This window comes from Sinomonas sp. T428B (assembly GCF_056780155.1).
This window is the reverse complement of record NZ_JBRAZR010000001.1, coordinates 220,253-275,945: the sequence shown is the minus strand read 5'-3', so window position 1 is coordinate 275,945 and position 55,693 is coordinate 220,253. Positions and strand designations below refer to the sequence as shown.

Annotated in this window: 52 protein-coding genes (1 of these 52 only partly in view); 16 read left to right on the top strand and 36 right to left on the bottom strand. The window is 71.9% G+C overall.

The window, feature by feature from the left end:
- Window positions 1-175: the beginning of a LysR family transcriptional regulator substrate-binding protein gene (locus tag ACUYMY_RS01340; RefSeq protein ID WP_481701850.1), read on the bottom strand. It extends 575 nt beyond the left edge of the window; the window shows 175 of its 750 coding nt (coding positions 1-175); its start codon is at window positions 173-175; its stop codon lies beyond the left edge, outside the window.
- Between the two features lie 67 nt (window positions 176-242).
- Between ACUYMY_RS01340 and ACUYMY_RS01335 the strand changes: the two genes are divergently transcribed.
- On the top strand, window positions 243-662 hold the full coding sequence (locus ACUYMY_RS01335) for a DUF5997 family protein (protein ID WP_481704923.1): 420 nt from the start codon (window positions 243-245) through the stop codon (window positions 660-662).
- A gap of 106 nt (window positions 663-768) precedes the next feature.
- Window positions 769-1,671, top strand: coding sequence for a DMT family transporter (locus ACUYMY_RS01330; RefSeq protein WP_481701849.1), 903 nt, complete (start codon window positions 769-771; stop codon window positions 1,669-1,671).
- A 12-nt stretch (window positions 1,672-1,683) separates the two neighbouring features.
- Here the strand turns inward: ACUYMY_RS01330 and ACUYMY_RS01325 are convergent, their stop codons facing one another.
- On the bottom strand, window positions 1,684-2,064 hold the full coding sequence (locus tag ACUYMY_RS01325; RefSeq protein ID WP_481701848.1) for a MarR family winged helix-turn-helix transcriptional regulator: 381 nt from the start codon (window positions 2,062-2,064) through the stop codon (window positions 1,684-1,686).
- Between the two features lie 85 nt (window positions 2,065-2,149).
- Here ACUYMY_RS01325 and ACUYMY_RS01320 point away from each other — a divergent pair, with 85 nt between their 5' ends.
- The gene (locus ACUYMY_RS01320; protein WP_481701847.1) at window positions 2,150-3,646 is read left to right on the top strand and encodes an MFS transporter; all 1,497 of its coding nucleotides are present in this window, start codon (window positions 2,150-2,152) and stop codon (window positions 3,644-3,646) included.
- A gap of 141 nt (window positions 3,647-3,787) precedes the next feature.
- Here the strand turns inward: ACUYMY_RS01320 and ACUYMY_RS01315 are convergent, their stop codons facing one another.
- Both ACUYMY_RS01315 and ACUYMY_RS01310 read right to left on the bottom strand, forming a co-directional pair.
- Window positions 3,788-4,162 (bottom strand): VOC family protein, encoded by a 375-nt coding sequence (locus ACUYMY_RS01315; RefSeq protein WP_481701846.1) that lies wholly within the window; start codon window positions 4,160-4,162, stop codon window positions 3,788-3,790.
- Window positions 4,163-4,206: 44 nt separating this feature from the next.
- The gene (locus ACUYMY_RS01310) at window positions 4,207-4,923 is read right to left on the bottom strand and encodes a type 1 glutamine amidotransferase (protein WP_481701845.1); all 717 of its coding nucleotides are present in this window, start codon (window positions 4,921-4,923) and stop codon (window positions 4,207-4,209) included.
- Window positions 4,924-5,042: 119 nt separating this feature from the next.
- Between ACUYMY_RS01310 and ACUYMY_RS01305 the strand changes: the two genes are divergently transcribed.
- Window positions 5,043-6,386, top strand: a complete 1,344-nt coding sequence (locus ACUYMY_RS01305; protein WP_481701844.1) for an MFS transporter — start codon at window positions 5,043-5,045, stop codon at window positions 6,384-6,386.
- Between the two features lie 96 nt (window positions 6,387-6,482).
- Window positions 6,483-7,583, top strand: coding sequence for an alanine racemase (locus tag ACUYMY_RS01300; RefSeq protein WP_481701843.1), 1,101 nt, complete (start codon window positions 6,483-6,485; stop codon window positions 7,581-7,583).
- A gap of 327 nt (window positions 7,584-7,910) precedes the next feature.
- Here ACUYMY_RS01300 and ACUYMY_RS01295 read toward each other — a convergent pair whose 3' ends face one another.
- Window positions 7,911-8,666, bottom strand: a complete 756-nt coding sequence (locus tag ACUYMY_RS01295) for a MerR family transcriptional regulator (protein WP_481701842.1) — start codon at window positions 8,664-8,666, stop codon at window positions 7,911-7,913.
- A gap of 170 nt (window positions 8,667-8,836) precedes the next feature.
- On the opposite strand from ACUYMY_RS01295, the gene ACUYMY_RS01290 reads away from it, so the two are divergent.
- Complete coding sequence (locus ACUYMY_RS01290) at window positions 8,837-9,205, top strand: DUF1622 domain-containing protein (protein ID WP_481701841.1); 369 nt, start codon at window positions 8,837-8,839, stop codon at window positions 9,203-9,205.
- Window positions 9,206-9,305: 100 nt separating this feature from the next.
- Here ACUYMY_RS01290 and ACUYMY_RS01285 read toward each other — a convergent pair whose 3' ends face one another.
- From ACUYMY_RS01285 to ACUYMY_RS01235, 11 genes are all read right to left on the bottom strand, one after another.
- Window positions 9,306-10,634, bottom strand: coding sequence for an MFS transporter (locus tag ACUYMY_RS01285; protein WP_481701840.1), 1,329 nt, complete (start codon window positions 10,632-10,634; stop codon window positions 9,306-9,308).
- 102 nt (window positions 10,635-10,736) lie between these two features.
- Window positions 10,737-11,657 carry a LysR substrate-binding domain-containing protein gene (locus ACUYMY_RS01280; RefSeq protein WP_481701839.1) on the bottom strand — a complete coding sequence of 307 codons (921 nt, stop codon included), beginning with the start codon at window positions 11,655-11,657 and terminating at the stop codon, window positions 10,737-10,739.
- A 39-nt stretch (window positions 11,658-11,696) separates the two neighbouring features.
- On the bottom strand, window positions 11,697-13,283 hold the full coding sequence (locus ACUYMY_RS01275; protein WP_481701838.1) for an ATP-dependent acyl-CoA ligase: 1,587 nt from the start codon (window positions 13,281-13,283) through the stop codon (window positions 11,697-11,699).
- Window positions 13,280-13,612 (bottom strand): zinc ribbon domain-containing protein, encoded by a 333-nt coding sequence (locus ACUYMY_RS01270; RefSeq protein WP_481701837.1) that lies wholly within the window; start codon window positions 13,610-13,612, stop codon window positions 13,280-13,282. Before ACUYMY_RS01270 ends, ACUYMY_RS01275 begins: the two co-directional genes overlap by 4 nt.
- Window positions 13,609-14,739: a thiolase family protein gene (locus tag ACUYMY_RS01265; protein WP_481701836.1), complete on the bottom strand. Its 1,131-nt coding sequence runs from the start codon at window positions 14,737-14,739 to the stop codon at window positions 13,609-13,611. The genes ACUYMY_RS01270 and ACUYMY_RS01265 overlap by 4 nt, the downstream gene beginning before the upstream one ends.
- 8 nt (window positions 14,740-14,747) lie before the next feature.
- Complete coding sequence (locus tag ACUYMY_RS01260) at window positions 14,748-16,070, bottom strand: MFS transporter (RefSeq protein ID WP_481701835.1); 1,323 nt, start codon at window positions 16,068-16,070, stop codon at window positions 14,748-14,750.
- 102 nt (window positions 16,071-16,172) lie between these two features.
- Window positions 16,173-17,906, bottom strand: a complete 1,734-nt coding sequence (locus ACUYMY_RS01255; RefSeq protein ID WP_481701834.1) for a phytoene desaturase family protein — start codon at window positions 17,904-17,906, stop codon at window positions 16,173-16,175.
- Window positions 17,903-19,660, bottom strand: a complete 1,758-nt coding sequence (locus ACUYMY_RS01250) for a flavin reductase (RefSeq protein WP_481701833.1) — start codon at window positions 19,658-19,660, stop codon at window positions 17,903-17,905. The genes ACUYMY_RS01255 and ACUYMY_RS01250 overlap by 4 nt, the downstream gene beginning before the upstream one ends.
- Before the next feature lie 26 nt (window positions 19,661-19,686).
- The gene (locus ACUYMY_RS01245) at window positions 19,687-20,940 is read right to left on the bottom strand and encodes a styrene monooxygenase/indole monooxygenase family protein (RefSeq protein WP_481701832.1); all 1,254 of its coding nucleotides are present in this window, start codon (window positions 20,938-20,940) and stop codon (window positions 19,687-19,689) included.
- 41 nt (window positions 20,941-20,981) lie between these two features.
- Window positions 20,982-21,185, bottom strand: coding sequence for a hypothetical protein (locus ACUYMY_RS01240; RefSeq protein ID WP_481701831.1), 204 nt, complete (start codon window positions 21,183-21,185; stop codon window positions 20,982-20,984).
- Between the two features lie 5 nt (window positions 21,186-21,190).
- A complete protein-coding gene (locus ACUYMY_RS01235; RefSeq protein ID WP_481701830.1) occupies window positions 21,191-22,006 on the bottom strand; it encodes an SDR family oxidoreductase in 816 nt (271 codons plus the stop codon).
- Between the two features lie 152 nt (window positions 22,007-22,158).
- Between ACUYMY_RS01235 and ACUYMY_RS01230 the strand changes: the two genes are divergently transcribed.
- On the top strand, window positions 22,159-23,196 hold the full coding sequence (locus ACUYMY_RS01230) for an AraC family transcriptional regulator (protein WP_481701829.1): 1,038 nt from the start codon (window positions 22,159-22,161) through the stop codon (window positions 23,194-23,196).
- A 16-nt stretch (window positions 23,197-23,212) separates the two neighbouring features.
- Here ACUYMY_RS01230 and ACUYMY_RS01225 read toward each other — a convergent pair whose 3' ends face one another.
- The 4 genes from ACUYMY_RS01225 to ACUYMY_RS01210 all read right to left on the bottom strand — a co-directional run bounded on the left by ACUYMY_RS01225 (window position 23,213) and on the right by ACUYMY_RS01210 (window position 26,913).
- Window positions 23,213-24,070: an NAD-dependent epimerase/dehydratase family protein gene (locus tag ACUYMY_RS01225; RefSeq protein ID WP_481701828.1), complete on the bottom strand. Its 858-nt coding sequence runs from the start codon at window positions 24,068-24,070 to the stop codon at window positions 23,213-23,215.
- Between the two features lie 71 nt (window positions 24,071-24,141).
- Window positions 24,142-25,185, bottom strand: coding sequence for an AraC family transcriptional regulator (locus ACUYMY_RS01220; protein WP_481701827.1), 1,044 nt, complete (start codon window positions 25,183-25,185; stop codon window positions 24,142-24,144).
- A 52-nt stretch (window positions 25,186-25,237) separates the two neighbouring features.
- Complete coding sequence (locus ACUYMY_RS01215) at window positions 25,238-26,374, bottom strand: LLM class flavin-dependent oxidoreductase (RefSeq protein WP_481701826.1); 1,137 nt, start codon at window positions 26,372-26,374, stop codon at window positions 25,238-25,240.
- A gap of 53 nt (window positions 26,375-26,427) precedes the next feature.
- A complete protein-coding gene (locus ACUYMY_RS01210; RefSeq protein ID WP_481701825.1) occupies window positions 26,428-26,913 on the bottom strand; it encodes a flavin reductase family protein in 486 nt (161 codons plus the stop codon).
- A 272-nt stretch (window positions 26,914-27,185) separates the two neighbouring features.
- On the opposite strand from ACUYMY_RS01210, the gene ACUYMY_RS01205 reads away from it, so the two are divergent.
- The 3 genes from ACUYMY_RS01205 (at window position 27,186) to ACUYMY_RS01195 (ending at window position 30,427) form a co-directional block, all read left to right on the top strand.
- On the top strand, window positions 27,186-27,965 hold the full coding sequence (locus ACUYMY_RS01205; protein WP_481701824.1) for a cyclase family protein: 780 nt from the start codon (window positions 27,186-27,188) through the stop codon (window positions 27,963-27,965).
- Window positions 27,962-29,698 carry a thiamine pyrophosphate-binding protein gene (locus ACUYMY_RS01200; RefSeq protein WP_481701823.1) on the top strand — a complete coding sequence of 579 codons (1,737 nt, stop codon included), beginning with the start codon at window positions 27,962-27,964 and terminating at the stop codon, window positions 29,696-29,698. The genes ACUYMY_RS01205 and ACUYMY_RS01200 overlap by 4 nt, the downstream gene beginning before the upstream one ends.
- Window positions 29,699-29,824: 126 nt before the next feature.
- Window positions 29,825-30,427, top strand: coding sequence for a hypothetical protein (locus ACUYMY_RS01195; RefSeq protein WP_481701822.1), 603 nt, complete (start codon window positions 29,825-29,827; stop codon window positions 30,425-30,427).
- Between the two features lie 65 nt (window positions 30,428-30,492).
- On the opposite strand, the gene ACUYMY_RS01190 is transcribed toward ACUYMY_RS01195, so the two are convergent.
- From ACUYMY_RS01190 to ACUYMY_RS01160, 7 genes are all read right to left on the bottom strand, one after another.
- Window positions 30,493-31,677: an FAD-dependent monooxygenase gene (locus ACUYMY_RS01190; protein ID WP_481701821.1), complete on the bottom strand. Its 1,185-nt coding sequence runs from the start codon at window positions 31,675-31,677 to the stop codon at window positions 30,493-30,495.
- The gene (locus ACUYMY_RS01185) at window positions 31,674-33,098 is read right to left on the bottom strand and encodes an aminomethyl transferase family protein (RefSeq protein WP_481701820.1); all 1,425 of its coding nucleotides are present in this window, start codon (window positions 33,096-33,098) and stop codon (window positions 31,674-31,676) included. The genes ACUYMY_RS01190 and ACUYMY_RS01185 overlap by 4 nt, the downstream gene beginning before the upstream one ends.
- Window positions 33,095-33,892: an ABC transporter ATP-binding protein gene (locus ACUYMY_RS01180; RefSeq protein WP_481701819.1), complete on the bottom strand. Its 798-nt coding sequence runs from the start codon at window positions 33,890-33,892 to the stop codon at window positions 33,095-33,097. Before ACUYMY_RS01180 ends, ACUYMY_RS01185 begins: the two co-directional genes overlap by 4 nt.
- A gap of 1 nt (window position 33,893) precedes the next feature.
- Window positions 33,894-34,685, bottom strand: a complete 792-nt coding sequence (locus ACUYMY_RS01175; protein ID WP_481701818.1) for an ABC transporter permease — start codon at window positions 34,683-34,685, stop codon at window positions 33,894-33,896.
- Window positions 34,682-35,548 (bottom strand): ABC transporter permease, encoded by an 867-nt coding sequence (locus tag ACUYMY_RS01170; protein WP_481701817.1) that lies wholly within the window; start codon window positions 35,546-35,548, stop codon window positions 34,682-34,684. The genes ACUYMY_RS01175 and ACUYMY_RS01170 overlap by 4 nt, the downstream gene beginning before the upstream one ends.
- Window positions 35,548-36,492 (bottom strand): ABC transporter substrate-binding protein, encoded by a 945-nt coding sequence (locus ACUYMY_RS01165; protein WP_481701816.1) that lies wholly within the window; start codon window positions 36,490-36,492, stop codon window positions 35,548-35,550. Before ACUYMY_RS01165 ends, ACUYMY_RS01170 begins: the two co-directional genes overlap by 1 nt.
- A 220-nt stretch (window positions 36,493-36,712) precedes the next feature.
- Window positions 36,713-37,600 (bottom strand): MarR family winged helix-turn-helix transcriptional regulator, encoded by an 888-nt coding sequence (locus ACUYMY_RS01160; RefSeq protein ID WP_481701815.1) that lies wholly within the window; start codon window positions 37,598-37,600, stop codon window positions 36,713-36,715.
- Between the two features lie 235 nt (window positions 37,601-37,835).
- Between ACUYMY_RS01160 and ACUYMY_RS01155 the strand changes: the two genes are divergently transcribed.
- Both ACUYMY_RS01155 and ACUYMY_RS01150 read left to right on the top strand, forming a co-directional pair.
- On the top strand, window positions 37,836-39,842 hold the full coding sequence (locus ACUYMY_RS01155) for an FAD-binding monooxygenase (RefSeq protein ID WP_481701814.1): 2,007 nt from the start codon (window positions 37,836-37,838) through the stop codon (window positions 39,840-39,842).
- A 5-nt stretch (window positions 39,843-39,847) separates the two neighbouring features.
- Window positions 39,848-40,822: an amidohydrolase family protein gene (locus ACUYMY_RS01150; protein ID WP_481701813.1), complete on the top strand. Its 975-nt coding sequence runs from the start codon at window positions 39,848-39,850 to the stop codon at window positions 40,820-40,822.
- A gap of 20 nt (window positions 40,823-40,842) precedes the next feature.
- Here ACUYMY_RS01150 and ACUYMY_RS01145 read toward each other — a convergent pair whose 3' ends face one another.
- Window positions 40,843-42,162 carry an MFS transporter gene (locus ACUYMY_RS01145; protein WP_481704922.1) on the bottom strand — a complete coding sequence of 440 codons (1,320 nt, stop codon included), beginning with the start codon at window positions 42,160-42,162 and terminating at the stop codon, window positions 40,843-40,845.
- Between the two features lie 247 nt (window positions 42,163-42,409).
- On the opposite strand from ACUYMY_RS01145, the gene ACUYMY_RS01140 reads away from it, so the two are divergent.
- Window positions 42,410-43,945, top strand: a complete 1,536-nt coding sequence (locus ACUYMY_RS01140; RefSeq protein ID WP_481701812.1) for an HNH endonuclease signature motif containing protein — start codon at window positions 42,410-42,412, stop codon at window positions 43,943-43,945.
- A gap of 36 nt (window positions 43,946-43,981) precedes the next feature.
- Here the strand turns inward: ACUYMY_RS01140 and ACUYMY_RS01135 are convergent, their stop codons facing one another.
- From ACUYMY_RS01135 to ACUYMY_RS01110, 6 genes are all read right to left on the bottom strand, one after another.
- Complete coding sequence (locus ACUYMY_RS01135) at window positions 43,982-44,458, bottom strand: acyl-CoA thioesterase (protein WP_481701811.1); 477 nt, start codon at window positions 44,456-44,458, stop codon at window positions 43,982-43,984.
- 152 nt (window positions 44,459-44,610) lie between these two features.
- Window positions 44,611-47,025 (bottom strand): bifunctional salicylyl-CoA 5-hydroxylase/oxidoreductase, encoded by a 2,415-nt coding sequence (locus tag ACUYMY_RS01130; RefSeq protein ID WP_481701810.1) that lies wholly within the window; start codon window positions 47,023-47,025, stop codon window positions 44,611-44,613.
- 11 nt (window positions 47,026-47,036) lie between these two features.
- On the bottom strand, window positions 47,037-48,695 hold the full coding sequence (locus ACUYMY_RS01125) for an AMP-binding protein (protein WP_481701809.1): 1,659 nt from the start codon (window positions 48,693-48,695) through the stop codon (window positions 47,037-47,039).
- 60 nt (window positions 48,696-48,755) lie between these two features.
- Window positions 48,756-49,733, bottom strand: coding sequence for an acyl-CoA thioesterase (locus tag ACUYMY_RS01120; protein WP_481701808.1), 978 nt, complete (start codon window positions 49,731-49,733; stop codon window positions 48,756-48,758).
- Complete coding sequence (locus tag ACUYMY_RS01115; RefSeq protein WP_481701807.1) at window positions 49,730-50,218, bottom strand: cupin domain-containing protein; 489 nt, start codon at window positions 50,216-50,218, stop codon at window positions 49,730-49,732. The genes ACUYMY_RS01120 and ACUYMY_RS01115 overlap by 4 nt, the downstream gene beginning before the upstream one ends.
- Window positions 50,219-50,253: 35 nt before the next feature.
- A complete protein-coding gene (locus ACUYMY_RS01110; RefSeq protein WP_481701806.1) occupies window positions 50,254-51,111 on the bottom strand; it encodes a fumarylacetoacetate hydrolase family protein in 858 nt (285 codons plus the stop codon).
- Window positions 51,112-51,254: 143 nt separating this feature from the next.
- Between ACUYMY_RS01110 and ACUYMY_RS01105 the strand changes: the two genes are divergently transcribed.
- The 3 genes from ACUYMY_RS01105 to ACUYMY_RS01095 all read left to right on the top strand — a co-directional run bounded on the left by ACUYMY_RS01105 (window position 51,255) and on the right by ACUYMY_RS01095 (window position 52,993).
- Entirely contained in the window at window positions 51,255-51,677 is a 423-nt protein-coding gene (locus ACUYMY_RS01105) for a RidA family protein (RefSeq protein WP_481701805.1), read from the top strand.
- Window positions 51,678-51,895: 218 nt separating this feature from the next.
- Window positions 51,896-52,021 carry a hypothetical protein gene (locus ACUYMY_RS01100; RefSeq protein WP_481701804.1) on the top strand — a complete coding sequence of 42 codons (126 nt, stop codon included), beginning with the start codon at window positions 51,896-51,898 and terminating at the stop codon, window positions 52,019-52,021.
- A 357-nt stretch (window positions 52,022-52,378) separates the two neighbouring features.
- Complete coding sequence (locus ACUYMY_RS01095; RefSeq protein ID WP_481701803.1) at window positions 52,379-52,993, top strand: dihydrofolate reductase family protein; 615 nt, start codon at window positions 52,379-52,381, stop codon at window positions 52,991-52,993.
- A 9-nt stretch (window positions 52,994-53,002) separates the two neighbouring features.
- Here the strand turns inward: ACUYMY_RS01095 and ACUYMY_RS01090 are convergent, their stop codons facing one another.
- Both ACUYMY_RS01090 and ACUYMY_RS01085 read right to left on the bottom strand, forming a co-directional pair.
- Entirely contained in the window at window positions 53,003-53,836 is an 834-nt protein-coding gene (locus tag ACUYMY_RS01090; RefSeq protein WP_481701802.1) for an alpha/beta fold hydrolase, read from the bottom strand.
- A gap of 153 nt (window positions 53,837-53,989) precedes the next feature.
- Window positions 53,990-55,600 (bottom strand): LuxR C-terminal-related transcriptional regulator, encoded by a 1,611-nt coding sequence (locus tag ACUYMY_RS01085; RefSeq protein ID WP_481701801.1) that lies wholly within the window; start codon window positions 55,598-55,600, stop codon window positions 53,990-53,992.
- Window positions 55,601-55,693: the final 93 nt, after the last annotated feature.

Sequence of the window (55,693 nt, the reverse complement as noted above, 5' to 3'; positions counted from 1 at the left end):
GACGCACGAAGGCCACGTCGGCCCGGCCGTCGCGCAGGACGGCGAGCTGCTCGGCGTCGTCGACCATCGCCGAGGCGAGCGGCACCTCGGGGAAGCGGTCCTCCCAGCGGTGGAACCACTTGCCGGGGGCGACGCCCGCGACGAAGGCGACCTTGAGGGGCTGGGGGGACTCCATGGGTCAACGGTAGCCCGGCTAGGCTTGAGGCATGAGCTCGAACCCCAAGGCCAGCGCCTCCCAGTCCATGAAGCCGGCCACCGCCGCGAAGAAGCTCGGCATCTACCTCCCCGCCACGCCCGCGGAGTTCCAGGAGGGCGTCGTGACGCGCGAGGAGTTCGACGCCCTGCGCGAGAACCCGCCCGCGTGGCTCACCGAGCTCCTGGCCCAGGGGCCGCACCCGCGGCCCGTCGTGGCGCAGAAGCTCAACGTCTCGATCTCGGGCCTCACGCGCGGTGGCGTCACCGAGCCACTCACGACGGCGCAGATCGACGCGCTGCTGGCGGACCGCCCGCAGTGGCTCCAGGACGAGCGGGCGAATATGGCCGCCGTGCGCGAGGAGGCCCGGCGGGTCAAGGCCGCCGCCGAGGAGAAGGCCGCGCGCTCCGCCGGCGCACGGCACGGCGCGGCGGCCGAGCGGGCCAAGCGGGGCGGCTCGCACGGCTGACCCGGCCCTACGTTGCGGGGTCACCTCCCGCCGGCTATCTGAGAGAACCGCTGTCGCGACCCGCTGGCCCATGGCAGAGGACTAGCCGCGCCCCTACAATCCCTGCATGGCGGCCCCCCAGCGCCCTCGGCTGCTGACCCTGCTGGCGTTCGCCCTCGCCGTCGTCATCGCCGGCAGCAACGGCGTGGCCATCCGCTACAGCAACCGGGAACTGCCGCCGTTCTTCGGCGCGGGCCTGCGGTTCGGCCTGACGGCGCTCTTCTTCGCCGTCGTCGTGCTCGCCGCGCACAACCCCTGGCCGACAGGCCGCCGCCTGCTGGGCGCGGTCAGCTACGGCCTGCTGACCTTCGCCCTCGGCTTCGGCTTCATGTATCAGGGGCTGCGGGGCGTCCAGGCCGGCCTCGCCCAAGTGCTCCTCGCGACCGTCCCGCTGGCCGCCCTGCTGCTCGCGGCCGCCCATGGGCTCGAGGCCTTCCGCTGGCAGCGCCTCGCAGGAACACTTGTCGCCGTCGGCGGGGTGGCCGTCATCAGCACGGGTCACGCCACTCCGGCCGGCCCGGTCCCAGCCGCCGTGGCGGTGCTCCTCGTGCTGGGCGCCGCCGTGTGCGTCGCCGAGGGAACGGTGGTGGTCAAGCTCTTCCCGCCGATGCCCATCGCCACCATGAGCGCTGTGGGTATGGCGGCCGGCTCCGCGGTGCTGTTGGTGGTCTCGTGGGCGGCCGGAGAGCGCTGGGCCGTTCCCCAGGCGCCGTCGACCTGGGGAGCGCTGGCCTATCTGGTGCTGCTGGGCACGGCCGTGGTCTTCGGGCTGTTCCTCTATGTCCTTCAGGAGTGGTCTGCCACGGCCACGGCCGACTCGTTCCTCTTCGTGCCGATCCCGGCCGTCCTGACGTCGGCCTGGCTGGACGGTGAGCCGCTGACCCCGAGCCTCCTCCTCGGCGGCCTCGTGGTGGTGGGCGGCGTCTGGTGGGGTGCGAAGGCAAGCCTGTCCCGCAACGCTGGGAGGTGACCCCGCATCGGGTCAGGCGGGCAGGTTCGCCTCGAGGAGCTCGCGGTGCAGCGCGGCCGCCTTCTCGTGCAGGGCGTGGCCGGTCTCGGTGAGCCCCACGAAGAGCGAGCGCCGATCCTCGGCGCACGCCGCGCGCGTGACGTAGCCGGCCTTCTCGAGCCGGTCGACGATCTTGGACAGCGCGCTCTGCGTCATGGGCGAGACGGCGGTGAGGTCCTTCATCCGGCAGCCCTCGCCGGTGTGCTCGGAGAGCAGGTCGAGGGTCTCGAACTCGTTGAGGCCGATCCCGTGCTTGGCCGAGAGCTCGCGCTCGAGCGCGTTCGAGGTCTTGAGGTACGCGCACTGGAGGGCGCGCCACTGGTCGACGATCTCGGGTCTGGCCTCCGTGGACATGCGCCCATTCTAGTCGCTCGTGGAATATTTTTCCACGTCATTGTTTTCCTTGTCATTCAATGATGCGTCATGTAATGTCCTCGGCATGGCACAGGATCTCTCGTCCCTGACTGCACCACCGACCCCTCTCACCGCCGCGAGCGCAACCCAGCCCGGCGCCGTCGTGCGCTGGACCCGCTCCCAGTGGCTCCTCCTGACCACGCTCTGCGTGGTCCTCGCCCTCGACGGGCTCGACGTCTCGATGGTCGGCGTGGCCCTGCCCTCGATCGGCCACGAGCTCGGCCTCAGCACGGGCGCGCTGCAGTGGATCGTGTCCGGGTACGTGCTCGGCTACGGCTCGCTGCTCATGCTCGGCGGCCGGCTCGCGGACCTTCTCGGGCGCCGCCGGATCTTCCTCATCGCGCTTACCGTGTTCGCTGCGGCCTCCCTCCTCGGCGGGCTCGTGAGCGACCCGGCGCTGCTCATCGCGACGCGCTTCGTCAAGGGCCTCGCCGCCGCGTTCACCGCGCCGACCGGCTTCTCGATCATCACCACGACCTTCGCCGAGGGCCGCGAGCGCAACCGCGCCATCTCGATCTACACGACCTTCGGCGCCTCTGGCTTCTCGCTCGGCCTCGTCGTCGGCGGGCTCATGACGGCGCTCTCCTGGCGCTGGACGTTCCTCTTCTCCGTGCCGATCGCGGTCGCGGCGATCATCCTCGGCCTGCGCTACATCCCGCGGGACAAGCCCGCGGCCGACGGCGGGCACGACGTCTGGGGCGCCGTCACCCTCGCGCTCGGCATGCTCGGGCTCGTCTTCACGGTCGTCTCGGCGCCCGACGCCGGGTGGTCGTCCCCGCAGACGATCGGCGGCTTCGCGCTCTCCGCGGCCGTGCTCGCGGCGTTCGCAGTGATTGAATCGCGCGTGCGGCACCCGCTCATCCGGTTCGGGATCCTTCGCGAGGGCTGGGTCGCGCGTGCGAACATCGCCGCCGTCGCGCTCTTCGGCTCGTATCTCAGCTTCCAGTTCATCGTGACGCTGTACCTGCAGTCGGTCCTCGGCTGGGCGCCGCTCGCGATGGCCCTCGCGCTCCTGCCCGCCGGGCTCATGGTGGCCGGATCGGCTCCGTTCGCGGGCCGGCTCATCGACCGGTTCGGCGCGACGCGGCTCATCATCGCGGGCCTCGTGTCGCTGTCCGCCGGGTACCTGTGGTTCCTCCAGGTCGACACGTCGCCGAACTACGTCGTGGACATCCTGCCCTCGGTGCTGCTGCTCGGCGTCGGGTTCGCCCTCGGGTTCCCGTCGATCAACGTCCAGGCGACGGCTGGCATCCATGACTCGGAGCAGGGCCTCGCGGCCGGGCTCATCCAGACGAGCACTCAGGTCGGCGCGGCGCTCGTGCTCGCGGTGACGACGGCGATCGTCGCCGCGGGCGGGCACGGCGCGGAGGCTGGGGGCTCGGCGGGGGCCGTGGACGCGGCGGCGATGCTCGCCGTCTTCCGCCCGGGACTCGCGCTCAGCACGGCGGTCGCGATCGCGGGCCTGCTCGTCGCGGCGGCGCCGAGGGCCTGGAGGCTCAGGCTCGCGACGACGCGGCGGTAGGAACTGACCCAGCAACGCAGGGACGTGACCCAGCAACGCTGATAGGTGACCCCGCAACGGACGGGACATGACCCCTCAACCGGTAGGCTCGGTTGAGGGGTCATGTCCCCTGCCGTGAGGGGTCAGTCCTGATGAGTGCCCTCAGTCCTGGTGGATCTGGACCAGGTTGCCGTGGCCGTCGTCGAACACGGCCGAGAGCCCCGAAGGGTCCTCGGCGGGCTCCCCGCGGAAGGCGACCCCGGCGGCCGTGAGCCGCTCATAGTCCGCCCGCACGTCCGGCGAGCCGAGCACGATGGCCGGGAGGCCGGCGTCGTACACGCCCTTCCGGTAGGCCTCCCCGATCGGGTTGTCGCTCGGCTCGAGCAGCAGCCCGACGCCCCCGGAGTCCGGCGACGTCACGATGAAGAGACTGTGCTCAGGCATGGCCAGTAGCGTGTCGAAGCCGAGCGTGCCCGTGTAGAAGGCGTGCGCGGCGGCAGGGTCGGTCACGTGGAGGGAGCACATCTTGATCCGCATGGGCCCCAGCCTACGCACGGCGTCCGACACTCGTCAGGAACCGGTCAGTCCTCCTCGAGCCGCCGGGCGCGCTGGGCGGCGGCCGCGGCGAACCGCACGAACCCCGGCCCGGCGAACTCCTCGATCTCGGGCTCGGCCTCGCGGAACGCCTTGAGGATCCTCTCGGGGTCCTCACCGCGCAGGTCGGCGAGCATCTCCGGCTCGGCGAGCCAGTCCTCGAGGGCCGCCACGTGCAGCTCGAGGTGGAACTGGACGCCCACGGCGGAGCCGATGCGGAAGGCCTGGACGGGGCAGGCGTCGGTCGAGGCCAGGAGCGTCGCGCCCTCGGGCAGGTCGACGTTGTCCCCGTGCCAGTGCAGCACGTCCCGCTCGCCGACGACTCCGCCGAGCCACGGGTCCGGCTCGACGAAGTGCACGGGCGCGACGCCGACCTCCCGCGCCGCCCCCGGGTGCAGGGCCGCCCCGAGCGCGGTGGCGATGATCTGGTGGCCGAGGCAGACGCCGAGGACCGGCACGCCGGCGTCGACCGCGCCCCGCACGAGCTGCGCCTCCGCGGCGAGCCGCGGGTACTCGTCGTGGTCGAGGGCGCCCATCCCGCCGCCCATGAGGACGACGGCGGCGAGCTCCCGCGGGTCAGGCAGCGGTTCGGCCGAGCGCGGGTCGTCGCGGACCTCGCATTCGAGGCCCTCGGCGCGCAGCGCCCACTCGATCCGCTCCGGCCCCTCGAAGCCGTTGTGCTGAAGCACGAGCACGTGCGCCATGGGCCTCCCCTATCTCGGTGCTGACGACGACTCTAGCCGCTGGACGGCTGCGGACAGGGAGTGTCCGCTGCGTCCGCCAGCCCGGGCGGGTCGCACGACGCCGGTCCTAGACTTGACCGGTGGCCGCACCTCGCGCTCTCCGCCCCTTCACCCACCGGGAGTACCGCGTCCTCATCGCCGCCCTGGCCGTGAGCATCTTCGGCTCGGGCATGTGGGCCGTCGCGATGGTCTACCAGGTGCTCGCGCTCGGCGGCGGCCCGCTCGAGCTGTCCCTCGTCGCGGCCGCGATGAGCGCGGGGCTCACGGCGTTCGTGCTCGCGGGCGGGGTCGCGGCGGACAGGATCCCGCAGCGGCGGCTCATCATCGCCGTCGAGGCCGTGAACCTCGTGTCCGTCGGCACCGTCGCCGTCCTCGCCGCGCTCGGCTGGCTCGAGCTCTGGCACGTGGCCGTCGCGGCCTTCGCGCTCGGCGTCGGCGCGGCGTTCTTCTTCCCCGCCTACTCGGCGATCCTGCCGCGCATCCTCCCGCCCGAGGACCTCCTCGCCGCGAACGGCATGGAGGGCACGATGCGCCCGCTCCTGCAGCAGGCCGCGGGGCCGGCCGCGGCGGGGCTCATTGTCGCCGCGCTCTCGCCGCCCAACGCCGTCACCGGCGTCGCGGCGTGCCACGTCGTCGCGTTCGCTGCCCTCAACCTCCTGCGCCGCCAGCCCCAGGAGCCGGTGGATCCGGGCGCCGGGCCGCGCCCCTCCGTCCTGCATGAGCTGCGGGAGGGGGTCGCGTACACCGTCAAGACCCCGTGGCTCCTGTGGACGCTCCTGTGGGCGTGCATCTCGGTGCTGTTCATGATCGGCCCGATCGAGGTGCTCCTGCCCTTCGTCGTGCGCGACCAGCTGGGGGGCGACTCGGCGATGTTCGGCTTCGCGCTCGCGGTGATGGGCGTCTCCGGCGCGCTCACCTCGCTGGCCACCGCCTCGTTCCGGCTGCCCCGGCGCTACCTGACGATCATGGTCGCCGTGTGGGGGCTCGGGGCCATCCCGCTCGTGTTCGTGGGCGTCATGGACTCGTTCTGGCAGCTCGCGCTCGCGATGGTCGCCTTCGGCGCGACGGGCTCGTACGGCATGGTCATCTGGGGCACGCTCCTGCAGCGGCGCGTGCCGCCGCACCTGCTCGGGCGGGTCTCGAGCCTGGACTTCTTCGTCTCGCTCGCGCTCATGCCGGTCTCGATGGCCCTCGCCGGCCCGCTCGCGGAGGTCCTGCCGCTGTGGCTCATCTTCGTCGTGGCCGGCGGGGTCTGCCCGATCATGGCGCTCGTCGCGATCCTCGCCGCGCGCATGCCCTCGGACGAGCTCGCGCACCCGCTCGACACGGCCGCCACCGAAGGTGAGGACAGGGCAGCCGAGGACGCCGCGGGCGAGCGCGTCGAGGCCTCGATGGAGGACATCGCCGAGTCGCCAGAAAGGTGAGCCCACAGCGGTGAGCGCACGACGGCGGGCGCGCACCCGCCGTCGTGCGCTCCGCCTAGGCTGGAGGTTCTACCCGGACCTGACGAGGAGTGCCCTATGTACACCATCCCCGACGAGATCGACACGCCCGAGATCATGGTGGACAGGGACGTCCTGCAGCGGAACGTCGAGCGGATGGCCGAGGCCGTGCGGGCGAAGGGCCTCGCGCTGCGCCCGCACGCGAAGACCCACAAGATCCCCGAGATCGCGGCGCTGCAGCTCGGGACCGGGGCCGTGGGGCTCACGGTCGCGACGATCGGCGAGGGGGAGGTGTTCGCCGATCACGGGGTCACGGACCTGTTCATCGCGTATCCCCTGTGGGTCGGGCCGCGGCAGGCGGAGCGGCTGCGCGCGCTGAGCGAGCGGGCTCGGGTCGCAGTGGGTACCGACTCAGTCGAGGCCGCCGCGGCGATGGGCGCGGCACTCGGGGAGGCGGCGGGGCGGATCGAGGTGCTCGTCGAGGTCGACAGCGGCCATCACCGCAGCGGCGTCCTCCCTGTGCAGACGGTTGAGGTCGCGCGTGCGGCGGCCGGGGCGGGGCTCGGCGTGGCGGGGGTCTTCACATTCCCGGGGCACTCGTATGCGCCGGGGATGCCGGTCGAGGCCGCGGGCCAGGAACAGCGCGCCCTCGCCGAGGCCGCCGCGGCCCTCGCGGGCGCGGGCTTCGAGGTGACCCGCGTGAGCGGCGGGTCCACGCCGAGCGCGCTGCTGACCGAGGCCGGCGCGACGACCGAGGTGCGCCCGGGCGTCTACGTCTTCGGCGACGCGCAGCAGCTCGAGCTCGGCCGCTGCGAGCCCGAGGACATCGCGCTGACCATCGCCGCGACCGTGGTGAGCCGGCACGAGGGTGAGGGCGACATCCCCCGGCGCGTCGTCGTGGACGCGGGCAGCAAGGTGATCGGCGGCGACCGCCCGGCCTGGGCCACAGGATTCGGGCGCCTCGCGGACCACCCCGAGGCCCGAATCTCGGCCCTGTCCGAACACCACGCGACGATCGTCTTCCCCGACGGCGCCGACCTGCCCGCGCTCGGCGAGCGCGTCCGGGTCATCCCGAACCACGTGTGCGTGGCCGTCAACCTGGTCGACGAGGTCGCGGTCGTGAGCGACGGCGCCGTCGTGGACCGCTGGCGCGTGGCGGCGAGGGGCCGGAACAGGTAGCCCGCCGGCCCCCGTTGCGGGGTCACCTCCCTGCGATGCGGGGTCACCTCCCTGCGATGCGGGGTCACCTCCCTGCGATGCGAGGTCACCTCCCTGCGATGCGAGGTCACCTCCCTGCGATGCGGGGTCACCTCCCTGCGATGCGAGGTCATCGTCAGGACAATGGCTCCACAACGTTGAGACGTGACCCCGCAACGTTGAGAGGTGACCCCGCAACGTTGGGAGGTGACCCCGCATTGTGTGTGGGGGGTAACGGACGACGGCGGGTCGGGACCCGCCGTCGTGTGCACGCTTCTCAAGCATCTCCAGCGTAGACCCGCCGGGCGCTCAGAGCTCCCGCTCCGCGTAGATCCGCAGGGCATCCCTGACGAAGGCCGCGCCCGTCTCGCCGCCGTAGTTCCTGGCGAAGCGCGGGTCCGCGACGTATATCTCGGACAGGCCCAGGACGTACTCCTTCGAGGGGCCCTCGGGGTAGCCGGGCGTGCCCGGAATGCCGCCGAGCCAGCGCACGTGGCGGGCCGCGAGCGCCTGGGCGGCCTCGCCGTCGGGCGCCTCCCCCGCCCCCGCCGCGGCGATCCAGTCCTCGCCGAGCCGCTGCGAGAGAGCCTTCCAGTCGTGGCGCTCCTCGTCGCTGAGGCCGCGCCACCACGCGTCGGAGTCCGCGTAGGCCTGCCTGCCCCAGCGCTCCTCGACCTCGTCCTTGTACTGGGTGTGGTCGAATCCGTCGAACATGTCCTCGGCCATGAGTGGCCCTCCCGTCTCGAGTGCTGCGATGGTGCGCTCCACGGCCCGAGCCTGCCGCGCGAGCCGGTCCCGCTCGGCCCCCAGCCGCGCGAGGTGACGGCGCAGCGCGGCGGCGGGGTCGCCGTCGTCCGCGAGCGCCTTGGCAATCTCGTCAAGGCCCAGGCCCAGCTGGCGCAGCAGGAGGATGCGCTGGAGCCGCACGAGCGCGGCCCCGTCGTAGTAGCGGTATCCGTTGCTGCCGACCCGGCTCGGCTCGAGCAGCCCGATGCTGCCGTAGTGCCGCAGCGCGCGGCTCGTCGTGCCCGCCAGCCGGGCGACGTCCTGGATGCTCCAGTCCACCGCGTCCTCCTTGTCGTTCCGTGTGCTCTTCGAGCGTAGAAGTTGACGCAGCGTCAAGGTCAAGGGAAATGAGCGCATCATCCTGCCGCGCCCCATCCCGAACGTGAGGCAGCCGTGCTTGCCTTGGGGACAGCAGGCCGGCGAACGGCAGCAGGCGGAAGGCGGGACACGTGGAGTTCAAGCCCCTGATCGAGATCGCGGCCCAGTTCCTCGATGCGGCGGGGGTCGCCGTCATAGTCGTCGGGGCGGTGATCAGTGCCGCGGCGGCCGCGGTCCGGTACGTGCGCGACCGAGACCCGGAGACTTACCCGCAATTCAGGCGGCAGCTCGGCCGCTCGATCCTGCTGGGCCTCGAGCTGCTCGTCGGGGCCGACATCGTCCGCACCGTCGCGGTGGTCCCGTCCTTCGACTCGGTCATCGTGCTCGGCCTCATCGTGCTGATCCGGACCTTCCTCAGCTTCTCCCTCGAGCTCGAGATCACGGGGCGGTGGCCGTGGCAGAAGAGGTCCGAGGGCAGCCCCGCCGCTGCCGAGGCCTAACCGGGCACACACGAGCGCTGCCGGCCGTTGACACGGCCGGCAGCGCAAGGGGTGCGGCGCACGACGGCGGTGGGCCACCCGCCGTCGTGCGCCGCGCCGCTCAGGCCTTCTTCGGGATGAGCGACACCGCGGCAGCCGCGACGAGGCCGATGGCCGCGAAGATGATGAAGTTCCACTGGAACGGCAGCTGCGCGGCCGCGATGACGCCGCCGATCATCGGCCCGGCGATCGCGCCGATGCGGGCGAAGGAGAGCGCCCACCCGGTGGCCGTCCCGCGGCTGTGGGCGGGGTAGTAGTCCGCGACCCAGCCGGTCAGCACGAGGGAGGTCGAGATCGACCCGACACCCGCGACGGCGACGAAGAGGTAGTTCACGAACAGGCTGCCTGGGAACATGAGCAGCAGGATGCCCACCGCGCCGAGCGCGTAGAAGAGGACGAGCACGAGCTTCTTGCCGTAGCGGTCCGCGATCCGGCCGATCACGAGGCCGCCGATCGCCGAGGCGAGCGAGAAGACGAGCAGGAACGTCAGCGAGGAGCCGAGGTCGTAGCCGGCCTTCTTCATGATGGCCGGGAGCCACGTGTTGAGGCCGTACACGAGGAGCAGGCCGCAGAAGAGCGAGATCCAGAAGCACACGGTCGCGACGCCGTAGCGGCGCGAGAACATCGTGGTCAGCACGCTCTTCCAGGTCGCGCCGGCGGCCTTGCCCGCGTCCGGGGCCGGTGCCCAGTCCTCGGCCACGAACGGGGCGATCCCGAGCCTGCCGGCGAGCGCCTGCGCCTTCTCCTTGCGCCCCTTGGACACGAGGTACTCGAGCGACTCGGGCACGAGGGCCATGATGAGCGGCAGGATGACGATCGGCACGGCGCCGAAGCCGATCACCCAGCGCCACCCGAGGGTGGGCAGGAACGCAAGCGCGCACAGGGCCGAGACGACGATGCCCAGGGAGTACCCCGAGTACATGAGGCCGTAGTTGAAGGAGCGTTTCGCCGGGGCGGAGTACTCGATCGTGAGCGCGGCGGCGACGGGGATGATGCCGCCCATGCCGAGGCCGCCGAGGAGGCGGAACAGGCCGAATACCTCGGGCGTCGGCGCGAGCGCGGCGCCGAGCTGGGTGAGCGTGAAGATGATCATCGAGACGGCGAGCATGCGGCGGCGCCCAAAGAGGTCGGACAGCGTGCCAATGCACATGGCGCCGATGAGCATGCCGACGAGCGCGTAGGAACCGAGCCCGCCGAGCTGGAGCGGCGTGAGGCTCCAGTCGCCGTACTCGGCGAGGGAGGGCAGGACGGCCCCGAGCACGCCGACGTCGTAGCCCTCGGCGAGGATGGCGAGCCAGCAGCAGAACAGGACGCGGTTGGTGGTGGCCTTCGGGACGGGCCAGGCGGTTGCCCGGGTGCCGAGGGCGGCGGTTGACGGCGCAGCGGCCATAGGAGCCTCCTGATTCGAGCGCGTACTTGTGACTTCCGTCACCAACACACGATAGACGCTGCTGTGACGACCGTCAACGAATCAACAGATCGTGTTCGAATGCTACGAGGCCCCTCCGGTGATCAGGTCGGCCTCCACGCGGAGGCACTCGATCAGCAGGCGAGCGGTCGCGGTCAGGGGTCGGTCCGGGCTGACCATGAATCCCACGTTCTCCGACATCCCGCCCAAGTGCAGCGGGAGCATCACGAGGTCCGAGTCCGCGACCGCCATGGACTCGGGCATCAGGGCCAGGAATCCCGCCTCGACGACGAGGGTCCGGAGGGGAGCCGGGGTTCCGCACTCCACCTGGCGCGCGGGCTCCGCGAGCCCCTGGGCCCTGAAGTCCCGCACGAAGGCGTCTCGCAGCGGGGTCCCCGCCACCGGAACTGCCCAGGCGAAGGAGGCGAGGTCGGCCAGGCCGGGGTCCTCCACCTCGAGCACCGGGTGGCCGCGCGAAGCGACCACCCTGAACGGTTCGCGATACAGCGGCACCAGGTTGAGCCCCGCGGTGCTCGGATGATCAGTGACGCGCCCGACGAGAAGGTCGAGGTCACCGGCGTTGAGCTCGTGGATGAGCGTCTCGGGGGGAGCCTCACGGATCCGCACCTCGATCTTCGGACGCTCGGCCACGAGTCGCGCCACCGCCCGCGGGACCAGGAGGTTTGCGCCCGTGACGTGCGCTCCGATGCTCACGGCTCCCGTCTGGGGGTCACCCAGCTCGGCGACCCGCCGCCCCAGCGTCTCGAGCTGCCCGACGATCGCGCGGGCGTGCTCGAGACACGCCGCACCGGCGGCGGTGGGGACCATGCCATGCCGGGTGCGGTCGAAGAGGACGGCGCCGACCGCCACCTCCGCCTCGCGGAGGGCCCGGCTCATGGCCGGCTGGGTCAGGTAGAGCTCCTCGCCCGCGCGGGCCAGGCTCCTGTGCTCGGCGATGGCCAGCACGAGCACGAGATGTCGCAGCTTCAGATGGGTTCCCAGCAAGGCCCGCAGATCCACAGGGCCATCCTACGGAGCCGCTGGTCAGCCGGCCCTGAGGGCCGGCACCCGGGGGGTTGGGCGCTCCCGGTCCCACTCCGCGCGCTCCCGGCCCTCGGCCTTGAGCACGGGCTTGCGGACCTTGCCGTTCTCGGTCTTCGGCAGCTCGTCGACCACCCGGAAGAAGCGCGGGATGGCGAAGGACGCGAGCCGGGGCCGGCAGAACTCGGTCATCTCGGCGAAGTCCACGGCGTCCTTGATCACCAGGGCGGCCATGACCTCGTCCTCACCGAGTTCGGAGTCCACCGGATAGACCGCCGCATCGACCACCGCGGGATGCTCGCGGAGCACCTGCTCGACCTCGCTCGAGGAGATGTTCTCGCCGCGCCGCCGGATAACGTCCTTGATCCGGTCCACGAAGCGCACCCAGCCGTCCTCGTCCATGACGACCCGGTCCCCGCTGTGGAACCAGAGGTCCTGCCACGCCTTCGCCGTCGCCTCGGGCATCCCGTGGTAGCCGCTGGCGATGGCATAGGGCTGGTCGCTCCGGATCAGGAGCTCCCCGGGGACGCCCGCCGGGACCGGCATGCCGCGCTCGTCGACGATGCGCACAGAGAAGCCCGGGCGCACCTTCCCCATCGACCCGGCCCGCCATTGGTCGGGAGTCGAGCCGATCACGGAATTCGTCTCTGTGGAGCCATAGCCGTCCAAAAGGAGCACCCCGAAGCGCTCTCGGAACGCCTCGAGCTGGGAGGCCGCGGTCGACGGGGACAGGGCCAGGCGTATGCCGTGGCGCCGGTCGTCGGGCGACGGGTCGCGGCTCGCGAGGATGCCGACCATGGCGCCGAGGAGATACGTGACTGTCGCGCCGGCGTCGGCCGCCTCGTGCCAGAAGCGCGACGCCGAGAAGCGCCTTCCGAGCACGTACTCGCCGCCGGACTCCAGGGCCTGCATGAAGGCATTGAGCGCGTTCGTGTGGAAGAGCGGCAGGCACGTGAATAGCACGTCCTCGGGCCGGAGCCCCAGCTGGTCCGACATGTTCACGGCCCACCAGTGGAACTGGGCCTGGGGGCACTCCACGCCCTTGGACACCCCGGTCGTCCCGGAGGTGTACAGGATGGCCGCCGTGTCCGCGGGGGCCACCGGGGCCGGATCCACGGCGTCGCCCACCGGCGGGAGGGGAGAGGCCACGACGTCGTCCCACGAGTCGACCTCCCCGCCGTCGAGCAGCCACACCGTCCGCAGGTCGGGGAGCGCGCCCAGAGCGGCGACGTGCTCCACGAGGGCGTCTTCTGCCACGAGCAGCCGCGCCCCGCAGTTCGTCAGGATGTGGCGCAGCTGCTCGCCGCGGCTGGCCGTGTTGACGGGGACGGCGATGGCGCCGATCCAGGCACAGCCGAGGATGAAGTCCAGCAGCTCGGTCCGGTTCGCGGACATCAGGGCAACCTTGTCCCCCGGCTGGACGCCCTCGCTCCGCAGCATCCCTCCGGTGCGCGCCACGGCGTCGACCATCGCCCTCCCGTCGCGCCGCGTGCTGCCGCACGAGAACAGCTGCGCGGACGGGCGATGTTCCGCGCGCCGGAGCAGCATCTCCGGGATCGTGCGGACGGGGGAATCGGTCAGGGTGTTCACGAGATCTCCTGGAGGGCGTGCTGTGCGGCGGGCAAGGGGATGTAGGCCGTCCCGGCCGCAGGTGAGGCATGGGAGGCAGGGACGTCATTGCCGAGGGAGACGACGTCGCCGACCGCGACGCCTGGGTCGATCCGCGCGATCAGCGCGGGCCCTCCCGGCGGGACAACCGTCGCGAGGACCGTGCCGTCCGCCAGAAGGGTGGCCTGCTCGACCGTGGCGGTCTCCACGGGAACCGTCTCGAAGGCGTCGGCGCCGCACGAGGGGCAGAGCAGGCGGAAGGGGAACAGCTGCCGGCCGCAGCCCTGGCAGCGCTGGATGAGCGCGCTCACGCCGCCTCCAGGAGGGCCGTCGTGGCACACGCGCCGAAGCGGTACAGGACCATGCCGTAGCCGCTGACGACGGCGTGGCGCGCCTCGACCTGCCGCTCTCCGGCGCGGCCCATGAGCTGCCGGGCGGCCTCGACGAGGCCGTGCATGCCGGCCGCAGCGCCGGCCTGGCCGGCCGAAAGCTGGCCGCCCGAGGTGTTCACGGCAAGCCGCCGCGTGGCGATCTCCCGCTCGATGAACTCGGGGGCCGAGTCTCTGGGCAGGAGGCCGAGGTCGGCGAGCTGGGCGACGACCATGGCCGGGTAGTCGTCGTAGACGCAGGCCAGCGGGACGTCGGACGGATCCACGCCGGTCTCGGCCCAGAACGCGGACGCGAGGCCCCGCAGCCCTGTGGTGGTCCCCGGCCCCTCCTGCTGGTCGGCGTTGTAGGAGGCGCGGACGCTGAGGACGCGGGCCCTGGGCCGTCCGGACGCATCGGCCGCCAGCACGACGGCGTCACCCCCGGTGACCGGCGGAACGCAGTCGTACCGGCCGAGGGGATCCGCGACCATCGGCGCGGCGAGGTAGTCCTCGAGCGTCAGGGCGGAGCGGTAGACGGCCCCGGGATTGAGCGAGGCCCACTCGCGCTGGGCGACGGCGATCCGCCCGTAGTCCCGCCGCTCGAGCCCCAGCTCACCCATCTGGTGCTTGGTCAGCATGGCGAATAGGGCGTTCGGCCCGGCCATGGGCAGGGGTGCGAGGTGGTCCTCCGTGGCGCGGTTGTAGTGCGCCACGAGCCGGGCGAAGGCGGCACGGTCCATGACGTCCCCCGCGAGCAGCACGATGACGTTCGCGTCTCCGGCGTCGATTGCACGGACGGCGTGCTGCAGCATGCCGCCCGCACTCGCCCCTCCGTTGGTATCCTGCATGATCCACCGCAGCCTGAGGCCGAGCCGCCATGCGACGTCGATGGCGTGGTCCGGGCCGAGGGTGAAGCTCGAGACGGCGAGCCCGTCGACGTCGGCCGGCGACAGCCCGGCGTCGTCGAGTGCGGCGACCAGGGCCTGGGCCAGGACCTGCTGGGCCGTGAGCCCGGCGGCCGGGTGGCGGGTGTAGGGAGCCTGTCCCGCTCCGATGATCGAGGTCGTCAAGGCATCCCCTAGCGGACCGGGAGCGCCGCGGACTCCGACGTCGAGGCTCGTCGGCGGAGCCGCGTGGAGGCGGCGACGGCGATCAGGGTGATCGATGCCAGGCCGATGAGGTAGATCGACACCGGGATCGAGGAGCCGAAGTTCAGCAGCAGGGCGGTCGCGATGAAGGGCGCCAGCCCGCCGGCCACCACCGCGGCCACCTCGTGGGCGATGGACATCGCCGAGTACCTGACCTCGGGGGCGAAGAGCTCGTGGAAGAAGGCGGGCTGCGTCCCGATCATGGCCCCGTGGCACAGCCCGTTGGCCACCATGAAGGCCAGGACCACCATGGCCGGCGTGTTCGCATCGAGCATCGCGAAGAACGGGAACGCCATGGCGATCATGCCGGCCGCGCCGAGGGCATAGACGGGCCGCCGGCCGATCCGGTCCGACAGGTGCCCGAACAGCAGGTACGTGCCGAAGGAGAAGATCATGGACACCGCGACGGAGAGCAGCAGCAGTCCCTTGTCCACGCCGACGTGGACGCCGTAGACGATCGAGAAGGACAGGAAGATGTAGGACCCGCCGTTCTCCGCGACGCGCAGGCCCATCGCCACGAGGATCTCGCGCGGATAGGTGCGGATCGCGGCGAGGGCAGGCAGCTTGTGGATGACGCGCTCCTCTGCCTCGCCGTGCACGTGCGTGTCGGGAAGCCGGAAGCGGATGTACGCCCCGATGCCGAGCAGGGCGACGCTCAGCAGGAACGGAATCCGCCAGCCCCAGGCGAGGAACGCCGGCTCCGGCATCAGCTGCACGAGGAAGAACACGAGCGAGGAGAGCACGAAGCCCAGCGACACGCCGCTCTGGCTGAACGCCGAGAGCACCCCACGCCGGGCAGACCCGGTGTTCTCGCTGATGAGCAGCACACCGCCGCCCCATTCACCGCCCGCGGCAATGCCCTGCACGATGCGCAGGAGGATCAGCAGGGCGGGCGCCAGGAGGCCGACCTGGGCGTACGTGGGAAGGAGCCCCATGAGGGCCGTGCTCGCGCCCATGAGCATGAGCGTGAATACGAGCGAGGTCTTGCGGCTCACCCGGTCGCCGACGTGGCCGAAGATGAGGCCTCCCAGCGGGCGGGCGGCGAAGCCGACGGCGAATCCGGCGAAGGCCCCGAGGGTGCCGACGAGCGGGTCGGCTCCCTCGGGGAAGAACAGCCTCCCGAAGACGACGGCGGACGCCGTGGCGTAGAGGAAGAAGTCGTACCACTCCAGAGCATTGCCGGCCAGCGAGGCCAGGATGAAGCGCCGTGGGCTTGCGGCCCCCGGTGCCAGGGGTGGTGTGGGAGTGGACATGGTTCCTCCTCGTTGAGGCTTGTGATGCTCGCCACGCTTGCGGCCTACAACGAGTCTGCACAGAGGGGGTACCCCGCCGTCGAATGCCTAACTGGCCACCCCCTATGACGATTTCCGCAACTCGGCCTCCAGCTCCATGTCGGATTCCGGGACGAAGGCGCCCGCGGATGCAGCCCCGGCTTCCGCCGCGGGAGACGGACGACGGCCGGCGCGCGGACGCCGTCGTCCGCCCGCCAGGATCTGCTCGGCCACGAGGTAGCCCGAGCCCCCGCCGAGCCCCGGCCCGGGGTGCGTCGACGCGCCGATGTGCCACAGCCCCTCCACCGCCGTGCGGTGGTGCGCCGCGGCGGGGAGCGGCCGCCAGAGGAGGTTCTGGAACAGCTCGGCCGAGCCGCCGTACGGGTCGCCGTCGACGGCGTTGCGGTTCGCGGCCTGGAGGTCTGCGGGCGAGATGACCTTCATGCCCAGGACGGACGAGCGCAGCCCTGGGGCGAAGCCCTCAATCCGCGCCAGGACCCGCTCCGCGAAGCCCCGCGCGAGCTCGGGCGTCCAGCCGCCGCTCACGTCCAGCTCCCCCGCCGCGTCGCCGAGCGGGCGGAACGGGAGCTCCTGCAGCTGGAGCCACAGCGTGGCCTTGCCCTCCGGTGCGCGGGAGGGGTCCAGGAGGCACTGCTGGCCGATGACGACGGTCGGCCGGGCGGGCAGCAGGCCCGCCTCGGCCTGCGCGCACGCGACGCCGGTGCTCCCCGAGCCGTCCGAGAGGTGCACGAGCGGCACCGAGGCCAGGCGGGAATCGGTCCAGGCCGGCGGGGCGTCGAGGGCCACGTGGATCTGCATCGCCGCCCGCCCCGGCCGGTAGGCCTCGGCCTGACCGCGCACCGCCCCCGGGACCGCGGCTTCGGGCAGGAGGGAGTTGTACAGCGCCTGCGGGGACGTCGAGGCCAGGACGCCGCGCCGCGCCTCGAAGCGGCCGACGGCGGTCTCCGCGGCCACGGCGCGCCCGCCCCGCACGTCAATGCGCTCCACCGGGAGCCCGAGCTCCACCCGGACGCCGCGCCGGGCCAGCAGGCGGGCGAAGGCCTCCACAAAGCGGCCCGCCCCGCCCTCCACGACGGGCAGCCCGACGCCGTGCATCGTCAGCGCCATGAGCGGGAGCATGACCCCGCCGGTCGCGTGGTCGGGCCCGAGCCCGGCGTGCAGGAGCCAAGGCGACCACAGCTGGTCCGCCTCCCAGCCCCGGAACCGCAGCCGCGTAAGGTTGCGCCCGCTCATGAGGCTGTCCCGCGCGAGCTGCTCCGCGGCCCGCAGGCCAGGACGGAGCGCCGAGAGGCCGAGCCTGAGCGCCTTCCACGACCGCATCTCGGTCCCCAGTGCGCCGAACACGAGGCCCGAGCGCTCGCCGAGCTCCTCGAGCATGTGGGTGTACGCCGCGGCGTCCTCGCGGTGCCCGAACGCGGCCGCCGTGCGCTCCGGATCCCGGTAGGCGACGGCGGCCCGCTCGCCGCCGCCGGGCGCCGCGTCGACACTGGCCGTGACGGCGTCGAGCCCTGCCTCCTCCGTGTTGCGGTACGTCAGCCCGCACTCGGCGAGCTCGGGGCCGAGCTCGGCGAACGCCGGGCTGGCCACGAACAGCGGGTGCCACGAGGAGAAGGTGTCGTGGACGAAGCCGGGGACCGTCAGCTCGCCGGAGTCGATGAACCCGCCGAGGCGGTCCCTCTCCTCGACGAGGGTCACCGAGAAGCCTGCCCCGGCGAGGCGGGCGGCGGCGACCATCCCGTTGATCCCGCCGCCGATCACGACGTAGTCGCTCACCGTGGAGCCGTTCGGGCCAGTCACCGCACGAACTCCGGATGCTGCACGGTCGCGTGATAGCTTCCGGCGTGGAAGACGAGCGGCTCCCCGCCGTGGTTCGTGTACTCCTCCACCTGGCCGATGTACACGACGTGGTCGCCGGCGTCGTGGCGGGCCACGGTGCGGCACTGGAACGTCGCGACCGCGCCCTCGATGAGCGGCACGCCCGAGACTCCCTCCGCGCAGCGGACGCCGGCGAACTTGTCCTCCGCAGGGGTCGCGAACTGGCGCGAGAGCACGTGCTGGTCCGAGGCGAGGACGTTGATCGCGAAGTGCGTCGAGGCCTCGAAGTCGGCGAGGCTGGGCGCGCGCTTGCTCGGGCACCACAGCACGAGGGGCGGGTCCATGGAGACCGAGGTGAACGAGTTCGCCGTCATCCCCACCCGCGAGCCGTCGGCCGAGCGGGTCGTGACGACCGTGACGCCCGTGGCGAACTGCCCGAGGGCCGAGCGGAAGTCCCGGACGTCGAATCCGTTGCGCTCCTGGTGCGCGGCCCACTCGAGCATGCCGCGCGCCTCGTCCTCGTCGTGCCACCACGGGAACACCGTGCGCGGGTCGTCGAAGCCGTTCGCGATGGACGAGGCGAGCACCGGGTGCTCCTGGGCGGCGGCGAGCAGGTCCAGCTGGAAGCCGCGGAGCGGGCGCAGCAGGGAGGTGGTCCAGCCCGTGGACCACTGCGCCCAGCCGCGCCAGAACTCGTCGAACGTCTCGCGCATCCAGGCCTCGTCGAAGGGCTGGTCGCCGCGGCGCCGGATCGACTCGGCCGCGTAGTGCGCGGCGAGGGTGGCGTTGTTGGAGCCCTGGCCGGTGAGGGGGTCGTTGAGGACGACGGCGTCCGCGAGTCCCAGCACCGCCGCACCGTTGGGCAGGATGCCCACGGCCTCGCGGACCGTGGGCGTCAGGCGCCCGCGGAGCACGGCCCCCTCGTCGGTCAGCTCGGCGTCGGCGAAGGCCTCGGCCTCGTGCGGGAAGTGCTCCTTGAGGAGCCGCTTCGAGGCCTCGAGGTGCTCCTCGGGCGACTGGACCGTGTCCCAGACGTCCATCGGGCCGCCCGGCACGCCCTCGAAGACCATCATCTGGCACGGCCCCGAGACCGTCAGGCCGGGGAAGGTGAAGAACTCGCCGACGCCGGGGACGAGGGAGAAGCGCAGGGTGCCCTGCGGGCTCTCGCCCGCGAGGTTCGCGTCGCCGTCGTCCGCCCTGCCGCCGAACTCGGGGTGCCGCACGTAGGTGACCGCCGTGACGCGCTGCGGGCGGTCGAAGCTAGAGCGCCGGCGGTCGCGGGCGAAGATCTGCCCGAGCTCGCCCTTGCCCGTGCAGACGAGCACGAGGTCGCTGTGCGCCGCGAAGTCCTCGAGCATCCGCACGTTGACCTTCTCGATGCGGAAGTCGCCGCCGCGGGCCACGAACTCCTCGATCCACTGCGCGCACTTGAGGCGCTGGTCGATCGAGAGGGCCGGGCGGTCCAGGGGCGCGGTCCAGGCGATGGGGCTGGCGCCGGAGACGTTCAGCTGGAGGGACCCGATGCCGACGGCGGCGCGCTGGGCCGGGTCGAGGCGCACCTGGCGCTGGACGTCGAGGGCGCCGGAGAAGACGCACTGGCTCGAGGTGATGGAGCCGCTGCGGATCTGCTCGGCCGAGCGGTCCGAGACGAGGGTGACGGCGTAGCCGAGCTCCTGGAGCGCGAGGGCGGTCTGGGCGCCCGCCTCGCCCGCTCCGACGATGATGATGCTGCGCATGGGCTTGTCCTTCTTGTCTCCGGGGTTCACGACTGGCTCGTCGACGGGACGGCGCTCTGGACGCTGTCGAGGTACCGCGCCGCCGAGTCCGGATCCATGAACCACTCGTGGAAGTCCGGCGGGAAGTCGAAGCCGTTCACGAAGCGGCCGGCGATCTCCGGGAAGCCGCCCGCAGCCCCGAGGAGGGTGAGGACGTGCTCGGGCGGGGGCGCGAGGAGCGCGTTCGTCCAGGCCGCGACGAACTGGGCGTAGCCCCAGTACCGCTCGAACGTGGCCTGCTGGAACTCCGGGGTGTAGGGGAGGTCGCCGTGGGCGAGGATCGAGCTCAGGTAGGACGCGGCGCACTTGGCGGCGTTGTTCGAGCCCTGGCCGGTGATCGGGTCGTTGAGCACGACGACGTCGGCCATCCCCAGGACGGTCCGGCCCGAGGGGAGGGTGACGACGGGGCGGCGCACGGTCGGGGCGAAGCGGCCCTGGAGGATGCCGAGGTCGTCGGTCAGGCGCACGTCGGTGCAGCGCTCGGCCTCCCAGGGCAGGTAGGCCTTGAGGATCCCGAGGGAGTGCTCGAGGTGCTGCTCGGGCGAGAGGCCCTGCCACGAGTCCATCGGCCCGCCCGGGAGGCCCTCGAAGACCATGATGTCGCAGGGGCCCGAGACCGTGAGGGCGGGGAAGGTGAAGTACTCGCCCACGCCGGGGATGAGGTTGAAGGCGACGGCGGAGTACTCGTCCCGCGGGCGCATGCCGTGCACGTAGGTAAGGGCGAGCGCGCGCTGGGGTGCGTCGTAGTGGCTGCGCAGTGCGTCCCGCTCGAAGAGCCGGGCGATCTCGCCCTTGCCGGCGGCGACGAGGACGAGCTCGCTCTCGGCGGCGTAGCGCTCGAGCTCGTCGACGCCGGCGTCCTCGAACACGAGCTCGCCTCCGCGCCGGACGAACTCGTCCATGAAGGCCGGGAACTTGACGCGCTGGTCGATCGACTGGGCCGGGCGGTCCAGGCGGTGGGCCCAGTCGATGGCCTTCACGCCCGGGGCGTCCGGCGGGGCGACGGTGAAGCCGATGCCCTCGACGGCGGGCGCGTCCTGCCACAGGTCCAGGCCGAGCTCCGCCTCGTGGGCAAGCGCCTGACCGAACATGCACTGGCTCGAGGAGACGCGGCCGGCGGCGATCTCCTCCCCCGTGCGGTTGGAGACGATGCGCACCCGGTAGCCGGCCTCGAGCAGGCCGACGCCGAGCTGGAGGCCGGACTGGCCGGCGCCGACGATGGTGATGGAGCGTTGTGCCATGGGGATTCCTCGTGGTCTGTGGGTTGGAGTCTGGTCGGTGTCTAGTGGCATTCGGGGCCGAAGGCGGAGTAGCCGTCCTCGTCGGCCCAGCCGGGGCCTGTGCCAACGTAACCGGCCTCTGAGGCGGACGAGATGACGATGACGGCCTCCCGCGTGCCGGGCGAGTGCGGGCCCCTGGCGGGGGTGGCGGAGGTGCGCTCGCGGTAGTCCACCCAGTGCTGGCGTGCGAGACGTCGGGACTTCACGGGGCTCACCTGCCCTCGGCCGGCGCGCTCAGCGCCGGGTCCTTGGCGAGCAGGGGGATGGCGGGCTCGTTGCGCTCGGGGCCGAGGGCGGAGTACCCGCCGTCGGCGGCCCAGTCCGCCCCGGTCACGAAGGACGCGGCGTCGGAGGCCAGGAAGGCGACGACGGCGCCCACCTCGCTCGGGCGGCCGACCCGGCCGAGCAGGTGGAACGGGGCCGCGACGGCGTCGACATGCTCCGCGTCGCCCCCGCTGAGGGTCTCCATGACCTTGGACCACGTCCAGCCGGGGCTCACGGAGTTGACCCGGATGCCCTCGGCGGCGAAGTCGGCCGCCATGCTGCGCGTGATCTGGACGAGCGCCGCCTTGCTGGCCGGGTACAGCCAGCGGCCGGTCTGGGCCACCGAGCTCGAGATCGAGGTGAAGTTGATGATCGAGCCGTGGCCCGACTCGGCCAGGAGGCCCCGGGCCGCCCGGGCCATCATGACCGCGCTGACCACGTTGACGTTGAGCGAGCTCAGCCAGTCCGCCCGATCGGACTCGGCGCCGTTGTCGAGATACGAGCAGGCGAGGTTCACGAGGATGTCGAGCCGGCCGTAGTCCCGCCGCAGCCCGACGACGAGAGCCTCCACGGCGCCGTCGTCCGTGATGTCCGTGAGGCGGAAGTCCACCGACGGATGGAGCGCGGCCTCGGCGCCGCCCACCCCGTCGATGTCCGCGATCACGACGCGAGCCCCCTCCGCTGCCAGGGCATCGACGACGCCCCGGCCCACGAGGGTCGAGCCGCCTGTCACGAGGGCTACGCGCCCGTCCAGAGTTCCCATCTCAGCCTTCCTTGCCTGTGATCTGTGCCATACTTTGCCTTGTCACGACGCTACGGGCGCGGCGTTCGGCCCTCTATCCGAACCGCGCAGAGCTCGTCCGATTCGCGCAAAGAGGCCGATTCGCGCACGCGGCGCCACACTTGGAGGCCAGCATGCTTTCTCCGACGCTCCGGCTGCCCCGCCCGGACCAGGTGCTCGACCGGCGGGCCACGCTCGCCACCGTCGACGCCGACGAGGCGCAGCAGACCATCGAGGAGCTGTTCTGCGCCCACCGCCTCGTGCCGCTGGACGCGGGCGGCCATGTGGACCTCAAGCTGCGGTCCGCGAAGACGGCCAACCTCGGAGTGCATCTGCTCGACTACGGCGCGGACGTCCGGATCAGCCCGCAGGCCCTCGAATCGTTCTTCCTCGTCCAGATGCCGCTCCAGGGCCGGGCGACCATGGAGTGCGGGAACGAGAGGATCGCCTCCGACGCGCGGCTCGCGACCCTGCCGCCGATCGACCGCGACTTCTCGATGGAGTGGCAGGCCGGGACGCCCCAGCTGATCCTGTACGCCCCCCTCTCGGCCATGGAGCAGGCGGCGAAGGGCCTGTTCGGCGCCGAGCTCACGGGCGGGCTCCGCCTTGGCCACTCGCTGGACCTCCGGAGCCAGGCCGGGCAGGCGCTCCTGCGGGCCGCCTTTGAATTCCACGACGCCGTCAACGGCACCGACCCGGCGGTCGCGCCGTACGCGCTCAAGCTCCTCGAGGAGGCTGTGCTGCAGCGCTGGCTGCTCGCCGTGCCGAACAATGTCTCCCTCTCGCTCGGCCAGTGGGAGCCGGGGAAGGACGCTCCGTCCGCTCAGGCCGGAACCGCCAACGCGGCGACGGCGCGGCTCGTCCGGCGCTTCAGCGAGCTGCTCGAGCGCCATGCGGCGGAGGACGTCATGGTGTCGGAGCTGGCCGAGGCCATGGGCGTTCCGCTGCGCACGCTGCAGGCGGCCGTCTCGGCCGAGACTGGGTCGACGCCGACGGCCATGCTCCGGACGTCACGGCTCCTGCGGGCGCGGCGGATGCTCGAGGACAGCGACCCCGGCGTGCAGAGCGTCACGGCGGTGGCGGGCGCGTGCGGGTTCGGGCATCTGGGGCGCTTCTCCCAGGCCTATCAGGAGATGTTCGGGGAGCCCCCCTCGGCGACGCTGCGCCGGTGAGGGAAGCCGGCCGCCATCACGGGTGGCGAGCGCCGATCCCGGCAAGGACCGCCCTGTAGCCTTCCCGGTAGCTGGGATAGGCGAACTCGAAACCCAGCCCCTGGAGCCTGGCGCTCGAGCAGCGCTTGTCCCCGCCACGCGGCGGGTCCACATGGCCCCTCAGGGGCTCGCTGCAGCCCAGTTCGCTGGCAAGGAACCGCAGAACGTCGCCCAATTCGGCCGGCTCCTGGTCCACCCCGATGTAGACGGCCTCGGGTGTGGCGGGCATGGTCGTGAGGTGGACGATGGCCGCGGCGGCGTCGTTGCGGTGGATGCGGTTGGTGTAGCGGGGCTGGTCCGGAATGACGGCGCTGCCGTGCCTGACCTGGTGGATGAGCCTCGTGCGCCCCGGGCCGTAGATGCCGCCCAGCCGCAGAGAGACGACGGACGTCCCAGCGCCGGACAGCCTGGCCGCGAGCAGCCCTTCCGCCTCGAGGAGCAGCTCCCCCGAGAACGACTCGGGGGCCGGCTCTGTCGACTCGTCCACGAGACCTCCCTTCGCGTCGCCGTAGACCGCGGTGGAGGAAACGAAGAGAACGCGATGGGGCACCACGCCGTCGCGCTCGAGGGCGTTGAGGAGGTTGCTCAGGCCATCGACATAGGCCGCCCGATAGGCGGAAGGCGTCGAAGCGTCCGCGGCCACGGAAACGATCACTGTATCGAGGTCGTCCGGGATGGCTGGGAGCTCGCCCGCCAGATCTGCCGCCACGCCCTCGATGGCGAGGGGGAGATTCCCTGGGTGACGTCGCCAGCCGATGACCCGGTGGCCCTCCCGGGCCAGCCTGAGCCCCGCCTCGGTGCCCAGGTCACCGCAGCCTGCAATCAACACTGTCATGGAAGCCAAGTCTCCCAGCCGGGGAGCTGGGTCGCCGACCGGGGCTGCTGGCTCGCCCGTGCATTCCCGCCCTAGCGCGCCCCCGCCTGCCGCAGCGTGGCCGACGGCGACTCGCCGAACCGCTCGGTGTAGTAGGCGGCGAAGCGGCCGAGATGGCCGAAGCCGACCCGCGCGGCGACGGCGGCGACGGTCGCGCCGTCGGGCGCCGCCTCGAGCAGGAGCGCCCGCGCGCGCTCGAGCCGGAGCCGGCGCAGGTACTGGGCCGGCGGCATCCCGACGTGGTCGGAGAAGGCCGCGTGCAGCTGCCGTGGGCTGATCCTCACGGCTGCCGCGAGGTCCTCGATGCGCAGGTCCTCCCCCAGGCGCGCCTCCATGACGCGCCGCGCCTCGCGCACGTAGGCGGGACCCGCGTCAGGCAGCCCCGCGGAGCGGCCCTCGGCGAGCCCGCCGCCGGCTCCCGACCCGACCGCCGCACTCAGGTGCGGCGCGAGGCCCGCGGCCATCGTCGAGAGGAGCGAGGAGAGCAGCGCGCCGCGCGTAACATCGTCGGCCTCAGGCCCCGACCCGAGCACGCGGCACGCCTCGAGCCACGCGGACTGGACCATGGCCGGGGCCGCCAGGCGCAGGGGCCGCTCGGAGGAGAGCTCGATCGGGGCCCCGAGCGGCCGCGACAAGAGCGCCTCGAGGTGGGCCTCGACGGCGTCGGCCGGCACCGAGCCCACGAGCGCGCCGCGGCTGGGGTCGGGGACCATCGTGGTGCCATGGCACGAGCTGAGCGCGAACGGCTCGCTGGCCGTCCAGCGATGCCCGTTGGACTCGACGCCCATGGGGCCCAGGGGAAGCACGACGACGACCTGCCGCCCCGAGGGCGGGCTGTCCACGGTGACGGGGGCGCCGTACGCGACGTGCACGAGTCCCAGGGGGCCGAGGCTCAGGCCGTCGACGGTCCCGGCCAGGTCCCCCGTCCCGCGCAGGTGCAGGACGTGGTGCTCCTGGGTCAGGCCGTCGACGGCCTCGCGGATCACCTTCGGGGATCGGCTCCGGGCCAGCGGCCTGCCGCTGAGCACCCCGCCGGCTGGCGGGACCGGCCCGCGCGGCAGGCTCGCAGTGGCCACGGCGCCTCCTCGGGGATGTCAGTCTCCCCATGCTACTCGAGCGTGACGGGCGTCACAATGCCGCGACAGCGGTCTCAGGTGCAGCGCCGGCCGGGACGCGGACGCCCTTAGCCTCGAGCCGCGGGAGGACCTCGGCCGCGAAGTACGGCAGCTCGCCCGCGTAGTCGACGAACGCGAGGGTCATCCCGTCGAAGCCCGCAGCGTGCACGCCCGCGATGGCGTCAGCGACGTCGTCGGGCGTGCCGAAGACCGGCAGCGAGCCGTGGCCGGAGGCGAACCGGCTGCGCATCGTCGCGAGCATCTCCGGGGTGAACGACTGCGCGTGCAGGCCCTGCAGGCCCATGAGGTAGTCCACGGCGCCCCAGTCCGCGTTCTCCTCGGCGTAGTAGCGCACGAACTCCTCGGCCTCGGCCCGGGTCGGGCGGCACACGACGTGGCCGAGCGTCAGGACGCCGACGCCGCGGCCGTGCTCGGCCCGGGCCTGGGCGCGCAGGCCCGAGGCGATGGAGGCCCCCGTCTCGACGTCGGGGATGATCGTGAAGACGAAGTCCGAGTTCTTCGCGGCGAAGGCGCGGCCCTGCGCCGACGAGCCCGCGTTGAGCACGGGCACGCGGCCGCCGCGGGGCTTGGGCTCGGACTCGACGTTCTTGAGGCGGAAGTACTCGCCGTCGTGGTCGAAGATCTCGGTGCGCGACCAGGCGTCGCGGATCACGTCCCACCACTCCTGCGCGTAGGCGTAGCGCTCGTCGTGGGCCTGGGGCATGTCGACGCCCATCGCCTCGTACTCGGGCTGGTTCCAGCCGGCCACGACGTTGAGCCCGGCCCGCCCCCCGCCGCCGATCTGGTCGAGGGTCGCGATCGCCTTCGCGACGGCGAGGGGGTGGTTGAAGGCCGTGTGGATCGTCGAGAAGACGCTGATCCGCTCGGTGGAGGCGAGCAGCCCCGCGGCCCACACGATCGGGTCGAGGACGTGGCCGTGGAAGTTGGTCTCGCCCTTGTAGCCGATCCACCGGGCGATGGGGAGCAGGAAGTCGATCCCGGCCTCGTCGGCGAGCTTCGCGAGACGGAGGTTGTCCTCCCAGCTCGCGCTCCACCGGTCGGGGACCTTGGTGACGGCGAGGCCGCCGGAGCAGTTCGGGGAGAACAGGCCGAGCTTGAAGCCGCGGCCGTCGAGGATGCTGCGTGTCATGGTGGACTCCTTCGTTCGTGGGTCGGTTCGATGTGGGGTGGTGCCGGGCGCGATCACGCGCGGCGGAGGGCGCGGAGGTCGAGGGGCCGGGCGCCGTCCCGCTCGTGGAGCTCCTCGACGCGGCCGACGACGATGACGTGGTCGCCGCCGTCATACGACTTCCAGACGGTGCAGTCGAAGCGGACCGCCGCCCCGGCGACAGCCGGGGTGCCGAGCGCGGTCTCGGACGTGGGGAGCCCGGCGAACTTGTCCGCGCCGCGGGCGGCGAACCGCGGGACCAGGTGCGCGCCGTCGTCGGCCAGGACGTGCACGGAGAACGCCCCCGCGTCCATCCACGCCGCGAAGCTCGAGGAGCCTCGGTCCACGCACCACGAGACGAGCGGCGGGTCGAGGGACACCGAGGTGAAGCTGTTGCAGACGAGCCCGATGGCCGGGCGCCCGGCGGGACGGGCCGTGACGACGGTGACGCCTGTCGTCCAGTGGCGCATGGCCTGGCGCAGCGCGTCGGCGGTGACGGCGGGCTTCAAGGCTGTGTCCATGATGACCTCCAGGTCGGCCCCGATCGGTGCGGGGATTCAGGGGATGCTTCGATGCTCCCGGCGGCCCGGAGCGTGCGGCTATCCGCTGGCTGCTGTGTCCAGTCCGATTCCTGCCGTGATGCCCCACGGGACGTTCTGCCGCCGGTCGAATCCTGCGAGACTCTTGGCAGCGGCTCCCGCGCGCTGCTACCGTGGCCGTATCGAGCTTTCATGACGAGCGTCACAGATACAGCCCACAGCGCCGGCCCGCTCGTCTGGACGAAGGAGTCCCCATGCCACTGGCATCCCTCATCGAGTCCCTCGCCGCAGGGACCACCCGCGTCGTCGACCTGACGAACCGCCTCTCCTCCGAGACGCCCACCCTCCGGCTCCCCGAGCCCTTCGCCAACCTCGTGGACTTCAGCCTCGAGGAGGTCTCGGCCTACAACGAGCCCGGCCCGTTCTGGAAGCACCACAACATCTCCACGGGCGAGCACATCGGCACCCACCTCGACGCCCCGGTCCACTGGGCCACCGGCAGGGACGGCAAGGACGTCTCCCAGATCGAGCCGCGCCGCCTCGTCGGCCCCGCCTGCGTCCTGGACGTCTCGGGGCAGGTCGCCGAGGACCCCGACTTCCTCGTCGACGTCGAGCACCTCGAGAAGTGGCAGGCCGAGCACGGACCGCTGCCCGCGAACGGCTGGCTCCTCGTCCGCACGGGCTGGGACGCCTATGCCCAGGACCGCGAGCGCTTCCTCAATGCCGACGAGAACGGCCCGCACTCCCCCGGCTTCACCTCCCGCTGCGCGCAGTGGCTCGCCGAGTCCAGCCCCCTCTCGGGCGTGGGCGTCGAGACGGTCGGGATCGACGCCGGCGCGGCCGGCGGCATGGAGCCGCCGTTCCCCATGCACCACTTCCTCCTCGGGCACGACAAGTACGGCATCACGTCGCTCCAGAACCTCGGCGAGCTCCCGCCGACCGGCGCCCTGGTCGTCGTCGCGCCGCTGCCGATCGTGGGCGGGACGGGATCGCCGGCCCGCGTCCTCGCGATCACCGAGGGCGGTGCGGCATGAGCGCGGGTTCGGCACTGACTGTCGCCGACGTCGTCGCCCAGACCCTCGCCGAGCTCGGCGCGGGCCACTGCTTCGGCGTCGTCGGGTCCGGCAACTTCGCGGTGACGAACGCGCTCGTCGCGAACGGCGTCCCGTACACGGCCGCCCGGCACGAGGGCGGCGCCGCCACGATGGCCGACGCCTACGCGCGCATGTCCGGCAAGGTCGGCCTCCTCTCGGTCCACCAGGGCTGCGGCCTCACCAACGCGACCACCGGCATCGGCGAGGCGGCGAAGTCCCGCACCCCGATGATCGTCCTGGCCGCCGAGACCGCCGGGGCGGCCGTGCACTCGAACTTCACGATGGACCAGGCCGCGCTCGCCCGCTCGGTCGGGGCCGTGCCCGAGCGCGTGCATTCCGCAGCGTCGGCCGTCGCGGACACGGTCCGCGCCTTCCGCACGGCGCTCGAGGGCCGCCGCACGGTCGTCCTCAACCTCCCGCTCGACGTGCAGGCCCAGCCGGCGCACGACGCCGGTCACAGCGCAGCGCACGACGCCGGCCACGCGCCGTCGTCCGCCCGCTCGCCGCTGCGCGTGGCGCCGCCCGCTCCGGTCCGCCCGGCCGAGGAGAGCGTGCGGGCGTTCGCCGAACTGCTCGCGCAGGCGAAGCGGCCGGTGTTCGTCGCGGGCCGCGGCGGGCGCGGCTCGCGCAAGGAGATCCTCGCCCTCGCCGAGCACACGGGCGCGCTCGTCGCGACCTCCGCCGTCGCGAAGGGCCTCTTCGCGGGCGAGCCGTTCGGCATCGGCATCTCGGGCGGCTTCTCCTCGCCCACCACGGCCGAGCTCATCTCCGGCGCGGACCTCATCGTCGCGTTCGGCTGCGCCCTGAACATGTGGACCATGCGGCACGGGAACCTCATCGGCGAGGGCGCCGCCGTCGTGCAGGTGGACCTCGACCACGGCGCACTCGGCGCCCACCGCCCGGTCACGCTCGGCGTCGTCGGGGATTCCGGCGCGACGGCCGCCTCCGTGCTCGAGGCGCTCGCCGGCACCGCGCCGCGGACCGGCTACCGGACCGAGGAGGTCCGCGAGCGCATCGCGGCCTCGTCGCGCTGGCAGGACGTCGAGACCGAGGACCTCTCCGGTCCCGGGGCCGACGGCCTCGACCGCATCGACCCACGGGAGCTCACGCGGCGGCTCGACGCGCTGCTGCCCGCGGAGCGGATCGTCTCCGTGGACTCGGGCAACTTCATGGGCTACCCGAGCCAGTACCTCGACGTCCCGGACGAGTTCGGCTTCTGCTTCACACAGGCGTTCCAGTCGATCGGGCTCGGGCTCGCGACGGCGATCGGCGCGGCCGTGGCCCAGCCGGGCCGCCTCCCGGTCCTCGGCGCCGGCGACGGCGGGTTCCTCATGGGCCTCGCCGAGCTCGAGACCGCCGTGCGGCTCAGGCTGCCGCTCGTGTGCGTCGTGTACAACGACGCCGCGTACGGGGCCGAGGTGCACCACTTCGCCGCCGAGGAGCCCGGGACCGACGTGTCCACGGTGACGTTCCCGGAGACGGACATCGCGTCGATCGCCCGCGGCATGGGCTGCGAGGCGGCGACGGTCCGGACGCTCGCGGACCTCGACGTCGTCGAGCGCTGGCTGGCCTCGGGACCGAACGGCAGGCCGGACCGGCCGCTCGTGCTCGACGCCAAGGTCGCCTCGGACGGCGGCGCCTGGTGGCTGCACGAGGCGTTCAAGGGCCACTGAGCACAAGGAGCCGCTGAGCAGCGATTGAGAACCCTTCCCACGGGCAAAGACAGAGTAGTCCGTCAGGGGAACGGGCGCGGCGACCGCTGCCGCACGATGAGTCAGCCATCACGGGAAGGCCGGACGATGAGCTCCGAATACCGCGAACCCTACAACGAGCACGACGCGGGCTGGTCCGCCGAGCCGACGCCCGCCGAGCAGGCGAAGCGCCTCGGAGGCGTGAAGCCCGGCGCGGCCTTCTTCGGGTGGCTGACCGCCACGGGGATGTCCGTGCTCCTGACCGCCCTGCTCACCGCGGCCGGGGCCGGCCTGGGAGTCGCCACCCAGACCGACCCCGGGGAGGTGGCCGGGCGGGCGGCGCCGGGCGTGGGCATCGTCGGAGCGGTGGCCGTCGCGCTGATCCTCTTCGTCTCCTACTACTGCGGAGGCTATGTCGCCGGGCGGATGGCCCGCTTCAACGGCGCCAAGCAGGGCGTTGCCGTGTGGCTGTGGGCGGTCGTCATCGCGGTCGTCGCCGCGCTCCTGGTCGTGATGGCCGGAGGCCAGTTCAACATCCTGTCCACGCTCAACAGCTTCCCCCGGATCCCCGTGGATGAAGGCGCCTTGACCGTGGGCGGCATCATCGTCCTGATAGTCGCGGCGCTCATCACCCTCGGCGGCGCGATCCTGGGCGGGATGGCCGGGATGCGCTACCACCGCAGGATCGACCGCGCCTCCTACGGATACTGAGGCTCGCGGCGCGGTAATCCGGCGGGGCGGACGACGGCGCGGGGCACCCGCCGTCGTCCGCCCCCTCACGCGATCGCCGCCGCCACCCGTTCCGCCTCGGCCAGCACGTCGTAGTCGTAGAGCGACCTGCGGTACTGCGCGTGCGCGGCCATCTCGGCGTCCCGCACCGAGAGGTCGGCATACATCGAGTCGTAGCGGAGGCCGTTCTCCCGGGCCCCGCGCTGCACCTCCGCGACCCGCTCGCGGCGGAGGCGGTCGTACGCAACCAGCCCCGCGGGAGCGCTGTCCCGGTCGGTGCGCGCGAGGATCGCGGCGAGGGCCATCCCGTCCTCGACCGCCTGGTTGGCGCCCTGCCCGAGGTGCGGGAGCATCGGGTGGGCGGCGTCGCCCAGCAGCGTCAGCCGCCCCTCGGTCCAGCGCGGAAGCGGCTCGCGGTCGTAGAGCCCCCAGCGCAGCGTCGTCTTCACGTGGGCCAGCAGGTACCCGATCCGCGGATCCCAGCCGGCGAACTCCCGGCGCAGCTGGTCGGGGTCACCGGGAGCCGACCACGACTCCCTCATCTCCTCGTCGGCCGGGACGAAGCCCACATAGTTGATCAACGTCCCGGCGCGGACCGGGAACGCCAGGAAGTGCCGTGACGGGCCGAGCCACATGTGCCACGCGTCGGCGGGCCAGTCCGGGACGAGGTCGTGCGGAACCAGGCCACGGTACGCGACCGACCCGGAGAACACCGGCTCCGACGGCGGGACGACGTGGTGCCGCAGCTCGGAGTGGATCCCGTCGGCGGCGATGACCACGTCACCCTCCGCGACGCTCCCGTCGGCGAACGTCACCCGGGCGCCGTCGTCGTCCTGGGCCAGGCCCGTGCAGCGCCGGCCGGTGTGCACGACGCCGTCGGGCAGCCGCGCGGCAAGCATCGCCACGAGGTCCGCGCGGTGCATGCCGAACACGGCGTTCCAGCCGGCCGAGTCGGTCACCTGCACGCCCGCGATCTCGGTGCCGTCCTGGCGGTGGTACCGCGAGGCCGCGCCGACCCGCGCTCCGTGGCGCTCGACGTCGGGCCCGAGCCCCACGCGCTGCAGCTGGCGCACGCCGTTCGGAGTGAGGAACACCCCCGCGCCGATCTCCCCGAGGGCGCCGGCCTGCTCGTGGACGGTGACCGGAACCCCCTGGTTGACGAGCGCGTTCGCGGTGAACAGGCCGGCGATCCCGCCGCCGACGATGACCACGCGGGGCGGCGCGAGAGTCACGGCGAGACGCTCTTCTCGCGCTCGGGTGCGGGCTTCCTCAGCGTCGAGGCGTAGGGGGCGGGGGCGACCGTGGCGCGTACACGGGTCTGCCGGTGGCGTTCCACCTGCGGCTTGCGGGAGCCTCCGTCGGGCTCGCCCCAGACGATCTCGACCTCCTCCCCTTCGGTGGCGTGGTCGACGTCGAGCATCGCCAGGGACAGGACCTCGCGCTCGTTGATGCTGTAGCCGGTCTTCGTGGCCAGCCCCACGAGCCGCCCGTCCGCGCTGTAGACCTCGTCGCGGTGCTGGAGGTTGCCGTAGTCCGCGATGGGCAGATCGAGGTACTTGTACGGTGTGCCGGCCTCCAAGAGCGAGCCGACGATGCGCAGGACGTCCTCCTTGTTCCACACGAGCGTCATCCTGGTCCGCGGGGGATGCTGCGCCACGGCCTCGAGCGCCTCGCGGCCGATGAAGTCGTGGTCGAACTTCACGAGCTTCCCGTAGCCGAGGTCGTACGGCGTCACGTAGTAGTCCTCGATGCTGCGCGGCCGGAAGCTGCCGGCCAGCTGGAACTTCGCCTCCCACGAGGTCGCCGGGAGCCACTCCCTGTACGCCCGCAGGTCCTCCCCGGTGTACACGGCGGGCAGGGGGTAGGCCATCCAGCCGCCCTCGAAGCTCGCGCTGTAGTAGGCCTTCGTCCCGCCCCGGAGCAGGCCATGACGGGAGCCCGCCTCGAGGATGGCCTCGCGGACGCGATCGCCCTGCCCGTACGGGCCCGAGATCTCCACGCCCTTGTGCCCGGACATGCTGTGCCGCAGCACGATGACGTCGACGCCGGCGATCCGCGCCCGGGCGGTGCGGAAGAACGGGATGTCGGGAGCCTCACCTTCCACCACCTCGTCGAAGATCTCGGCGGCGTTCGGCCCGTCGAGCTGGAAGCGGAACTTGTTCCTGCGTCCGCTCGGATTGTCCGAGGTGTTGTTGTCGCGCTCGAGGGCCACGTCCCAGCCGCCCGTCTGGGCCTGGTACTCGACCCAGTTGATCAGCGGGGCGCTGCTCACGAGCTCGTAGGTCTGGTCGCCGAGGTCGTAGAGGATGCAGTCCCCGATCATCTGGCCGCGGGCGTTGCAGCCCATGAACTGCTTGGCCCGGCCGGGGGAAAGGTTCGCGAGGCTGTTGACGCCGACGACGGTGAGCAGCTTGAGCGCGTCCGGCCCCTTCACGAGGAGCTCGGGCATGTGATGCGACTGGTCGAAGAGCACGGCGGCCTCGCGCCACGAGCGCTGCTCGTCGCGCCAGTTGGTGAACTCCGGCGGCACGGGCGTCAGGTCGGACCGCATCCGGCTGTGGGCTCCGGGGGAGTCGTTGTAGAGGTAGTCGACCAGGTCCGGCGTCGTATCGATCAGGTCCTGGAGGGAGCGGGTGGTGGCCTCGGTGCTCATGGGGAGGGTGTTCCTTGCGACGAAGTAGAGGTGGTTCGGTTGATCAGTCCCAGCACCTGGGTGCGCAGCTCGCCGAAGCGGGGATGCCCCTTGGTGTCGGCCTGGCTGCGGGGGCGCGGAAGGTCGACGTCGATGACGTCCAGGATGACGGTGGGCGGGCTCGAGAGCACGATGACGCGGTCGCCCATGTAGACGGCCTCGTCGATGTCGTGGGTCACCAGCATGACCGTGAGCCCTGCGTCGTGCCGGATCTTCAGGGTGAGGTCCTCGAGGTCGGCGCGCGTCTGGGCGTCGACGGAGGCGAACGGCTCGTCCATGATGAGGAACTCGGGGCGGTAGGCCAGGGCGCGGGCGATCGCGACGCGCTGCTGCATTCCGCCGGACAGCTGCCAGGGGTAGCTCTCCGCGAACCCCTCGAGGCCGACCTCGCGCAGGGCCGCGTCGACCACCCGCTGGCGCTCCTCGCGATCCCGGATCGTGTTCTTCAGCGGCAGGGCCACGTTGCGGCCCACCTTTGACCACGGCATGAGCGAGCGGCTGTAGTCCTGGAAGACGCAGGCGATCTCCTTCGGCGGCGAGTCGATGACCTTCCCCGTCCGCGTCAGGACCACGGATCCACCGGAGCTGGGCAGGAGGCCCGCCAAGCAGCGGAGCAGGGTGGTCTTCCCCGCACCCGAGGGGCCGACGACGGTGACGAACTCTCCCTCCTGGACGGTGAAGCTGATGTCGCGGAGCACCTCCAGCGTCCGGCCGGAGACGTTGTAGGACTTCTTGAGGTGGTCGACGGTGAGCACGTCAGCCCTCCTGATCTTGGGTGTACCACCGGAGGAGTCTGCGCTCCAGCAGCACGAAGAGGCCGTTGACAAAGACGCCGAGGATGCCGAGCAGCAGCATCCCGGACCACATGAGCGGCACCTGGAAGCTCTGCTGCGCCTGCAGCGTCACGAAGCCGATGCCGCTCGTGGCGGCCACGAGCTCGGTGACCACCATCATGACGAAGGCGACGCTGAGGGCGATCCGCATGCCGGCGAGCACCTGCGGCGCCGCGGCCGGCAGCTGCACGTGGAGCACGCGCTGGATCCTGCTGAGCCGGTAGGTGCGGCAGACGTCCATGAGCACGGGGTCGATGTTCCGCACGCCGTCGATCGTGTTGAGCAGGATCGGGAAGAGGGTCACGAACGCGATGAGGACGATCTTGGGGGTGTCCCCGATCCCCATGAGCACGATGCTCACGGGGACCAGCGCCGTGGCGGGGAGGGCGCGCCCGAACTGCAGGATGGGGTTGAGGGCGTGGGCGAGCAGCGGCAGCCGGCCGAGGAGCGCCCCCAGCCCGACGCCGACGACGACGGCGATCGCGAACCCTGCGAACATCCGTCCCAGGCTCGGGAGCACGTCGGACGCGACCCGGTCGAACAGCCAGTTCTCGCCGAAGGCCTCGAGGATCGACTGGAGCGGCGGGTAGAACGGCGAGACGCTCTCCGCCGACGCCAACCACCACGCCGCCACGATCGCCACGGGGACGATCAGCGACGTGGCCACGTTCAACGGCCTGCTGAGCCGCTGGCCCGCGGATGCCCGCGCGTTCATAGCTGCTTCTCCCTGTAGGCGCTGTGCCAGTGCAACTGCCGGCGCTCGATCCGCTCGAGCACGATGTTGATGAGGACGCCGATCACGCCGACCACGCCGATGAGGGCGTACATCTCGGGATACACGCCGTTGGTCGCGTAGACCGCGATGTCGCGGCCGAGACCCCTGATGGCCGTGATGATCTGGACGGCGACGACCACGACCAGTGCGTGCGACGCAGCGATCCGCAGCCCCGTCGCGACGAAGGGGGACACGGCCGGGAGGACGATGTGCAGCAGCCGCTGGTGCGGCTTGAGGCCGAACACGCGGCCGGTGTCCTTGAGCACCGGTGCTATGCCGGCGACCCCGTAGTACGTCTGGAACAGCAGCGGCCAGACCGATCCCACGGCGGCCAGGAGGTAGGAGACCTGGGGCCTCGCTCCGAGCACGAGGATGAGGATCGGGAGGTAGACCACCGCTGGGATGAAGCGCAGGAAGTCGAGGACGTAGTGCGTCAGCCGGTACAGCACCGGGATGCCGCCCAGGGCCATCCCGGCCGCGACGCCGATCGCCGCACCGATGAGCAGGCCCCCGAGGAACTGCTGGAGGGTGGTACTCAGGCTGGCTCCGAACTCGGGCGTCGGCACGAGGTTCCAGCCGGCCCGGACAATCTCCGAGAACGGGGGCAGCGCGTCCGAGAGCAGCCCGGCCCGGCTCAGGACCTCCTCGAGGGCGAGGAAGGCGGCGACCGTGATCCACGGGAGGGCCCGCACGAGCCACCGCCGGCCGGCCTCCCCGCTGCTCCTCTCGGCCCGCGGCGCCGCGGGGGCGCGGGGAGCGGAGGCCGCCCGCCCCGCCCCCATCCGGGAGTTGAGGGCGTTCATCACGGCGCGACGAGGGAATCGAGGCTTGGGGCTTCCTTGATCACCCCGTACTTGACGAGAAGTTCGCTCTCCTTCTTCACGGCCTCACGATCGACCTCTGCGGAGTACTGGGGCAGAGGGGCGCTCTGGACGAGCTTGGCGTCAGCGCCCGTCTTCTCGATGATCTGGGCGCGGGTCTCCTCCGGGTGCGAGTTCGCGTAGTCGGACGACCGCTGCAGGGCCTTGCGCCAGCGCTCGACGATTCCGGGGTTCTGCTCGATGAACTGCTTGGCCATGTAGAAGACGGTGTTGCCGTTGTTCGGGTTTCCATAGGCGATCGAAGGGGAGTCGCCGATGTCCCGGAACCCCTCCTGGCGCAGCGCCGTGGCGAACGGCTGCACCGTGCTGATGGCGTCCACCTTCCCCTCGCGCAGGGCGGTGACCGCGTCAGCGAACCTCAACTGCACGAGATTCACCTTGCTCTGGTCCCCGCCGTCCCGCTCGATGGCCTCGCGGATCCACAGCTCCCAGCAGCACTTCAGCGAGTTCACCGCGATGGTCTTGCCGGAGAGGTCGGAGAAGGACCTGATGTCGCTGTCCGCCGGGACGATCGTCTGATACTGGGTGCCCGCCGGGTCCTCACGGTCGTTGACGGAGCCCGAGACGATGACGACCGGGATGTTCGCCGCGACCGCGGTGATCGCCCCCGAGATGCCGCCCAGCACGGCCTGCTGCTGGCCGTTGATGAGCTGCGGGACCCCCCCGGCGCCCGTGGCGGAGTCGTCGATGGTCAGCTCGATGCCCTCGTCCTTGAAGAACCCCTGCTTGGCACCGAGGAGGAGCGCGGTCGAGGACTGGGAGGCTGCCACGCCCGCAGTGATCTTGACCGCCTCGCCGCCGCCCGGGGTTCCCTGTGTGCCGCCGCCCGTTGACGTGTCGCCGCACGCAGCCATGAGGGGCAGCACGAGCAGCATCCCCGCAAGTGCGGCAGAGCCCTTCCGATTGCGAAATACCAATGCTCTGTCCTCCAGTGATTGAGTGCCGGAGCGTGCAGGCCGCCATCACGACATGGATCCACGAGCGACTTTGCTCCCGAGCGCATTTAGTATGTATACGAACGATAGTCCTGGTCAGAACTCCACGCAAGGGTCTGGGGGTGGGAACCGGGCTTCCTTGGGCCAGGCCTCAGCGGTAGGCGACGGCGCGCAGGAGGGCCACGAGGCGCTCGGCCTGGCGCTCCTGCAACGGGGCCGTGATGTCCTGCTGCACGAGCACGACGCCGGGGGTCACCTCGTCCAGGACCGCCTTGGCCTGGTCCGTGAGGACCACGAGCTTGCGCCGGCGGTCCCGCTCATCCGGCATGCTCGCGACCAGGCCGCGGCGAGCCAGCCGGGCCATGACGTCCGCCGTGCTCGACTTGTCCAAGGACGCCAGCTCGCCCGCCCTCCCCTGGTCGATCGGGGAGTTCCAGGCCAGCGCGCTGAGCAGGTCGTACTGGGACGAGGTGAGGGCTGCGCCGACCCTGCGGGCCCAGTGGAGGCCGTATAGCTGCTCGCTGCGCCGGAGGAGGTGGCCGGGGGCGGCGGGCATGGCGAGGGCCTGCCGCTGGCTCTGCTCGGTCGGCATCGCGGGGGCCTCGCCTCCATAGGCCAGGCGGGCGAGGTTCTGGGTGAACCACTGGCGGTCCTGGGGCGCGAGCGGCTCGAGCAGCCGACGCTGGATCTCGGCCACCCTCGGCGTGATCTGCAGGAGGGCGACCCGTGCCGGAGCGGTGAGGGACAGGAGATACCGCCGGCCGTCCGAGGGGTCCCGATCCCGGTCAAGCCATCCATTGCGCTGCAGGCGCGCGATGACGTCGGCCGCCGTCGACTTGTCGAGCGAGGCGAGCCGGCCGGCGGATCCCTGGTCGAGGGCCGCTCCCTGCGTCAGGGCGCTGAGCAGGGCGTACTGGGGGCCTGTCAGGTCGCCGTTGAACTCCCCGCCCCACAGCGAGGTGTGCACCTGCTGGGCCCGCCGGAGGAGGTGGCCCAGGTTCGTCTCCAGCGGCAGCGCCGCAACAGATGCTGTCGCCACCCCGGGCTTTTCAGACCCCATCGACACGTCGCCGCCCCTCTCTCCCCCCGCCCGAACAGTCCCTAGCCCACCCTGCAGGATGCCATCCTCTCTTGAATCCTGGCATCGGCCTCCTATGATAGTCCGTATACGGACTCTTTGCGGCTTCTCGATGCTTCGTGACAGACATCCCGATCGGCCGCCACTGTCAGGGCCCTGCTGGGGCCGTCATGAGGTTTGCCGGAGGGGAACCCCCATGCAGTTTCATCTGAACGGTTTTCAGGCCGGGGACCCGGAGATCCTGCCCGAGGACGAGCGGCGGGCCCGCGAGGCGTCGGCTGGCCTCCCGGACGAGGTGGACCTCCTGATCGTGGGCTGCGGCCCGGCCGGGCTGGTCCTCGCCGCGCAGCTCGCGGCGTTCCCCGGCATCACCACCCGGATCGTGGATCGGCGGCTCGGCCCCCTCGAGCTCGGCCAGGCCGACGGCATCGCATGCCGGTCCGTGGAGATGTTCCAGGCCTTCGGGCTCAGCGAGCGCCTGCTCAAGGAGGCCTACTGGGTCAACGAGACGGTCTTCTGGCGGCCGGAGGCGTCGGATCCGAGCCGCATCGGCCGCACGGGCCGGATCCAGGACGTCGCCGACGGGCTGTCGGAGTTCCCCCACCTCATCGTGAACCAGGCGAGGATCCATGGCCTCCTGCTCGACGTCATGCACCGCTCGCCCAGCCGGCTCACGCCGGACTATGGCCTCGAGGTGACCAGCCTCGTCGTCCCCGACGACGCCGAGGCCCCCGTCGACGTCGTCCTCCAGCGGACCGACCCGGAGCGCGCCGGGGAGACCGTCTCCGTGCGGGCCCGCTTCGTCGTCGGCTGCGACGGCGCCCGCAGCACGGTGCGGCAGTCGATCGGCCGCACGCTGCGCGGCGACTCCGCGAATCAGGCGTGGGGCGTCATGGACGTCCTGGCCGTCACCGACTTCCCCGACATCCGGTTCAAGGCGGTGATCCAGTCCTCCGAGGGGAACATCGTCATCATCCCGCGCGAGGGCGGCTACCTCGTGCGGTTCTACATCGAGCTCGACGAGCTGGAACCCGGCGAGCGCGTCGCGGGCCGGGGGATCACGGTGGACACGCTGATCGACACGGCCCGGCGGATCATCCACCCGCACACCCTCGACGTCAGGGACGTCGCGTGGTGGTCGGTCTACGAGATCGGCCAGCGCCTCACCGACGGGTTCGACGACGTTCCCGCCGGCGACGCCGAATCCCGCACCCCGCGGGTCTTCATCGCCGGCGACGCCTGCCACACGCACAGCCCCAAGGCGGGGCAGGGCATGAACGTCTCGATGCAGGACGCCTTCAACCTCGGCTGGAAGCTCGCCGCCGTCCTCGAGGGGCGCGCGGCGCCGAAGCTCCTGCACACGTACTCCGCGGAGCGCCAGGCGGTGGCCCAGCGGCTCATCGACTTCGACCACGAGTGGGCCGCGATGCACAGCGCGCGGGCGAAGGAGGCCGGCGGCGCCGAGGGGGCCGAGCTCCCCGGGCTGCAGCGCCTCTACGAGGAGCAGGGACGGTTCACCGCGGGAGTGGCGACGCACTACCAGCCGTCGCTGATCTGCGGCGAGCCCACGCATCAGGGCCTCGCCCAGGGCTTCACCATCGGGGAGCGCTTCCACTCCGCCCCCGTCATCCGGCTCGCCGACGCCAAGCCGATGCACCTCGGGCACGTGTCCCAGGCCGACGGGCGGTGGCGGCTCTACGCATTCGGCGACCGTTCCGACCCCCGCGACCCGTCGTCCCGGCTCGGCCGCCTGTGCGGCTTCCTCCTCGACGCGAAGGAGTCGCCTGTCCGCCGGTTCACGCCTCCCGTGCCGAACGTGCCTGGCCTGCCACAGAGGGGCGCCGACCTGGACAGCGTGTTCGACGTCCGGGCCGTGCTCCAGCAGGGGCACCGCGAGCTGTCCGTCACCGGACTGCCGCCGCTGCTGCTGCCGCGGAAGGGCCGCTTCGGCCTCATCGACTACGAGAAGGTCTTCTGCCCCGACCTCAAGGCCGGCCCGGACATCTTCGACCTGCGGGGGGTGGACCGCGAGCAGGGGTGCCTCGTCGTCGTCCGCCCGGACCAGTACGTGGCGCACGTCCTGCCCCTCGACCACCACCACGAGCTGGCGCAGTTCTTCGCGGCCTTCACGGTGGAGAGCCGTCCGCTGGTCGACGCCGGCCCGAGCCCCGCGCGCGCAGCCCGCGCCGCGGGAGAGGAGTGAACGCCATGTCCCGCGGCAAGATCGACACCCACGCGCACTACGTCCCCCCGGCCTACCGCCGCTACCTCGAGGAGGAGGCGTTCTTCGGCGGCCAGGCGACGCCTGCCTGGAGCCCGGAGGCCGCGCTCGAGGAGATGGAGACGCTCGGCGTGGAGACCTCGGTCCTCTCCGTTGCCCGGCCCGGATTCTGGTTCGGCAATGCCGAGCGGGCGGCTGCGATGGCCCGCCACGTCAACGAGTACGCCGCCGACCTCGTGCGCGACCAGCCCGACCGGTTCGGCCTGTTCGCCGCGCTGCCGCTGCCCGACGTCGACCGCGCCCTGCGCGAGGTGGAGTACGCGTTCGACGACCTGCACTGCGACGGGGTCATCCTCCTGGCCAACTGCGACGGCGTCTACGTGGGCGACCCCCGCCTCGAGGAGCTCATGGCCGAACTCGACCGGCGCGAGGCCGTCGTCTTCGTGCACCCCAACGCGCTCCCGGCCGAGCCGCTGCCGGGCGTGCCCGTGTTCGTCGCCGACTTCCTGCTCGACACGACCCGGGCCGCGCTCAACCTGATCCGCCACGGCGTGCTCCGCCGGTACCCCCGGCTCAAGGTCATCCTGGCCCATGGCGGCGGGATGCTGCCGTACGCCTCGCACCGAATCGCCAGCCTCACGCCGATCAAGGAGGCCCCTGGGAGCGGCGCGAGCAGTGAGGGCGAGGCCATCGACCGGGCCGGGTTCCTGGCGGAGTGCGCGCGCTTCTACTTCGACACGGCGCTGACCGCGAGCCCGCACAGCATGCCGAGCCTCCTGGCCTTCGCCCAGCCCGGGCACGTCACCTACGGCAGCGACTGGCCCTACGCCCGGGAGGACAACTCGGAGTACTTCACGGCCCAGCTGGACGCCTACCCTCTGGGGGACGCGTCCCGCAGCTCGATCGAGCGCGGGGCGGCGGAGCTGCTGATCCCCCGGCTGGCCGGAGCCAGACTTGCATGAGCACGTGACGCCCGGCCGGGTCAGGCCTCGGCGATCGGCACGGACTCCCTCGAGCCCTGGTAGTGGTCGGACAGGAGGCGGTAGGACCGGGTCGTGAAGGCCAGCAGGGCGAGCGCCGTGAGCAGGAGCCCGCTGACCAGGAAGACCAAGGCGATGCCCCGCGCGTCGCCCTCGCCGAGCAGCCAGCCCCACGCGAGCCGCCCGCCGTCGGACGCCATGTACGGGATGATCCAGAACTGCGCGATCGGCGCGATGAGGAACGAGGTGACGGGCGCCGCCGCGGACTCGAAGGCCGCGGCGAACCCGAAGACGCGGCCCTGCCGCTGGAACGGGACGACCTTCTGGATGACCGTCTGCTCCGAGGCCTCCACGGCCGGGATGAGCGCCATGTAGACGAAGATGCCGAGGGCGTAGAGCCACCACCACTCGCGGACGGTGAAGAACGCGCCGAGGATGCCCATGACGACGGCGACGAGCAGCATCGTGCGGACGGGGTTGGCGCCGAGGCCGAACTTCGCGATCGCCGCGCCGCCGATGAGGAAGCCCGTGGACGTGACGCCCAGGACGATGCCCCAGAGCTCGACGGGGAACAGGGTCAGGCCGTACGGGTCCATGAGCGCCATGTAGACGCCGCCGATGAGGTTGTTGAGCGTCGTGAACAGGATCAGGGCGAAGAGGCCCGGGACCACGCGGATCGCGGCGAGGCTGCCGCGCACGTCGATCCTCGGGGGCTTCCCGTCCTCGGCGACGGGCTTCTCCTCCGGAATGCGCACGAACGCGAGGTGGACGAGCGTGACGAACGTGAGCGCGATGGCGATCGCGAGGGTCCATCCCATGCCCAGCAGGCCGACCGACAGCCCGCTGAAGATGGTCGTGGTGATGAACGCGAGCCCCTGCACCGTTCCGACCATGCCGTTGGCATTCGCGTGCCGCTCCTCGGGCACGAGGAGCGTGACCGTCGTGGAGAGCGCGATGTTGCGCAGCTGCTCGACCACCGAGCCGAAGAGGATGATGCCGGAGAAGACCCAGAACCACGGGCCGCCGAGGTCCACGAGCGCAGACTCGGGCTGCAGGAGGTAGACGACGCCGGCCACGAGGAACGCCCCGAGCGGGAGCACGCTCGAGAGCACCATGACCCGGTGCTTCCGGTGCCTGTCCACGATCGTGCCGAAGTACATCGAGAAGACCGCGACGAGCAGCATATACGCGCCGCCGATGATGCCGGTCGCGAGCACGGAGAGGGTCTCGAGGTACACCCAGAACGTGAGCGCGAACCACAGGAAGCTCGTGGTGACGTTCGCGATCATCGTGTTCGCGAGGACGGCGATGAAGATGCGCATGCCGTTCGGCGGCGGCTGCACCCCCGCCGTCTGCTGGTTCTCCTGCTTGGCTGACGCCGCCCCCGGCGCGGGGACACCCGGCCCGTCGGTCACCCTACGAGGCTAGCCCTCCCCTAGGGGATCCCGGAACCCCGGCGAACAATCGGAGCCGTATGCGGAGGCACGAAGTACTCGAATAAAACTATGGTACACACTGACTCAAAGTATTAGTCTTAGAACACATCTACTACATCGCTGGGGGTGCGAGATGGGAGTCGAAGGACAGCGGGCGCTCGCCGAATTGTCATTCGCCTCGCGCCACTCCGATGTGCTGTCCGGGACACTTGTCCTCGATGTCCGCGCCCTCGAGACTCCGGAGGGCGTCTCGGCCGGGCTGCGTGCCCTCGCAGACTTCGATGCCTTCAGCGCGAGCCTCCGGGCCATGCTCGTGGACAGGCAGACACAGCACGTCGCGGATCAGCCCCTCGAGGGCCGGGACGGTCAGCCAGAAAGGCTCGGCGGCAATGTCGCCTACGCCGCTGCCGTGGCGGAGATCGCGGCGATCCAGGGGACGTCCGAGGCCGCGGCCGCCCGGACCGTCAACTTCTCGAGCGCCCTCGTCAACATCCACCCTGCGCTCCACACGGCCCTCGCTTCCGGCGATGTGACAGAGGCCCATGCCCGCGTCGTCGTCGACCAGTCGTCGACGTTGCCCGACGACGTCGCCGAGGCTTTCGGCATCGAGGCTCTCTCGCGGCTGCGGACCAGGAAGGGCCGAGTGCGGACGCCGGGGGAGTTCCGCGCCGTCGTGCGCGACCTGCGCGAGCGGCTCCATCCCGAGTCGATCGTGAAGCGGCGAGCGGCGGCGCGCCAGGACCGCAGGGTGTGGCTGCAGCCGGACGACGACGGTATGTGCACCCTCGCCGCGCTCCTTCCCGCCGAAACGGCCAAGGCCGCCTACGGGCGCATCGACGCGATCGCACGTGCCGCACGAGATGGCGACGGCGAGTACCGCACTCTGGCCCAGCTACGGGCCGACGTCCTCGTCCAGCTCGCGTTCGCCGATCAGCCCGCGCCGGACGCCCAGCCTGGGCTCGCCGAGGGGTCGGCACGCGACGAGGGGTCCGGGCGCGGCGAGGCGCTCCTGCCCGTCCCGTCGCTTGAAGAACTCATTGGCCGGATCAAACCGGAGGTCGTTGTGCACCTGCGGCCGGAGGTGGTCCTGGGAGCCTCCGACGACGTGGCATATCTGGAGGGCTACGGTGTCATCGATGCGGAGACGGCCCGTCTCCTCGCCGCCGCCGCGCCAGGATGGCAGAAGCTCTACACCGACGACGAGGGCGTTCCCGTCAAGCTCGGACGCACCGCCTACAGACCCTCGGCCGGGCTCCTCCGCTTCATCCGCTACCGCGACGGCGAATGCCTCGTCCCCGCCTGCACATGCGCAGCCCAACGCGCCGAGGTGGACCACACCATCGAATGGCAGGATGGCGGCACCACGAACGCCGAGAATCTGACATTGCTGTGTGCGAAGCACCACGCACTCAAGTCCCTCGCGATCTTCCGGCTCCGGCGTCAGGCCGCTGCCGAACAGAGAGGCCTCCCATCCGAGGGCGGCCCGCCCACCATCAGCGGAGAGCTGGTGTGGCAGACCCTCCTCGGCGGTGAGCTCTCGGCCGAGCCGATAGACCGCGATCATATCCTCGGGCCGAGGCCCGCTGACCTGCGGCCGCGGCCTGGCGAAGCACCTCCGCCGGAGCCCGCCCCACCTCGGGCCACACGCTCTGACGCACCGCCGTTCTAAAGGCCCACCGGCATCCCACACCCTTTCACGTGCTGATCATTGCCCTGGCTCCGCCCGCGAGTGCCCCGACGAGCCGGCTCTCTCCACAGCCGCCCGGATCGCCTCGGGCCACGGCGCGGACGCCTCGCTCCCCCGCGGCACGTGCACCGTCACGAACCGGCCCGACGCCGCGAGGCGACGCTCGACGCCGCCGGAGGGCCCGCCGTCGTGCGCCTCGCCCCACACCTCGAAGCGGAACGCCATCGAGGAGGTGCCCAGCGACTCGAGCTCGAGGACCGTCGTCGCGTCCTGCCCGAAGTACAGCTTGGACCGGTAGTCGACCTCCTGGCGCACGCGCGGCGCCGCGCCGAAGTAGTCGGTCAGCACGCCGAGCCGCTGGAACAGCCGCGCCTCCGCGGCCTCGACGCTGCGCAGCACGAACGAGTTGTGGTGGTGCCCCGCGGCGTCGGTGTCGACCCACTCGACGGTGCGGGTCAGCTCCTCGCGCACGACAGCGGCGCTCGCCTCGGTCACGGATCCTCCTGAAGTTGGTGTCGGGTGGGCGGGGCCAAGGGTAGAGGGGCCACCCCCGGATCGGTCGGGATGTGGCCCCTCAGAGGGCGAGAGGTGGCCAGTCAACGGGTGGGAGATGGCCACTCAACCCAAGGGATATGACCCCTCAGCGGCTAGGCCGTTGCCCCTTCCAGCACCCTCGCCTGCTTGTCCGCTGACGGGGTCCAGCGGAGGTGGGTCGGGAGCTCGTCGGTGTCGGGCTCGCGCAGGAGCGACAGGCGCGGGCGGACGGCGTCCGTGCGGGACGACGGCGGCTTGCGGCGGCCGGCGCGGAACTGCGGCACCCACTCGGCGCCCGCGCCGCGGTAGTCCTGCTCGGCCGCGGCGTGGAGGGTCCACTGCGGGTCGTACAGGTGCGTCCGGCCGAGGGCGCACAGGTCCGCGCGCCCGGCGAGGAGGATCGAGTTGACGTCGTCGTAGCTCGAGATCGCCCCGACGGCGATGACGGCCGCGCCCGTGCCCTCGAGGGCCTGACGGATGCGGTCCGCGAACGGCGTCTGGTAGGAGCGGCCGAACGCGGGCTTCTCCTCCTTGGCGATCTGCCCCGAGGAGACGTCCACGGCCGCCGCGCCGTGCGCCACGAACGCCTTCGCGATCTCCACGCCGTCCTCGGCGGTGTTCCCGTCGGGCAGCCAGTCGACGGCGGAGATGCGCACCGTGACGGGGCGCTCGGCCGGGAAGGCGGCCCGGACGGCGTCGAACACCTCGAGCGGGAAGCGCAGGCGGTTCTCGAGCGAGCCGCCGTACTCGTCGGTGCGGCGGTTCGAGACCGGCGAGAGGAACGAGGAGAGCAGGTAGCCGTGGGCGGCGTGGACCTCGAGGAGGTCGAAGCCGGCCTCGGCGGCGCGGCGGGCGGCGGCGACGAACTCGTCGCGGATCTCGTCCATGCCGGCCCGGTTCAGCTCGGCCGGGACCTGGTTCTCGGGCCCGTACGCGAGGGGCGACGGCGCGACGGTCTGCCAGTTGCCCGACTCGAGCGGCTGGTCGATGCCCTCCCACATGAGCTTGGTGGAGCCCTTGCGGCCCGAGTGGCCGATCTGGGCGCCGATCTTCGCGGCCGAGGCGGTGTGGACGAAGTCCACGATCCGGCCCCACGCGTCCCGCTGCCCGTCCGTGTAGAGGCCCGCGCAGCCGGGCGTGATGCGGCCGGCCTCGGAGACGCAGATCATCTCCGTCATGACCAGCCCGGCACCGCCGAGCGCCTTCGAGCCGAGGTGCGCGAGGTGGAAGTCCCCCGGGACGCCGTCGACCGAGGAGTACATGTCCATCGGCGAGACGATGACGCGGTTGGCCAGCTCGAGCCCGCCGATCCGGAAGGGCTGGAACATCGCCGGGCGGACGGCGCCGTCGCCGTTCCCCGCGGCGGCCTGGGACCGGGCGAACCATGCGTCCACGCCAGCGGCGAACTCCGGGTCGCGCAGCCGCAGGTTCTCCTGCGTGATGCGGCGCGAGCGGGTCAGGAGGTTGAAGCAGAACTGCGTCGGCTCCTGGGACGTGTACATGCCGATGTTCTCGAACCACTCGAGCGAGGCCTGGGCCGCGCGCTGGGTGGACTCGACGACGGGCCGCCGCTCGGTCTCGTACGCCTCGAGGGACGCCTCGAGCGACGGGTGCTCGTGGAGGCAGGCCGCGAGCGCGAGCGCGTCCTCCATCGCGAGCTTGGTGCCGGAGCCGATCGAGAAGTGCGCCGTGTGGGCGGCGTCGCCGAGGAGGACGACGTTGCCGTGCCGCCAGGACGCGTTGCGCACCGTGGTGAAGTTGATCCACTTCGAGTTGTTCGCGAGCACCTCGTGGCCAGCAAGCTCCTCGGCGAAGATCTCCCGGACCTTCGCGATCGCCTTCTCGTCGGAGACGCCGGGCGGGAAGACGGTGCCCTCGGTCTCGTCGAACCCGGCGGCGCGCCACACGTCCTCGTGCATCTCGACGATGAAGGTTGAACCCTCGTCCGAGAACGGGTACCCGTGGATCTGCATGGTGCCCCACTGGGTGTCCTTGACGAAGAACTGGAAGGCCTCGAACACGAGGTCCGTCCCGAGCCACATGTACTTGTTCGGGCGCACGTCGAGGGACGGGCCGAACGACTCGGGGAACCGGGCCCGCACTGCCGAGTTCACGCCGTCGGCCGCGAGGACCAGGTCGTAGTCCCGGGCGAGCTCCTCGACGTCGGGCGCCATCGTGGAGAAGCGCACGTCGACGCCAAGCTCGACGCAGCGGCGCTGCAGGAGCGTCAGCAGCTCCTTGCGGCTCATGGCCGCAAAGCCCTGGCCGCCCACGGTGTGCCGGACGCCGTTGAGGGTGATGTCGATGTCCGTCCAGCGGGCGAACCGCTCAGACATGTACTCCGCGACGACGGCGTCCGCGTTGCCGATCCCGCCGAGCGTCTCGTCGGAGAACACGACGCCGAAGCCGAACGTATCCTCTGCGCGGTTGCGCTCCCACACGGTGACCTCGTGGGCGGGGTCGAGCTGCTTCATGAGGGCGGAGAAGTAGAGGCCGCCGGGGCCGCCGCCGATGACTGCAATTTTCATTGGTCTTCCTCTCAAACCTGCGTGCCGTTGGCGGCGGCCTGCTCGCGCAGGCGGTAGTGCTGGAGCTTGCCGCTCGGGTTGCGCGGCAGGGCGTCGACGAAGCGGACGTCGCGCGGGTACTTGTACGGGGCGATGCGGGACTTGACGAAGTCCTGGATCTCGCGGCGCTTCGCGTCGTCGCCCTCCACGCCGTCGCGGAGGACGACGAACGCGCAGACCACGGTGCCGCGCTCGGGATCCGGCCGGCCGACGACGCCGGACTCCATGACGTCGGGGTGCTCATCGATGGCGGCCTCGACCTCGGGGGCGCCGATGTTGTAGCCGGAGGAGACGATCATGTCGTCCGCGCGGGCCTGGTAGTAGAAGTAGCCCTCGGCGTCGCGGTAGAAGGTGTCGCCGGTGACGTTCCAGCCGTTGACCACGTAGGAGAGCTGGCGCTCGTCCGCGAGGTACCGGCAGCCCGTCGGGCCGATGACCGCGAGCCGCCCGAGCTCGCCCGGGGCCACCTCGTTGCCCTCGTCGTCGAGGACCGTGGCCCGGTAGCCGGGGACCGCGCGGCCTGTGGCGCCGGGGCGGATGTCGTCCCCCGCGGCGGAGATGAACACGTGCAGGAGCTCCGTGGCCCCGATGCCGTTGATGAGCTTGAGCCCGGTCCCCTCGTAGACGTGCTGCCACGTCTCCCGCGGGAGGTGCTCGCCGGCGGAGATCGCCTTCGTCACGCCCCTGAGCAGGTCCGCCTTGCCCTCCTTGATGATCGCCCGGTAGGCGGTCGGCGCCGTCGCGAGGACCGTGACGCCGTGCTCGGCGACGAGCTCGGCGAGCTGGACCGGCGTCGTGCGCTCGGTCAGCAGCGAGGTGGCGCCGAAGCGCAGCGGGAACACGAGGAGCGAGCCGAGCCCGAACGTGAACGCGAACGGGGCGGAGCACGCGAACACGTCGCCCGCGGTGGGCTGCAGGATGTGCCGCGCGAAGGTGTCGGCGTTGGCGAGGATGTCGCGGTGGAAGTGCATGGTCACCTTGGGCACGCCGGTGCTGCCCGAGGTGGGGCCCAGGAGGGCGACGTCGTCCGCCGCCGTCTGGACGGCGTCGAACCGCCCGCTCTTGGCCGCCGCGCGGGCGGTAAGATCGTCGCGCGCTTCGCCGCCATACCGCACAACGACAGGGCGCACGACGGCGGTCCCGTCGCCGCGGGCGGCGACGGCCGCCTCGAGGTCCTCGGCGAAGCGGTGGTCGACGAGGGCGACCGACGGGGACGTGCGCTCGAGGATCTGGGCGATCTCGGCCGCGCGGAGGGCGTGCATCGTCGTCACGACGACCCCGCCGGCCTTCAGGACGCCGAGCCACGCGGCGACGGTCCAGGGGTTGTTCGGCGAGCGCAGGAGGACGCGGTTGCCCGGGACGAGCCCGAGGTCCTCGGTGAGGACCTGCGCGACCTGGTTGGCCCGGGTCTGCAGCTCGCCGTAGGTCCAGCGAGCGCCGTCAGGGGTCAGGAGCGCAGTGCGGTCGGCGCCGAAGCGCTCGACGGCGCGGTCGATAAGGGCCGACGCCGCGTTGAGCCGGTCCGGGTACTGCAGCTCGGGGAGCGTGAACTCGAAGGCCGGCCACTGGTCGGCCGGGGGAAGGTGGTCCCGCGCGAACGTGTCCGCGTGGGCGGAGGGTGAGAGAGCCATGGGGGTCACCTTTCGGGCAGTGCGGAGGGCTCTGGGGACTGAGGCCTGGCGGCGGGGACGTCAGCGTCCGGGCCGGACCAGCGCCTCCTGGGCGACGGTCGCCACGAGGCGGCCGTCCGTGTCGAAGAAGCGCCCGAGGCCGAGCCCGCGCCCGGACTGGGTGCCGGCGGCCTCCTGCGCGTAGAGGAGCCAGCCGTCCACGCGGGCGGGCCGGTGGAACCACATCGCGTGGTCGAGGCTCGCGGTCGTCAGGCCCGGGTCGGCCCACGCGAGCCCGAGGGCGCGGAGGGTCGGCTCGATGATCGTGTAGTCGCACGCGTAGGCGAGGGCCGCGGTGTGCAGCTGGGCCTCGGTGAGCGCGGCGGCTCCGGGGGTGGCTGCGCGGGGTGAGCCGCCGGCGTCGGGCGAGCCCACGCCGTCGAGCGCCTCGAAGGAGCGCAGCCACACCGCCTGGTGCGGCACCCGCTCCCCCTCGACCCGCACGTACACCGGGCCGGGGACGTGCCGCATGTCGAAGGACCGGCCCGAGGACCAGTACTCCTTGGACGCCTCGGTGAGCGTGCCCGCCTCGGCCGTGCCCGGCTCGACGTCGGCGAGGTACTCGGCCGAGCTCGGCAGCGTTTCCGGGTCCGGGACCCCGGCGGGGGCCGCGGGGGCGAGCTCGGCGCCGTCCTCCGGGACCTGGAACGAGGCGAGCGCGGCGTAGACCGGCTTGCCGTTCTGGTAGCCGCGCACCTGCCGGGTCGAGTAGCCGCGGCCATCGCGCAGGAGCTCGACCTCGTAGCGGACGTGGGCGCCGATGTCGACGGGGCGCATGAAGTAGGAGTGCATCGAGTGCAGACCCCGGTCCGCCTCGACCGAGAGCATCGCGGCCGCCGCGGCCTGGGCCACCATGTCCCCGCCGTAGGCCTTGGGCCACGGGCAGGGCTGGGTGGTCGCGGTGAAGGCGAGGTCGAAGTGCTCGGGCTCGGCTGGAGAGAGCTCGAGCGCCGCGAGCAGCGCGGTGGAGAGACCCGTGGACGTGCCTGCGGTGCTCATGCCCGGCGGAACCCTTCGAGCTCGGAGTCGTCGACGTCCTCGAGGTTCACCACGATGTTCTCCGGGGTGCGGGTGGTGAGCCACACGAGCTCCTCCGTGGTGGACATGTTCGCCTCGACGTGCGGCATGAACGGCGGGACGAAGACCCAGTCGCCGGCGCTCATGTCGACGTAGTCCTTGTAGCCCTCGCCGAAGTAGATCCGGCCGTGGCCACGGAGCACGTAGCCGCCGGTCTCGGCCTCGCCGTGGTGGTGCGGGAAGGAGCGGTAGCCGGGCTCGTTGGAGACCTGGCCGAACCAGATCTTCGTCGCGGGAGTGTGCTGGATCGAGACGCCCGAGACGCGCACGCACTGGCCGGACTGCATGGTCGAGGTGTCCTCGTGCCCGGCACGGGTCACCACGGGGATCACGCGGCCGTCGGGCTGGGCGTAGATCGAGTTGTCGCCCTCGGTGGCGTAGGTCTGCTCTGCTGTCTGCTCTGGCATGGTGGCTCCTTTGCCGTATCTCTAGTGTCTGCTGATCAGTGGGTGAAGCGGATGGTGTTTTCGAGGCGGCCCAGGCCCTTGGCCTCGACGACGACCGTGTCGCCGTCCGCGAGGTAGAGCGGGGGCTGCATCCCCATGCCGACGCCGCCGGGCGTGCCGGTCAAGACGACGTCGCCGGGGCGAAGCACGGTGAACTGGGAGATGTACGCGACGAGGGCGGCGGCGCTGAAGACGAGCGTCTTGGTCGAGCCCGTCTGGCGGCGGACCCCGTTGACCTCGCACACGATCTCGATGCCGTCCTGTGGGTCGATCGCCTCCGCCGTGACGAGGACCGGGCCGAGCGGCGTCGTCGCGTCCCACGCCTTGCCCTGGAACCACTGGAGGGTGCGCTTCTGCCAGTCGCGGACCGAGAGGTCGTTCGCGAGCGCGTACCCGGCGATGCCGGCGCGCGCCTCCTCCTCGCTCGCCCCGCGCAGCTCCGCGCCGACGACGACGGCGAGCTCGGCCTCCCAGTCGAGCGCGCCCTGGGCGGCGGGCGGCACCGAGATCTCGTCCGCGGGGCCCGTGAGCGTGTCCGCGAACTTCGCGAAGAGCGTGGGGTGCTCGGGGAGGTCGCGGCCCATCTCGGTGATGTGGTCGGCGTAGTTGAGCCCGCAGCAGACCACCTTGCGGGGGGCCGGCAGCGGGAGGGCCAGCTCGGCGGCGCCCACGGCAATACCAGCGGCGACCCCGGCGCCCGGCGCGGCGGACGCGAGCGCGGCCTCCGCCGTCGTGCGCCAGTCCGCCCGGGCGAGCAGCGCGCTGAGGTCCGGGGCGCCGAGGGGGATCCACCGGCCGTCGCGCCGGACGGCGGCGGAGGTGCCCTCCGCGGTCCTGATCGTGCCGAGTTCCATGTCTCTCCTGAGCGTCTCTGGTGTTCTTGATTTCAGTATGTCGCTTTTCTAACGACCGTCAACTAAACTCAAGGTAGCACGGCCCGCGAGACCGTGACTAGCCCCACACTGGAGACGACCCCGCAAGGGAGCAGGAGGACACCATGGAGGCGACCATGACGCGCAAGGAGACCATCAACCCGGCGTCGCTGCCGAAGCCCTCGGGCTACGCGCACGGGATCAAGGTGGGGAACACCGTGTACCTGGGCGGGCAGACCGCCCTGGACAAGGACATGAAGATCGTCCCGGGCGGGATCGTCGAGCAGTTCCGGCAGGCGTTCTCCAACGTCCTGGCCACGCTCGAGGAGGCCGGCGGGAAGCCCGAGGACCTCGTCGACGTGACGATCTACCTCACCGACGTGGAGGACTACATGGCCCACGGGCGGGAGATCGGGCGGATCTGGCGCGAGATGGCCGGGCGCGAGTACCCGGCGATGGCGGGCATCGGGATCACGCGGCTGTGGCAGGAGGAGGCCCTGATCGAGATCAAGGGCGTGGCCGTGATCGGGTCGGGGACGGCGGAGTAGCCCTCTCCGACCCACAGTTCCGGGGGGACGCCGAAGGCCCTCGCCTCGTGCAGGCGGGGGCCTTCGACGTGCCTCAGGACGGGCGTGCTGCAGGCGGCCTGCTTGCGCGAAACGGATGATGGCTGCGCGGTCCGGATAGAGGGCCCGAGCGCGCAAACGTAGCGTTGTGAGTAGAAAAAGCAGGCACAGATCGCAGGTGAAGGAGGTGAGCAGCGATGATGTCCCGTCGACTCGCACACCAGCGTTGGGTCGAGTACCGCGAGCGCGAAGCCGCCGCCGCTGCCGCCGCCGCCAGCGAATCCCAGAAGCCGGCCGGCCCGCTGAACCGCTCCACGAGCGACTAGACCAAGCTCACTCCGTCAGAGGCCCACATGCCGTGACGAGGCTCCGAAGGAGGAGACCATGGACCGATTCCTCTCGGCCGTGGCTGGCGCACTGAGAATCCTGACGCCGTCCAGCACCAGCCCGCAGCCGCCGGCCCCCACCGAGTCGCATCCTTACAGCGCCTCGCTCCGGCTCGTCGCCACTCCTTGGGAGGGGCTGCACCTGGAGCCAGGGCACGGGGATTGCGATCAGTAGGACAGGTCGAGCTGTCCTACTGCGGCGCAGCATTCCCGCCGCGTCCGCCTCTCGACCTCCCCTGCCCCCGTGACTATCGTGGCCCACGCTGAGTCAATTCCGAGCACGCGAAGGGGCACACCATGGGCATCCTCTCCCTCGACCTGTTCATCACCCTCGACGGCGTGTACCAGGCGCCCGGCGGCCCCAACGAGGACCTCGAGGGCGGCTTCGAGTTCGGCGGGTGGCAGGGGGCGTATTTCGATGCGGAGTCCGGTGAGGCGATCGGCGCGGGCATCAACCGCATGGATGCCCTGCTGCTCGGACGCAAGACCTACGACATCTTCGCCGGGTACTGGCCCACCCGCCCCCAGGGCGACCCCATCGCGACGACATTCAACGCCCTGCCGAAGTTCGTCGTCTCGCGCTCCCTGACCGACCCGGAATGGGAGGGCACCACGGCGCTGCCGGACGTGGCGCAGGTGGGCGCGGTGAAGGACCGGTTCGAGGACATCCACGTCATCGGCAGCGGCCACCTTGCGCGGTCGCTGCTCGAGGCCGACCTGCTCGACCGGCTGAACCTCTTCGTCTACCCGCTGACCTTCGGGTCGGGCAAGCGCCTGTTCCCGGACGGCTCCGGCGTGCCCGCCGCCTTCAGGTTCGTGCAGCCGCCCCAGGCCTTCCCGAAGGGCGCGGTCCTCCTCGCCTACGAGCGCGCCGGCGCGCCGATCACGGGCATCGACATCGGCGAGGGGTAGCGCGCACGGTCAGGCCGGCTGGCGGACCGACTCGTAGAAGGAGATCAGCTCCCCGGCGACGACCTCGGGGGCGACCACGGGCGCGAAGTGGCCGAGACCGGGCAGCTCGCGGACGTGCACGTGGGGGACGTGCCGGGCGATGTGCTGTTCCGACTCGCCCCACAGGGAGGCGAGCAGGGTCTGCCGGCCTCGGAGGATGAGGACCGGCACCGTGACCTGCGCCAGGGACTCGGGGTCGGTGGACCGTGGGCCCTGGTAGGCGTTGTCCTGCCCGAGGTCATTGAGCATGGCTGGGACTGCGCTGGCCCAGAGCTCGAAGAAGGTCGTCTGCTCGAGGGCGGCGACCTCGTCGTCCGTGCAGATGCCGGCGGCGAAGTGGTGCATCGCCTCGACGAGGCGGCCTTGGGCGACGGCCTTGCCTGCCCGCTCGAACGCGGCGCCGAGCCGCGGCATGTCAGGCTCCCCGACGCCGGGCACGACCGGCTCGTAGGCGGCGACGGCGGCCACAGCACTGCTCCGCGCGGCGCCGAGGCACCACGGGCCGCTGCCCGACCATGCCAGGAGGCTCACCGGCTCGCCGATGCTGTCGGCGAAGGCCGTGACGTCCTCGACGAGGCGCGGCGGGGTGTGGTCCGGGTGGTCTCCCGACAGCCCGCGGCCGCGGACGCTCGGGAGATAGCAGGTGAACCGGTCGGTGAGGTGCGGCAGCAGCTCCTGCCAGGCGAGGTCGCCGTGGCCGATCCCCCCGTGGACCAGCACCAGCGCGGGCCCCTGTCCCACGACCCGTCCGACGATCTCGGTGCCGTCGGCGGAGACAGCCCGCTGGATGCGCTTCTCGTTCATGATGACGGCTCCTGACCGGTAGTGGCGCCGCTGGTCGGTGCCTCTACCAAGGACGTTAGGAGCGCCACCGGGTGGCCGGCATCGGCATCATCGGCCGACCTGCCGCCGCGGGACTACGCGGTTCTGCGCATCCGGCTCAGTGGCCCACCCAGCTCACCGGGGTGCCGTCATCCCGCGCTCGACGGCGTACCGCGCCGCCTGCGTGCGGGAGGTGACCCCGATCTTGGCGTAGATGTTCGTCAGGTGCCGGCCCACCGTCCGGTCGCTGATGAACAGCCGATCGCCGATCTCCCGGTTCGAGCGTCCCTCGGCGACGAGCGCCAGCACCTCGCTCTCGCGCCGGCTCAGCCCGCCCGGCGCCCCCGACCCCGGCCGGCGGACGCCCAGCCGCTCGTACGCCTCCGCCGCCCGCGCGTCCTCCGCGGCAGCGGACGCCTCGTCGCCGAGCGCCCGGTATGCCTCGGCCAGCCGCTCGCAGAGGCCGGCCACCTCCTGCGGAGCGCCGAGCTCGTGCCACCGCCGGCACGCGTCGCGCAGCACGGGAAGGGCCTCCTCGGCATGGCCCTGCGCCAGGAGCAGTGCGCCGCGCGCTCCGGCGGCCATCGCCTCCAGCCCGGAGGTCGCATACCTCGCCGCCGTCGCGGCGAGCTCGGCGGCCGCGGACGACGCGTCGTCGGACCGTCCCGCGGCGATCGCGATCTCGACCGCCGCGGCGCACAGCGGCGCCCTGCGCAACGGGTCGGGGCCGACCGCCGCCAGTGCCGTGCGGACCGACGTTGCCGCCCCCGCGGCGTCGCCACCCCCGAGCTGCAGCAGCGCGCGGCCCGGCTGCGGGTCGCGCCCGCGGGCATGCGCCTCGTCGTAGGCGCGGACGGCGCCCGGGTCACCGCGGAGCCGCCGCGCCTCGGCCACGACGTACCAGGCCTCGGCGGCGTAGTCGACCCGGCTGGCATCGAGGTCCGCCACGACCTCGAGCGCCGTCCGTTCTGCCTCGTCCCAGACGCCGCGGAGGAGCTGGAGCTGGGCCCGGTGCACCGCGCAGAGGCCCCCGAACAGCACCGCCGCGGGAAGGGAGGCCAGCCACCGCTCGGCGAGCTCGCTCCAGCGGGTCATCCGGCGGACGTCGGCGACCTCGTGGCAGGCCGCGATCGTGTGGCAGTAGAGGGTGCCCGAGAGGAACGGCGCGAGCCTGCCGTCCAGGACCGTGACCATCGCCTCGTCGAGCAGCGCCAGCCCGTCGATCACCTGTCCCGACCTGATCAGCGCGCGACCCTCGCCGTTGAGGCCCAGCGACACGAGGTCGGGCTGGCCGAGCCGGCGGCCGATCTCCTGCACCCTGCGGGCTGCGTCCACGGCGGCCGCGGGCTGCCCCGCCTGCAGGCTCGGCTCCATCCGGGTCAGGACCAGCAGCAGCCCGTGCACCGGGCACTCCGGGACACCCTCCAGCAGGTGCCCGGCGCGGCCGATCCACCCCCTGCCCTGCGGCTCGTCGCCCCGCCCCAGGTGGAAGATGCCCAGCACGAGGGCGACGCCCGCCGCCTCGGCCGGCCTGGACTCGGCGAGGAAGGCCTCGCACGCGGCGGCGCTGAGGCGAAGGTTGTCCTCGATGCGGCCGAGCCACCACACGGCGTCGGCATAGGCGACGAGGTCGTCGGCGTCGAGCCGCTCAGCCGGGACGGCGTCGAAGCGCGCCGCGGCTGCGGCCCAATCGCGTGCCGCATGGGCCGTGCGCGCCTGGGCCAGGCTGTCCGTGTGCTCGTCCACCCGCCGTCCTCCGTCGACGGTATGCAGGCTACCCCACCCCGCTCATATCCCCAGCGGCCCTCAGCGAACGACGGCGGCCGCGTCCTCCCAGCG

Excerpts from the sequence above, each read along its gene's own strand:
- ACUYMY_RS01335 (WP_481704923.1), top strand. The coding sequence starts at position 243 with ATGAAGCCGGCCACCGCCGCGAAGAAGCTCGGCATCTACCTCCCCGCC.
- ACUYMY_RS01330 (WP_481701849.1), top strand. The coding sequence starts at position 769 with ATGGCGGCCCCCCAGCGCCCTCGGCTGCTGACCCTGCTGGCGTTCGCC.
- ACUYMY_RS01325 (WP_481701848.1), bottom strand. The coding sequence starts at position 2,064 with ATGTCCACGGAGGCCAGACCCGAGATCGTCGACCAGTGGCGCGCCCTC.
- ACUYMY_RS01320 (WP_481701847.1), top strand. The coding sequence starts at position 2,150 with ATGGCACAGGATCTCTCGTCCCTGACTGCACCACCGACCCCTCTCACC.
- ACUYMY_RS01315 (WP_481701846.1), bottom strand. The coding sequence starts at position 4,162 with ATGCGGATCAAGATGTGCTCCCTCCACGTGACCGACCCTGCCGCCGCG.
- ACUYMY_RS01310 (WP_481701845.1), bottom strand. The coding sequence starts at position 4,923 with ATGGCGCACGTGCTCGTGCTTCAGCACAACGGCTTCGAGGGGCCGGAG.
- ACUYMY_RS01300 (WP_481701843.1), top strand. The coding sequence starts at position 6,483 with ATGTACACCATCCCCGACGAGATCGACACGCCCGAGATCATGGTGGAC.
- ACUYMY_RS01285 (WP_481701840.1), bottom strand. The coding sequence starts at position 10,634 with ATGGCCGCTGCGCCGTCAACCGCCGCCCTCGGCACCCGGGCAACCGCC.
- ACUYMY_RS01260 (WP_481701835.1), bottom strand. The coding sequence starts at position 16,070 with ATGTCCACTCCCACACCACCCCTGGCACCGGGGGCCGCAAGCCCACGG.
- ACUYMY_RS01250 (WP_481701833.1), bottom strand. The coding sequence starts at position 19,660 with ATGCGCAGCATCATCATCGTCGGAGCGGGCGAGGCGGGCGCCCAGACC.
- ACUYMY_RS01245 (WP_481701832.1), bottom strand. The coding sequence starts at position 20,940 with ATGGCACAACGCTCCATCACCATCGTCGGCGCCGGCCAGTCCGGCCTC.
- ACUYMY_RS01235 (WP_481701830.1), bottom strand. The coding sequence starts at position 22,006 with ATGGGAACTCTGGACGGGCGCGTAGCCCTCGTGACAGGCGGCTCGACC.
- ACUYMY_RS01230 (WP_481701829.1), top strand. The coding sequence starts at position 22,159 with ATGCTTTCTCCGACGCTCCGGCTGCCCCGCCCGGACCAGGTGCTCGAC.
- ACUYMY_RS01225 (WP_481701828.1), bottom strand. The coding sequence starts at position 24,070 with ATGACAGTGTTGATTGCAGGCTGCGGTGACCTGGGCACCGAGGCGGGG.
- ACUYMY_RS01215 (WP_481701826.1), bottom strand. The coding sequence starts at position 26,374 with ATGACACGCAGCATCCTCGACGGCCGCGGCTTCAAGCTCGGCCTGTTC.
- ACUYMY_RS01210 (WP_481701825.1), bottom strand. The coding sequence starts at position 26,913 with ATGGACACAGCCTTGAAGCCCGCCGTCACCGCCGACGCGCTGCGCCAG.
- ACUYMY_RS01205 (WP_481701824.1), top strand. The coding sequence starts at position 27,186 with ATGCCACTGGCATCCCTCATCGAGTCCCTCGCCGCAGGGACCACCCGC.
- ACUYMY_RS01200 (WP_481701823.1), top strand. The coding sequence starts at position 27,962 with ATGAGCGCGGGTTCGGCACTGACTGTCGCCGACGTCGTCGCCCAGACC.
- ACUYMY_RS01195 (WP_481701822.1), top strand. The coding sequence starts at position 29,825 with ATGAGCTCCGAATACCGCGAACCCTACAACGAGCACGACGCGGGCTGG.
- ACUYMY_RS01185 (WP_481701820.1), bottom strand. The coding sequence starts at position 33,098 with ATGAGCACCGAGGCCACCACCCGCTCCCTCCAGGACCTGATCGATACG.
- ACUYMY_RS01175 (WP_481701818.1), bottom strand. The coding sequence starts at position 34,685 with ATGAACGCGCGGGCATCCGCGGGCCAGCGGCTCAGCAGGCCGTTGAAC.
- ACUYMY_RS01170 (WP_481701817.1), bottom strand. The coding sequence starts at position 35,548 with ATGAACGCCCTCAACTCCCGGATGGGGGCGGGGCGGGCGGCCTCCGCT.
- ACUYMY_RS01155 (WP_481701814.1), top strand. The coding sequence starts at position 37,836 with ATGCAGTTTCATCTGAACGGTTTTCAGGCCGGGGACCCGGAGATCCTG.
- ACUYMY_RS01150 (WP_481701813.1), top strand. The coding sequence starts at position 39,848 with ATGTCCCGCGGCAAGATCGACACCCACGCGCACTACGTCCCCCCGGCC.
- ACUYMY_RS01145 (WP_481704922.1), bottom strand. The coding sequence starts at position 42,162 with ATGCGCATCTTCATCGCCGTCCTCGCGAACACGATGATCGCGAACGTC.
- ACUYMY_RS01140 (WP_481701812.1), top strand. The coding sequence starts at position 42,410 with ATGGGAGTCGAAGGACAGCGGGCGCTCGCCGAATTGTCATTCGCCTCG.
- ACUYMY_RS01130 (WP_481701810.1), bottom strand. The coding sequence starts at position 47,025 with ATGAAAATTGCAGTCATCGGCGGCGGCCCCGGCGGCCTCTACTTCTCC.
- ACUYMY_RS01125 (WP_481701809.1), bottom strand. The coding sequence starts at position 48,695 with ATGGCTCTCTCACCCTCCGCCCACGCGGACACGTTCGCGCGGGACCAC.
- ACUYMY_RS01120 (WP_481701808.1), bottom strand. The coding sequence starts at position 49,733 with ATGAGCACCGCAGGCACGTCCACGGGTCTCTCCACCGCGCTGCTCGCG.
- ACUYMY_RS01115 (WP_481701807.1), bottom strand. The coding sequence starts at position 50,218 with ATGCCAGAGCAGACAGCAGAGCAGACCTACGCCACCGAGGGCGACAAC.
- ACUYMY_RS01110 (WP_481701806.1), bottom strand. The coding sequence starts at position 51,111 with ATGGAACTCGGCACGATCAGGACCGCGGAGGGCACCTCCGCCGCCGTC.
- ACUYMY_RS01105 (WP_481701805.1), top strand. The coding sequence starts at position 51,255 with ATGGAGGCGACCATGACGCGCAAGGAGACCATCAACCCGGCGTCGCTG.
- ACUYMY_RS01100 (WP_481701804.1), top strand. The coding sequence starts at position 51,896 with ATGTCCCGTCGACTCGCACACCAGCGTTGGGTCGAGTACCGCGAGCGC.
- ACUYMY_RS01095 (WP_481701803.1), top strand. The coding sequence starts at position 52,379 with ATGGGCATCCTCTCCCTCGACCTGTTCATCACCCTCGACGGCGTGTAC.
- ACUYMY_RS01090 (WP_481701802.1), bottom strand. The coding sequence starts at position 53,836 with ATGAACGAGAAGCGCATCCAGCGGGCTGTCTCCGCCGACGGCACCGAG.